The following is a 53,855-nucleotide window of genomic DNA, read 5'->3' on the forward strand; positions in this document are numbered from 1 at the left end:
GCGGTGTGCGCCACACCCGGAGCAGCTCCCGTGTCTTGAGACGCCCCCTGCTGCGAGACGTGCTCGGCCAATGGCGTGGGCTGAGCCGCAGGTGCTGAAGGCTGTGCAGCCGGGGCCACGGTCTGCCCAAGCGCCTGCCACTCCATCGACGCCACAGGAGATTCTGTTCCGGCCTCGGAGGCGACGACGGCTGGGCGGGCTGGCTGACTGGCAGCAGGGTCCTGCACCGGGCTGCCCGGCGCGGCCTCGACGCGCGGATGGGCGGGCGGTGCCGCGGGCTCCTGCGCCACCTCGGCCATCATCTCGGTCGGGTCCTGCGTCGATACCCCGATGGATACAGCGGGCTGAGCCTGCGGCTCGCTGGCAGCGGGACGGCCTTCGCCCGGGGCGGTGGCCTGTTCGGTGGCGAACTGCTCGGGGGTGAGCTCGGCGGTCGGGGGAGGGGGCGGCGGGGTCGTCTTCTTGGCCCCGCCCAGGGGCCGCCCGCTGGTGCGGCGTGCGGGAGGCTTCGGCCTCTCGTTCTTCTCGCTCATGCCTCGGTCAGCTCCTTCATCAGGTTGGCGTACTCGCTCAGTTCGGTCGGGATCTCGCCGAAGGCCTCCATGTAGTGCACCCAGGAGTGGATGGTGGTTTCGGCGAGCGGGAACGGTTCGTCGCGGTCCGGGCCGATGCCCTCGCCCTCGGCGGGCTCCAGGAGCTTGTCCTTGGCGGTGCGGGGCAGGCTGGTGCGGTCGTCGGCCTTGACCATGACCACGTGGGCGGTGACGTCGTGGGGGTTGCGGGCGGCGGCGCGCTCGGCCTCGTCGAAGGTGGCGACGAGCTTGCGGCGTTCGATCTTGGTGGGGGCGACGGGGACGAGCAGTAGGTTGGCCTCGGTGACGGCCTCGTGGAAGATGCGGGCGCTGCCGCCGCCGGCGTCGACCACGATCGCGCCGAACTCGGTGCGCTTGGCGCGGATGTACTCGGCGATGTCGTCGAACGGGTAGCGCTCGATGACCAGGTTGGCGGGGATCTCGAAGCCGGCGGCCTGGGCGACCTTGAACCAGTCGTAGGCGGACTGGCTGGTGGCGTCCGCGTCCAGCAGCAGGTCGGCAGGTCGAGGACGACGGCGTAGTAGAGGGCGATGAACCAGGCAGAGGTTGTCTTGCCGGTGCCGCCCTTGAGCATGCCGACGACGATGACGAAAAGCGTCCCAGGCGCTCGCTGTGGCCAGGGTCTTGGTACGGGTGTTCTCACTCACGTGTGCTTGATCTCCTGAATCGGGGAAAGTGCGTTGACTTGCGTGCGCCGGAGAGAAGGCCGACGCCGGAGGCGGCTGAGTACGGACGGAGGAGGAGCTCGTGCAGCGGAGCTGGATCCGGGATGGCACGCCATCGGTCCCGTGACTTGCCGGACCCGGACAGGGACACGCGCAGACGCGCTCATGACCGCTTCCTCGGGTCGTGGGCCGGTCCGTGGTGGTGCCGGGGCCGCATACGGGTGCCCGCCTGGTGCAGGAGCCGGTAGACGGTGCCGATGGAGTAGTTGCACTCCTCTGCGAGGTCCGGCACGGTGGCGCCGGCCTCGTACCGCGCACGCAGGAACAGCGCGAGCTTCATACGCCGTGCGGCATTGGCTGCGGAGCGGATGCGGAGTGTCTGCTGGGTGGTGCGGGGTGTGCCCCCGGCCTCGATCAGCAGCCGCCGCGCGGCACGACGTGTCACGGACCCCGCCTCGGCCAACTCCGCGAGTGTGGCGCCCTGTTGTTCGTAGAGGCGGCGTAGATGTGCCGCGAGGTTGCGGCGGGCTTGCCCGTCGCGCAGCCTGCGCGTCTGCCACGAGGTGCGCATCACGGTCCCGGCCTCGCGCAGTCGGTTGAGAACCGTCCCGTACGACAGGCCGCTCATCGCGACGAGTTCTTCGACCGTGGCGCCGGCCTCGTACTGCTCACGCAGGGCCTCCGGGGCCACGGGTTGGCCGTCGACGGAAGTGTTCGGCAGGTGGTGTCGGGTCATGCGGCGGAGTTCCATTCGCTGAGGGCTTCGGCATGGGCGGCGGCCAGTTCGTCGTAACTGCGCTGGTCGGATGGGGTGATGAGGATCAGGCGGCCGTCCGTGGCGATCCGCCAGTCGGGTGTAGCGCGGCCGGTGAGCGGATCGAGGACACGCCCGCCGGAGGTGCGCCAGGCGGACGGGATTTCGTCGGGACGTGGCCCGGGGATCAGGACCTGGCGGCCGTCGCGGACGATCACCACGGCCTTGCTGCGGTGCTCTGCGAGCCGGTCCAACGCCTCCCGGTACGCGGCGCGTTGGGCCGCGTGCAGGGCCCTGCGCCGGGCGGCGAGTCCCCTGGTGCCGTGCTGCTCGGCGACTGTGTCCCAGCCCTGTGCGCGCACGGCGTCGCGTCCGGGAACGAGAGTCGGAAGGCTGCTGCCGAGACCCTCCAGAGCACGCGGTGTGAGGGCCCAGGTCTCCCCGGTGTGGTGGGAGAGGCCGTGCTCGGCGAGGCGTCGAAGGATCCGGTAGGTGGTGGCGCGGGAGACCGATGAGCTGCCGACGAGCTCGGTAACGGTTTGGTGGGGGCGCTGGCACAGAGCACTGACGATCACGAGGGCGGCGCTGCCGAGGCCGTGGTGGGCGAAGGCGTCGTGACCCATCAGCTGGCCGAGGACGGTGGAGTCGATGTCGGCAGTCGTGGCCGTCTCAGGAGTGGGCCACTCCTCAAGTGCCGGGTCGGGGGGGTACTGAGTGGTGCGGAAACGAGACGATGGCGCGTTGAGGTACCAGGTCGAGCCCTCCCGGCCATGACCGACCCGCAACCGGCGCAGCCAGCCCTGTGGCTTGAGGACACTTTCGTAGACGGCCCGCAATGTCGTGCGGGAGATGCCGGCTTCTTCGGCCGTCTGCCGCTCACTGGCATGGTGCAGGAGGCCGCCCGCGGTCTCAGCGAAGTTCAGGTGCGCACGCAGGACCCGCAGAGCGGTGCGTCCCCGCTCTCCGCGCCAGGGCGTCGTCTCGATGCGGTCGCGCAGCCCGGCGAGCAACTCGTACGCCTCGTGCCGGGAACCCAGCGTCCCGCTGGTGCTGACGGCTTCCGAGGCACTGGACCACACCCGGCGGATGTAGCCCAGGGCACGCGATTCGCCCGAGCGCAGCGCGATGCTCCGGGCGTGCCTGCCGCCCTCATGATCCGGGTGCAGCAGGAGCTGTGTCAGTTGGTCGGCGGTGCCGCCGATACGGGCCACGTGGCAGGCGATGGCCGCGGTGATCCGGTGCCCGTGCTCGGCCGCGCACTGACGGTCCCCGCGCAGCACCACCGTCCGACCGTTGGAGGCGAGTCTGCTGTAACTACCGGCGGCGTAGCGGCCGGTGAGGTCCCCAAGGAGAACGAGATCGGAAACAACCGGAGGCAGGTGTGAGAGGCCCGAGGGGCCGGACGGGTGAGAGTGCCGCTGGGAATTCGTCTGATAGGTGCTGTGTGGCACGGTGGGGTCGTCTCGCAAAGACGTGGACGCCACCCAGGCCCGCTAAAACCACGGGTGGTGTCCGGGACCGACCTCCATCGGTGCCAGTGAACGCTTCCAGGACGGCCATCCTGGAGGCCTTCGCATGCCTGGCCCCGAGCGGAGGCAGGCGTCCCCATCGCAACTCGACCGGGGTGAGCCAGAATGCCGCCAGAGTCGCCCACTCGTGATCCACGCCAGTCAACTAGGGTCTCTCAAAGGCCAGTTGGAGAGGCTGCTGCCTCTGACTGCCTCTGAGTGACCCGGGTCGAACCGGGGTCGAATCAGAGTGTTTTCCTCTGACTGCCTCCGCTCGCCTCTGCAACCCGTCCTAGCAGGTCACAGCCTCATCGCCCCCACACAAGCGCAGGTCAGAAAGGTGCGCTAGCTGTACCACTGGTTTCTGGCGAAAGTCGTCATGTGCGGCATGGCTGCGGCTCCCGTCGTTGGGTGATGGCGACATCGTCCGGAAGGGCGTCACGGGGACGCAATACTGCTTCCGCCTCACGGAAGGTTCGATGTAAAAAGCCTGTTCAGAGGGTTGATCTGGATGCGCCTCGGTGTTCGACCCGAGTGGAACGTGCGGCCGTGCTTTCTGTTCTTCGCCTACGACTCGTGTCGCTGCAGCTTCGATGAATTGCGACGAGTGACCGATTTAGTTTCTTTGTGGCGACTTCTCGGCTGCGTACGGCTGGTACAGCGGCAGAATTCGCATGGTTGCAGATCAAGGCTGGTCGTTGCTGCGATGGGAGGGGGGCGGGGGCGAATCCGGGTCGAATTCGCCTTCCTCTCGCCACGTTCGGTGCGTTGTTGCAGGTCAACGGCATGATCAGACGTCATGCGCCTGGTCGCGTGAGCGGCTGCCGAACCCGAGGGTCGAGGGGCGGTCACCGGCAGGTTCTTGGTCTGCTGGTGGTACACACGAGGAGCCTGCCCTGACCTGCGGCAACGGGACCGGGGTCGGGGCGGAGGTCGACTCGGTCCGGGAATGGCCCGGGTCTGGCCCTCCAGCCGAGGTAGACCCGGGTGATTCCCGGGAGCTTGTGGCTGTTGGTGACCGCTGAGAGTGCGTCCGGCGATGGCCGGTAGGCGCCAAGGAAAAGGCCCCAAGAGAAAACGGCCCCGAGGGGTTACTCGACCCTCTGGTGTGGTGACCCACCCCTACTAGCGCGGAGAGAAGCAGCTCAGGGAACTCGGTGACCACCTCGCCACCAGACCCACCTCCGCTGGCGCGGAGAGCGCGTAGGTTTGGCATCGTTCACTTTCGGCGTGAAAACGGGCCAGGCCACTACTGCAGTGCGTGGACCGCGGCTGAGAACACTGGGGGCATCCGGGACGCTGCGGGCACGATGAGGCGGGCGGTGCCAGGACGGCGGCTTGCGGCCAGCAGGGCCCCGGTCAGCAGCCGGTGGCGCCGGGTCAGCCGGGCCCAGGCGCGCTCGTATTCGTCCGGTCGCCCGGCGGCCAGGCAGCGGACGGCGGCCCCGGCCGTTGCCAGTGCGAGGGCGATGCCCTCGCCGGTGAGGGCGTCCAGGTAGCCCGCGGCGTCGCCGATGAGCAGGACACGGCCGGCGGTTCTGCGCCGCACCCGCTGCCGCAGTGGTCCGGCGCCGCGTACCTCCGTCGCGGCCGGGCCGCGCAGCGACGCCGTGAGGGCCGGGAAGCCGGCCAGGTGCTCGTCGTAGCTGCTACGGCTGCGGCTGAGGACCGCGACGCCCACCAGGTCGTCGCCGACCGGTGTCACGTAGGCCTCGCCGTGCCGGGACCAGTGGACCTCCACGAAGTCCGTCCACGGCTCGACGCGGTAGTGCCGGCGCAGTCCGTAGCGGCCGTGGGGGCGGCCCGGCAACTCCAGCCCCAGGCCGCGGCGCACGGGGGAGTGCAGGCCGTCGGCGGCGATCAGCCAACGCGCTGTGGTGCCCGCGGCGGTGACCGTGTCCGTGCTCTGGTGTACATCGTCGACCTTGCCCGGCAGCATCCGCACGCCGACGTCGAGAGCACGCCGGTGCAGTGCGGAGTGCAGCGTTGTACGGCGGACTCCCAGCCCACCGTGGCCGCGGAAAGACGCTTCGGCGCGGGTGGCGCCGTCCAGGTAGCGGATGCCGCGCAGTTCGCGGCCGGTGACCTCGACGCCCAGTGCTCGCAGCGCGGTGACACCGCCGGGCATGACTCCTTCTCCGCAGGCCTTGTCCACGGGCGAGGTCCGGGGTTCGACGACGACGGTCTCCAGGCCGGCGAGCGCGGCGTGGATGGCGGCGGCCAGACCGGCCGGCCCACCGCCGGCCACCAGGACGTCGATCACGCCGGAGCGGGCGTAGTCGGCGTAGTCGCGGCGGCCAGTGCCCGGTTCTCGCAGCGGATGCGCACGGTGAGCAGGGCGGCGTTGAGTGCCGTGAACACGGCCGCGGTGGCCCAGGCGGTGTGGACGAGTGGCAGGGCCACGCCCTCGGCGACGACGGCCACGTAGTTCGGATGCCGTAGCCACCGCCACTGGTAGGGGCCTCTCTTCACCAGTGGCAGGCCGGGTACGACGATCACCCGGGTGTTCCAGCGGGGGCCCAGGGTGTGGATGCACCACCACCGCAGTGCCTGGGCGCCCGCCAGCACGGCCAGCATCGGCCAGGCCAGGACGGGTACGAAGGGCCGGTCGGCCAGCCACACCTCGGCCGGGCAGGCGACCAGCAGGCCGGTGTGAAGGGCGACCATCGCCGGGTAGTGGCCCTGCCCGGTCTCGGTCGCGCCGCGGGCGGTGCTCCACCGCTCGTTGCGGCGGGCGACGACGAGTTCGGCGCCGCGCTCGGCGGCGACGGCGGCCACCAGCAGTCCGTACCAGATCATGTGTCCTTCGTGTCCTTCGTGTCTTCGAGGGTCTGAACTACCAGCGCAGCAGGACGAGTTCGCAGGCGAAGCCGGGCCCCATCGCCAGCAGCACACCCGGGGTGCCCGGCGGCGGGCGGCGTTCGGCCAGGGTGTCGCGCAGCACATGGAGCACCGATGACGAGGACAGGTTGCCCACGTCGGCCAGATGACGCCAGGTCACATCGAGTGCATCGTCGGGCAGGTCGAGAGCCTCGGTGACGGCCTGAAGGACCTTGGGGCCACCGGGGTGGCACACCCAGGCGGTCACGTCCTTCGGCTTGACCCCGTGATCGCCGAGGAACCCCTCGACATCATCGGCGAGGTAACGGCGCACCACATCGGGGACCCGCGGGTCGAGGACGACCTGGAAGCCGGTGTCCTTGATGTCCCAGCCCATGACGCGCCCGGTGTCCGGATACAGGTGGCTGCGGGAGTCCACGATCGTCGGGCCGGCGGTCTCGTCCGGGCGGGCCGGGCGGTCCGCGCCGCAGGCGACGACCGTGGCGGCGCCGTCGCCGAACAGTCCGGTGGCGACCAGGTTGGCCATGGAGGCGTCGTTGCGCTGGAAGGTGAGCGAGCACAGTTCGACCGACAGCAGCACCGCCACATGGCTGGGCCGGCCCAGCAGGTAGTCGTGCATACGGGCCAGGCCGGCGGCGCCGCCGGCACAGCCCAGGCCGAACAGGGGAAGTCGTTTGACGTCCGGCCGCAGGCCGAGGCGGCCGGCCAGCCGTGCGTCGATCGAGGGGGTGGCGATGCCGGTAACGGAGGTGAAGATCAGCAGGTCCACGTCGGCTGCGGTCAGGCCGGCCATGTGCAGAGCGCTCCGGACGGCCTTGGCGCCCAGGTCGGTGGCGGCAGCGATGAAGACGTCGTTGGAGGCGCCGAATCCGTCCAGTTCCTCGTACCGTTCGAGCGGCAGCGTCATGTGGCGCGAGTGGACCATCGCGCTGCGGTGCAGCCGGTCCAGGACCCGGCGGTCGGTGCCCTCCGGCAGGCAGGTGCGAGCCACCATGTCCGTGATCTCGTGCTGGGTGCGACGGTGCGGTGCGAGGGCACCGTGAACGGCGGCGATCCGCGTCATGTAGATCCCGTCTGGTTACCGACTGGGGTGAGTTGTTCCCCACGTGTTCCCCGGACCGGGACTTCGACACCACGGATCGCCCGTCCGGCCGTTCGCCCTGGGGGCGCGTGCTCCAGCCGGGTAGCGCCCGGGCGCCTACGATCGGCCGGGTGGGCACTCCCGAGCAGTCGACGACCCGCGGCCCGGAGGCGAGTTGGGCCGGCCGGGTGGGTGGCCTGGCCGGGTCGTGCCACCCCGGGCCTGTCGTGGCGGTCACCGCCCTGATGGCCGCGCTCGCTGTCACCGCCGGCCAGAGCGCCGCGCGTTGTGTGCTGACCGGCGCCGCCGTGCTGACCGGGCAGTTGTCCGTCGGCTGGTGCAACGACGCGTTCGACGCGCGCCGGGACATCGCCGCGGGCCGCCGTGGCAAACCCGTCGTCGACGGCACGGTCGGCGTGACGGAGGTGTGGGTGGCCGCATATGCCGCACTGGCGCTGTGCGTGCCGCTCTCGCTCGCGTGTGGCCTGTGGGCGGGCGCCGTTCACCTGACCGGGGTGGCGGCCGCGTGGGCGTACGACCTGCGGCTCAAGGCGACAGCATGGTCCTGGGCACCTTACGCGGTGGGCTTCGCCAGCCTCCCGGCGTTCGTCGCGCTGGGCCTGCCGGGGCAGCCATGGTCGGCCTGGTGGGTTGTCACCGCCGGGGCGTTACTGGGGGTCGGAGCCCATCTGGGCGATGTGCTGCCGGACATCCGCGGGGACCTGGCGACGGGCGTACGGGGATGGCCGCACCGGCTGGGCCCGGACGGCACACGGCTGCTGCTGCCGGTACCGCTGGTGGCCGCGTCCGCGATTCTTGTGCTGGGGCCCGCCGGACCACCCGGCAGGTGGGGAATTGCGGCGCTCGCGGTGGCCGCACTGATCGCTGTGGCGGGGACGGTGCTGGGCCGCCGCTGGGAGCGGTTGGCGTTCGCGGCAGCGGTCGCCGTGGCGGTGGTGGACGTGGCGTTGCTGCTGCTGCGCGGCACCGGGATCGCCTGACCGTTCGACCTCGCACCGTACGAAACCCGCAGGCAGAAACGGGAGTTGCCGATCCCTGCTGCGGTTGCCGTCAGTTCGCGAGTGCTGTCCCCAGTCGTGACCTCGGCGCGGCCGATAAGGCTACCGTTTACCGCTTTGCTGGTCCACGCGCCAATGACGACCGAGCGACGATGCCACCGGCCGCCCGCACCACAACCTGCCGGTGACGGCGGACTGCGGTGCGTTGGAGTTCGGTCGCGGGTGGTCAGACGATCAGGCCGTTGAGGGGTTCGGTGCCGTCGATGAAGGTGCCGGCGAGGTCGGACAGGCGGCGGTTGTGGGCGCGGGCGTAGGCGCGCAGTGCGGCGAAGGCCTGTTCCATGTCGATGTCGAGGCGCTCGGCGAGTTTGCCCTTGGCTTGTTCAATCAGTACGCGGCTGCTCAGTGCGGTCTGCAGCTGTTCGTTGAGGAGGGTGCTGCGTTGGCTGGAGCGGAGTTGCAGGAGGCTGATGGTGGCGACGTCGGCCAGCGCCTGGGCGACGAGTGTGCCGACCGGGTCGAAGGGGCCGGCGTCGGAGCGGAAGAGATTCAGGGCGCCGACGACCTCGTCCCGCAGGCGCATCGGCACGGCCTGGACCGCCGCGAACCCACCGTGGTGGGCTTGCGCGGCGAAGCGCGGCCAGCGGTGGATCTCTGTGGTCACGTCGGGGACGGAGACCAGTGCGCCGGTGCGGAAGCACTCCAGGCAGGGTCCTTCGTCGTGCTGGAGCTCGAAGAGCTCCAGCAGGCGCACCTGTTCGCTGGAGGCGGCCATCACCCGGAGTTCGCCGTTCCGGTCGGCGAGCAGTACCCCGGCCGCACTCACACCGAGCATTCCCACGCAGCGGTCGGTCAGCAGGCACAGGAAGTCCATCAGGTCGAAGTCGGCGACCAGGTTGTCGGCCAGTTCGACGAATGTCTTGGAAAGGAGCTGCTGATCCATCGTGCGCACCTTCGCGTGGGGACTGGTTTGCGCCGGGGAAGGCGGGATGTGCCATCAGGTGTCATCGTTGCTCTGATCCCGGTTCGTGTCCGTAGGGAAGCGGAGGCGACGGGCGATCACGTCGCCAGCGATCATGCCTCCGTCGTGCGGCTCGCCGGCCCCCGTGCCGAGCAGGACCGGGGCAGCGAAATCGGCATCGGTCTGCAGGCCGGGCGTCAGCCTCTGGATCCCGGCCGACCAGCCCCCAGCCCTCACAGGGCGTACCTGCCGCCCGCCGCTCATCCACTGGTCCTCACGTGCGTGCCTCCTCCTGGTCCTGCTGCGGTCACTGAATCCGTGCATGGTGCGCGAGGTCGCCCGGCTCCGTCGCCGTCCGCTCTCCGAGGGGGAGGACCAGGGCGCGTAGCACCGTAGGGCCCGGTGACCTGTAGACCACGCCGATGTCGCGCCATCCCCGTGACCGGAACCCGGCACAGGCCGCGCGATGGGTCCGGTCCACCAGGGCCGCGCCGAGCAGAGTCCGGTGGTCGCCGAGCAGTTGCTCCTGCAGAGTGTCGGCCAGGCCGTGGTGCCGCTCGGAGGGGCGGACCACGATCCCGCTGATGGCGAAGACCTGTCCGGACGTGGTGAGCTGCTCGACGTCTTGCGGGAGTGGTCCGCGCAGTCCGTTCCACCAGGAGCCGTCACGCGGCACGGGGAATCCGAACGCGCACCCCACCAAGTCCGGTGCCTGCGCGGTCAGCATGGCGAATCCCGGTCGCCAGGTGTCACGTGTGAGACGGCGCAGGAAGTCCTTCCGGCCGCGGTGTTCCCCACCGGGCGCTGTGGCGCGGGACTCCGCGTACAGGTCCGCCAGGTCCTCCCGCATGTCCTCGGTCTGCCAGCGGTTGAGCCGGCGCAGGTTCAGGGGCGCCTTGCGCGTGGCGGGCGGCCGGTGGTCTGCGCGTTTCCGCGGTCGGCTCGGCCCGGGTGGGGCCGTCACAGCACACCGCCCGGGAGAGCAGGCATGGGTGGTGGGAGCCGGTGCGTGGCCTGGTGCATGGGAGAGGGGGGCGGCCGGCTCCCGGCGAGGGCGTCCGGGAGGCTGAGGAAGAGGGAGCTGGAGCCGGTGAGGGTGACGAGTCGTTCCAACGCCGGGCTGGGGTGGTGCAGTTGGAGGGATCCTCCGGCCGCGGTTGTGTGCGACAAGGCGTAGAGGAAGGCGTTGAGGCCGCTGCAGTCGCAGAAGGTCACGGCGGTGACGTCGACGTCGATGGCGTGGATGCCGTCGCGCAGGCATCGCTCCAGGGACGCGTGCACCAGGGGCGCCGAATTCAGGTCAATCTCACCGGTCAGGGTGACCAGCGCCCGGTTGCCGGTGTCGTGCCGGTAGACGTTCAGGGTGGGTGGGCTGCTCATGGGCGGGGTGCCTCGGTTCACGAGACCGTGCCGGGCTCCCGGTACGGTCGTACTGTCGGGCGGGCAGGTGAATGACCGATCCAGCAGCCGGTGTTCCGGGGCATTGGACCCAGCCGGTTCCCTCGGGGATGCGCGGGGCGAGGGGACGAGTGATCCGCTCTCCGCAGGCATGTGCGCCAAGCAGTGGTGGCCCGCCGGGGTCTGGGACGTCCGTGCCCAGCGTAGTCGTGAGGACGGTCCCGCGGTCGGCCTGGGAGAGGGGTACCACGATGTTTACACGGCGGTGATGGGGCGGCTCCGATGCCGTCCCGCCCTGCCGTACTCGACAGCTGCCGGCCAAGCGGTACGACCGCCTGGTCACGCCCTCTCCCTCCGGAGCCCGGCCGCAGGCGCACTGTTCGCACGGCCGGGGGGCGGCACTAGGCTGCCTGGTGAGGCCCGAGCCCCCGGCAGCAGCTCAGTTGCTCTGCTCCAGGGAGGCGCGCGGTGCACGCAGGTCTCGACATCAGCGATGCGCCGACGACGTGTCGGGCCCGCCTTGCGGACTGGTTCCCCCTGGAGGTCGCGTACGCGGCCTGCGTACCGGCGAACTTCACGCCCAGCCACGCAAGGAGTCCCCTGTGACCGCTACTGCTCCCGCGCCTGCCGAAGCCACCCTCGCCGAGGAGTTCGGCAAGGAACTCGACCGGATCCGCTCCGAGATCATCGCCACCCGCGGCGCCGACGACGCGCGCTACATCCATGCCGTGATCGCCACCCAGCGCGGTCTGGAAGCGGGCGGCCGTCTCGCGCTCGCCGTCTCGCTGTTTCCGCCTGCCTGGGCGGCGGGCACGGCCATGCTTTCCCTCGCCAAGATCCTGGAGAACATGGAGCTGGGCCACAACATCCTGCACGGTCAGTGGGACTGGATGGGCGACCCGGCCATCCACTCCACGACCTGGGAGTGGGATTTCCTCACGTCCGCCGAGGCCTGGAAGCACACCCACAACCACCTGCACCACACGTACACCAACGTCGTGGACCTCGACCGCGACCTCGGGTACGTCGTCTTCCGGATGAGCGCCGAGCAGGCCTGGCGTCCGCGCCATCTGGCCCAGCCGTTCTACAACTTCCTCCTCGCTCCGCTCTTCGAGTGGGGCATCGCGCTGTACGACCTGGAGCCCGGTGCCGTCGCCGCCGGTCGCAAGTCGTGGCGTTCCTTCCTGGACGACGTGAGCGGGTTTCTTGCCAAGGCCGCCCGTCAGCTCGCCAAGGACTATTAGGACTCCGTTAGGTAGTTCTGGCTCTTGGGTTTGGGCTGGTAGTAGATGTTCGGGGCAGGGGGCGGTGGCAGGTGGTGCAGGTGCCGGTCCAGCAGTTCAGCAGGTCCTGGATGGCGTCGAGGATCTGGTAGAGGGTGAGTCCGCTGTATCGGCTTTTGGGGCCAGGCGCTGTTCGGTGAGGAATGCGTGGGCGGCGGTGACCAAGGTGACGTGGTGATGCCAGCCGGCCCAGGAACGTCCCTCGAAGTGGTCCAGGCCCAGGCCGTGCTTGAGTTCCCGGTAGTCGTGCTCGATGCGCCAGCGGATCTTGGCCAGTCTTCTGCGGCCATTTCCCCGGAGACGTCCAGACCTTCACCGAGGAGCACATCGAGGGCGAGACCCGTGGCGAGTGGTACCCAGCCGGCCGCACCCGCAGTGCCACAAAGCGCGAGCGCATCGGCCCGCGGGAACCTTTGGCCGGGTGGGGTCTGATGCCGCCGGTGGTGGTGGCCGATAGAGTGCCGCCACGGACGCGCAGCGCAACCTGAAGCTGCGTCACTCTGTTCTGCGTCGCCTTTTCGATGACCCTGTGCTGTACCGGACGGACCTCACCGAGGACGAGCTGGCGTACGTCACCACTCTGACCGGACGACAGATCCTGCGCCGGTCGGTCGAGCAGGCGGGCTTCCTCCTGGAAGAGAGAGCCGAGGGCTTCCTGGTCGTGGACCCGGATGGGATCGCCACCGACGTCCGCTTCCCCGACGACACCTCCACGGCCCGGGTCGCCGCGCTGCTCCTCCTGGAGCCACTCTGCGCCGCCCCGGCCGGACTGCTGCCCGAACAGCTCGGCGAGGCAGGAGCGGATCTGCTGCGCCGCTTCCCGCGCTGGGCGAAGGCGTATCAGTCGGAGGACGGCGCGGCCCGGCTGGCCGACGACGCGGTACGCGTCCTGTGCGATGTCGGCCTCGCCCGCAGGACCCGGGGCCGTGTCGTCGCGAGCCCGGCCGCCCACCGCTACCGCCTGACGGAGACGATGAGTCCGGATCCGGAGGCCAAGCGCGGACCCCAGCAGCACGCGAGCCCGCGCGAGACGGCAGGCGCCACGGCTCCCGCTGGTGTCACCGAAGAAGGAGACCAGCAGTGAGCGTGACCGAGCTTCCCCTTCCGCGGCGGCCGGAGTCCACCGAGCCGGCCGGGACACCGGCCTCTGCGACGCAGGCCGCCCCCGGTCGCTGGCAGCCGCACCGCGCGGGCATCCTCAACGTCTGGCGCTACTACGACGAGACCTTCACCTTCCACCAGAGACGTCTGCTGCTGCGCGGCCAGAACGGATCGGGCGAGTCCAAGGCCCTCGAACTCCTGCTGCCCTTCCTCTTCGACGCCAGCCTCCGCCCCAACCGCCTGTCCACCTTCGGCGGCTCGGAGCGCACCATGCACTGGAACCTGTTGGGCGAAGGCGCCTCCGGCAAGACCCGTGTCGGGCACGTGTGGATGGAGTTCCGCCGCGTCGGCGACGACGGCACCGTGCGGTGGTTCGGCTGCGGGGCACGCCTGCAGGCGAGCGTGCACACCAGTGGGGTGCACGTCGACTACTTCACCACCGGCTCCCGGATCGCCCACCCCGACGGCGTGCGCCTCGTCAACGACGCGGAGCAGCCGCTGACCCGCGCCGCTCTCGTCGAGGTCCTCCGCGACCATGGCGACGTGCACGCCTCGGCCACCGATTACCGTACGGCCGTACGACGTGAACTCTTCGCCGGTATGGCGGAGCAGCGCTACGAGTCACTGCTGTCCGCCCTGCTTCAACTGCGCCAGCCCAAACTGTCCGAACGGCTCGATCCGTCCCTGCTCTCCACCCTGCTGTCCCGCGCCCTGCCGCCCTTGGGCGAGGGCGAGATCGCCGAACTCGCCGAGGGTTTCGAACGACTGGACCGCCAGCGTGAGCATCTCAAGCGGCTCGACGACGAGGTGACCGCGGCCGAGACCGTCGCTTCCCGGCAGCGTGCCTACGCGCGACGGGTGCTGCGCGCCGGCTCCGCCGCACTGATCTCGGCGACCACCGAGATGGACAACCTCACCCGCGTGGCCCGCCAGAGCGCCGAAGAACTGGAACAGGCACTGGCACAACGCGAGTCGACCCGGGCCAGGCGCGAGGAACAGGAGCTGCGTGCGCACGCCCTGGAGGAGACCGTCGAGGGCCTGCGCGAGAGTGACGCGTACAAGCAGGGTGAGGAACTCGACCGGCTCCGGCGCCGCACGGAGGACGTGACCGCCACCGCCGGACGGCAGCGCGCCAGGACCCAGGCCATTCAGGCCGCAGCGGAGAAGGATCAGGGGCACGCCGAGGAGGTTGCCGGGCGAGCCCGCGCACTCGACGAGCACGCGCGTGACATCGCCGAGGAGGCACACCGGTCGGCCCGGGCAGCGGGCATGGAATCCATCCACCACGAGGTCAGGACGATCCTCGGCGCGGAACTTGAAGTCACAGTCCCTGGCGGCGGCACGGGGTGGGCGGGCGGCCGCCGGTCCGAGGACTCCGGTCCCACTGGCACGGAGGACGACAGCGGAGCCCGCCAGGCCCGGCGGCTGTTGCGCGGCGCGGTCACCGCGCGACGGCAGCAGGTCAGTCACATCACCGAGGCGATCGACGAGCACGATCGTGCCGTACGCGACCGGGGCGCCGCCGAGGACCTGCTGGACGAGGCCCGTACCCGACTCGCGGAGGCGATCGCCCGGCGCGACGAGGCATCCGCCGCCTGGGACGACGCTCTCGCCGTACAGGCGGAACGGCTGCTCGCCTGGGCCGAGGGCTGCACGGAACTGCGCATCGCTGATCCCGGCGATCTGGTCGCCAGGGCCGCGACCGAGGCCGAGGTGAGAGCGCTGGTCGAAGCAGTCGCGCGCCCGCTGGAACAGGAGATCGCCACGGCGGAGGCCACTGTTCGAGCCGCCTGCCAGACCCTGCGAGACGAGCGGAGCCGACTTGAGGAGGGGGTGCGACGGCTCAGCGGCGAGACCGACCTTGCGCCCGCGCCCCCGCCCACCCGTACCGCCGTCCGCACGGCGACGGCGGGAGCACCGCTGTGGCGGCTGATCGCCTTCCACGAAGGTGTCCCGCTCACCGTTCAGGCCGCGGTGGAGGCGGCACTGGAGGTGTCGGGCCTCCTGGACGCCTGGGTCAGTCCCTACGACGGGGTCACGCTACCGGGACACGACACCCGCGCCGAGGCCGCCCTGGCCGTGCCCGCCCCGGGGCCCAGCCTGCTGGAGGTGCTGAGGCCAGAGGAGGACATCCCCGTCCCCGCCGCCACCGTGACCCGCGTGCTCGCCGGCATCGCGTACGGCACGGCGCTGCCCGGCGGTCACCCCGCGGCCGTATCCGCCGACGGCGGCTGGCGTCTCGCACTCGCCGCCGGGACGTGGAGCAAGCCGGAACCCGCATACATCGGCGCCCTCGCACGGCAGCGGTTCCGGCAACGCAGGATCGGTGAACTGGCCGAGCGCATCGGCGAGACGAACGCCTCCCTCGCCGCACTCGACGACCGGCTGCGCGGCCTCGGTGCCCGCCGCGCCCGGCTGGACGCCGACCGCGCCCACCCCGACTACCAGGAACTCGACGCCCGACGGCGGGACTGGGGCCGAGCCGAGGAGACGGTGGCCGCCCGGGACGACGCTGTGCGCGATGTCGCCGGCCGTCTCGCGCGGTGCGAGAGCAAGGTGACGGGCGCTCTGCGTGCGCTCACCCGCCGGGGCGCCGAACACGGGCTGCCCACCGACCGCGACCAGCTGCGTGAACTCTCCGTCGGCATCGACAGGTTCCGAGACACCGCCGACAACTGGGTGGACGCCCGCCTCTCCGCGACCATCGCCGCCGACAGTGCCCGGCAGACGGCTGTCCAGGCAGACCGTTCACGTCGAGCCGCCGAGGAACAGGCCGAGGCCGCGGATGCCGTCGAAGCGGAGGCGGCGGGCCTGAAGGCGCGCCTGGAAGCGGTGGAGGCCACCGTCGGCGAGGACTACCGGCAGATCGTCGCCCGCGTCACCGAGGCACGGGCCGAACTGCGCCGCTGCCGTGATGAAGCCGGCCGGGCAGCCGATCTCCTGCTGGACCTGGAAGGGCATATCGGAGGACTGCGGGCCACCAGCGGACAGGACGCCGAACGACGGGAGCAGGCCGTCGCGGCCCGGGACGGTGCGGCGCGCCGGTTCCGGCACCTGTGTCTGGTCGGGCTGGCCGAGGACGCCGGCATGACACCGGAACCCGATGCCGGGGACGGCATGAAGGCCACCCTGGAGGCCGCCCGTGCCGCAGCGGCGAAATGGCCCGGTGTCCCGCACGCCCCACGCAATCTGGGCGACGCCGCGACCCGCCTGTCGGAGGCGGTCCACGAGGCCCGCCAGCGCCTCGGCGTCCGTGCCGACCTGGACCTGGAACCCGACGAGGACATCCAGCTCTTCACCGCCACCCTGGACGGCGTACGGGTGGGGGCGACGGGCCTGCTCGCCACGCTCACCCAGGAGCGCGACCGCAGCCGTGACGACATCACCACTGCGGAACGGCGCCTCTTCGACCAGATCCTCACCGGCGACATCCGCCGCCACCTCGCGGCCCGCATCCGCCAGGCAGGCGAACTCGTCGACCGCATGAACGGGCACCTGGAGCGGGTGCGGACCGCCTCCAACGTCGCCGTGCAGCTCGTCTGGGACGTCCGCGCCGATCTTCCGGACAGCACCCGCACCGCCCGTCAGCTGCTGCTCAAGGACCCCGGCCGGGTCACCGAGACCGACCGGGAGGCCCTGCACGCGTTCTTCCGCGCCCGTATCGAGGAGGCCAAGGGCAGCGACACGGCCGCGAACTGGGAGGAACAGCTTGGCGAAGTGCTGGACTACACCGCCTGGCATCGCTTCACCGTCCGCCTCGACCGGGCGAACGGGGCGGGCTGGCAGCCACTGACCAAGAAGCTGCACGGCGCGCTGTCCGGCGGAGAGAAGGCCATCGCGCTGCACCTACCTCTGTTCGCCGCCGTCGCCGCTCACTACGAGGCCGTTCCCCTGGCACCTCGGCCGATTCTGCTGGACGAGGTCTTCGTCGGTGTCGATACCGTCAACCGCGGACAGGTCTTCGCCCTGCTCGCCGCACTCGACCTGGATCTCATGATCACCTCCGACCACGAGTGGTGCACCTACGGCGAGCTGCCCGGCATCGCCGTCCACCAACTCCTCACCGGCGGGGACGACGACGCCGTCACCAGCGCGCGCTTCGTCTGGAACGGCACCGACCTGGAGACGGGATGACCCACACGGATCCGGCCCCGGGCGAGGCCACCCTGCGCCGCCCCGAACTCCTCCCGCTCTGGCACACGGTCCACAACTGCCTCTCCGCCGGCCGTCCCGTCACACGGGTGCGCCTAGGGCCGCTCGACGACACTCAGCGCGAGGCCTTCGCGGACCTCCTCGGCCTGGACCGCCTGCCGGACCCTCGCCCCTCCGTCCCGCTCGCCCGCCTGGAAGAGGCCGTCACCGAACTGTGCGGCGGCCGTACGGTACGCGAGATTGTCACCGAACTCGTCGGTCCCCTCGGCGACCGGGCGGGCGAACGGCGTCGCGAGGGTAGCGAACGCGCGGCACTGTGGACCTGGCTGGCCGACCACGACACCGGTGCGGGCGCAGCCGGTGCTCTTGGACTGGGTCGCCTCCTGCCGGGCTGCCGGCCTCATCGGCGGCTCGGCGGAACGCACCCGTACCTTGCTCACGGACGCGCTCAAGGTACTCACGGCGCTGCCCGGCCAGGCCGAACCGCTGCCTGTATTCGCTGCCCGGGTCCTGGACGGCCATGCGCACGCCCTCGACGACGGCACCCCGCTGACCACGCTCGTCCTGCGCGCGCTGGCGATCCTGTACGACATGGCTCCCCCGCAGTCCGCGGCCGACCGGCGCGCCCTGTGGACTCGTGCGGGCGTCGCCGACGACGACCTGTCCGCCACCGTCCTGGTCGGCGGACTGCGCTCGGCCGGTGACGGCCTGCTCGCCCGTGTGGCCCGCGTGTGCACCGAGGCCGGTCAGGCAGCCAGTCTGACTCTCGCCCAGGTCCGGGCCCCGGGCGAGTTCACCCTGGGCGCAGCTTCACCAGCCGTTGTCCACGTCGTGGAGAACCCCAGCATTCTGGCAGTGGCCATACGTCGCTTCGGCCGCCACTGCCCGCCGCTCGTCTGCACATCCGGCTGGCCCAACAGTGCTGCGATCCAGCTCCTGCGCATGCTCGCGGACCACGGCGCCGTCCTTTGCTACCACGGCGACTTCGACGGCGAAGGCATCCGCATCGCCGCGTACGTCCTGGACAAGACATCGGCGCATCCCTGGCGCATGACGGCAGCGGACTACCGTGCAGCGGTCGTCCGCAACCCACATGGCCCTCAGCCAGGGCGCATCACCGAGGCGCCGTGGGATCCCGAGTTGGCCGAGGCCATGGCAGAGCACGGCACCGCGGTGGTGGAGGAGCTGGTGGCTGATGTGTTGTTGGAAGACCTCGCTGGTGCGGCTCAGCAGAAGCGCCCCCCGGGCTGCCCATGACGCTCGTTTGACGCTCCGGGCGGCCAGGCGGTAGCTCTGAGTGGTCGGGAACCGCGCTGACCTGCGACTATGCCGACTTGGCCGACACGTGACGTGTTTCCGATGACCTCGCACGTGGAGTGTGTGGCGATTCTGGAACCGGCTAAGAAAGTCCTCTGACCTGCGACTTTCATATGTTGTCGGTCTGCTCGACCTGTTTCCACACAGGCAACGGGTCGAGCGGACAGCCTGGCCAATGAGGTGTCCTGACCTGCACGTTCAGGTTGAGCCGATCGCCGCAACCAGCCACTGACGGGCTATCTCCGTGGATTTTTTGACGCTCAGTTGACGCTCGTTGATCACTGTCCAAAGACATAACCGCCGACCAGGCACGATCTCGGCGAGCGGGTACGAGCTGCTGGACGCCTTCCGAAAGGCGTCTTACGGACAGCCGCGTACGTCGTCGCGCCCTGGCAGCCCTGGTCGCGGCTGGCGACACCGCCCTTCCTGAAACTTTGCACTCCGAGTGAGTCAATATCTGTGCCCGTGAAGTGAGAGTTTGACGGACCGTGCAGTGAGAGTTTTTCCGCGAAGAGCAGAGTGGAATTATCCAACGCACACGGGCCGTTCCGGCGTGCTACTGTCGATCTCAGTTGCAGTTGTGGTTCCCAAAACTTCAAGTGCCCCCACCAGGCTTCTGTCGATCGGGAGCGCTTTTGTATTTCCGGTCATTTCCGGGCGGGGTAATCATCGCGGCGACACGGCGTTCGCACAGTGCGGATGCCGATGTACTGCCCCAAAGGAGATATGACATGGCTGCTGGTACCGTGAAGTGGTTCAACGCGGAAAAGGGCTTCGGCTTCATCGAGCAGGACGGTGGCGGCGCCGACGTGTTCGCCCACTACTCGAACATTGCGGCGCAGGGCTTCCGTGAGCTGCTCGAAGGCCAGAAGGTGAACTTCGACATCGCGCAGGGCCAGAAGGGCCCGACGGCCGAGAACATCGTTCCGGCCTGACGCTGACGCACACTTTGTAGCTGGGGCCCGCATCCTTCAGGGTGCGGGCCCCAGCTGCACGCATTCCCCGCAACGGTTTCACCTGCGGGACGACTCGGAGGAATCCGCAGTCTCACCACACGCGGCTCCTCCTTCAGGGATGCTGGCGCATCCTGAAGAGCTACACCGCAGTCGACGCCCGGACTTTGCGTCCTCATCGCGTCACCCCATTAAGCACCTGCGCCCGCGTATATTTCCGTCGGCCGGATTTGCTTTCTTTTGCCATCGGTCCATACTTGTAATTCTCTATGCCGCTCATCGCTGCGGGAATTCCTTGATATGCGCCGCATCGAGGAAGGTTCCGCATGATCCGCACACGCACGAACGACCGCTCCGCCTGCGCCCGTAATGGCAGTTCCGACGCAGGAAAGGGCGGCAGCCGCTTCGGCTCGTCGGCACCGCGCCGTTCCGGCGGGCCGGCCCGTTCCGGCGGTTACGGCCGCCGGCCCGCCGCCGTGCAGGGTGAGTTCGCGCTGCCCAGGACGATCACCCCCGCGCTGCCCGCCGTCGAGGCGTTCGCCGATCTCTCCATGCCCGAGCAGCTGCTGGCCGAGCTTGGCAGGCAGGGCGTGAGCGCGCCGTTCCCGATCCAGGGGGCGACGCTGCCGAACTCCCTGGCGGGCCGTGACGTCCTGGGCCGCGGGCGCACCGGTTCCGGCAAGACCCTCGCCTTCGGTCTCGCCCTGCTCGCCCGCACCGCCGGACAGCGTGCCGAGCCCCGCCAGCCGCTGGGGCTGATCCTCGTACCGACCCGTGAGCTGGCGCAGCAGGTGACCGACGCGCTCACGCCGTACGCCCGCTCCGTCAGGCTGCGGCTGGCCACGGTGGTGGGCGGGATGTCGATCGGCAAGCAGGCCGGCGCGCTGCGAGGCGGGGCCGAGGTCGTCGTCGCGACCCCGGGGCGGCTCAAGGACCTCATCGACCGTGGCGACTGCCGTCTGAACCAGGTGGGCGTCACGGTGCTGGACGAGGCCGATCAGATGGCCGACATGGGTTTCATGCCGCAGGTCACGGCGTTGCTCGACCAGGTGCGTCCGGAGGGGCAGCGGATGCTGTTCTCCGCCACCTTGGACCGTAATGTCGACCTGCTGGTGCGCCGTTATCTGACTGACCCCGTCGTGCATTCGGTCGACCCGTCGGCCGGTGCGGTCACGACGATGGAGCACCACGTCCTGCACGTCCATGGCGCCGACAAGCACGCCGCCACGACCGAGATCGCCGCCCGCGAAGGCCGCGTGATCATGTTCCTGGACACGAAGCACGCCGTCGACCGGCTGACCCAGGACCTGCTCAACAGCGGGGTACGGGCTGCCGCGCTGCACGGCGGCAAGTCGCAGCCGCAGCGCACCCGCACGCTGGCGCAGTTCAAGACGGGGCACGTCAGCGTGTTGGTGGCGACCAATGTCGCGGCGCGCGGCATCCACGTCGACAACCTCGACCTCGTCGTCAACGTCGATCCGCCGACCGACCACAAGGACTACCTCCACCGCGGCGGCCGTACCGCCCGCGCCGGCGAGTCCGGCAGCGTCGTCACCCTCGTCACACCGAACCAGCGCCGCGGCATGGTCCGCCTCATGTCGGATGCCGGGATCAGGCCGCAGACCACCCAGATCCGTTCGGGCGACGAGGCCCTGAGCCGGATCACCGGCGCCCAGGCCCCGTCCGGCATCCCGGTCGTCATCACCGCACCGGTGGTCGAACGCCCCCAGCGCAGCGCCTCCTCCCGAGGCCGGCGCCGCCCCTCTTCGGCGACCCGGCGCGGGCCCGTACGCCAGTCCGTCTTCGACGCCGCGGCCTAGAACCTTCGTGATCAGGAAGCTGACCCATCTCCGCAGGAGGCACCTTTTGACGCTGGTTCAGATGCAGCCCCGCCCGGTGATCGCCAACCCCGTGCACAGGACGGTGGCTGAGGTCATGGACGCGGCCGGACCGCAGGTCTGTGACGACATGAGCGTCGAGGTGGCGCTGTCCGTCATGGCCGCCGCCCGCACGGGCCGGCTGGTCGTCTGCGACCAGGACGGCCAGTGCACCGGTCTGGTCACCCAGACCGAACTCGCCGCCGTCCGCGACAGCTCCGCTTACACGGACCGTGTCCGCCTGCGCGACATCCTCGGCGAACACGGGTCGTTCACCTCACTCGTGACCACGATGGCCGAAGCCGAGCACGCGATGCGCTCCGGCCGGCTCGGTGCCCTGCCGGTGGTCGACGAGCATGGCAGCGCGCTGGGCATCCTCGCCCTCTCCCGCTGAAACGCCTCGCCCCTGGTCGGACCCTTCTTCCCTTCTCCCTGTGAGGCCACATGCGCTGCGTCATCGCCCGCTTCCCATTCGAGCTCACCAAGAGCGGCGTGCTGGAATCGATGAAGGGCATCAAGCCCGAACCGGTCACCGCCGAATCCGTGATCATCGGCCGCCGCCACTACCCCGTCAAGCAAGTCGGCCAGGTCATCACCCGCCAGGACCGCCGTGACTTCAGCGCCGCCGAAGTCCTGCGGGCCATGACTCAGCTCGGCTTCACCTGCCGCACCCTCCCCACGGCCGCGACTCTGGGCATCCTCAGCTCGCTCCAGCACGCCTCCGCGATGCTCGGCACCCCCGCCACGGTCTGACCGAGCGAACAGGCACGAGCCGGCACCCTGACAGCAGTGTGGGCCCGACCGGTACACCGGTCGGGCCCACACTGCCTGCAACGGGTTCCCGTCGCAGTGGTTGCTCAGTGGTCGGAATAGCTGAAGTCGCCCACGGTCCAGGCGCTGACGTCGTCGATCGCAACGCGGTACATTCCGCCCGTCTCCGGGATTCCCACCGTGCCCTGCAGGATCCGGGCGACATGGAAGTGAAGATGCCTAGGCGGCCCGTCCTCCTTCACGGGGGCGTCGAAGACGGCGGCGAACTCGCCCAAGCGGTCCGAATCCCTCAGGACATCCGACACCCTCTGCCTCCACACCGCTTCGGGAGCCAGCCGACCGGTGATGACGGCACCACCGGTGACCACGGTCAGGGACATCTGGTTGCTCTGCCCGGACTCCACCAGGGCGGCGACGTCAACGAGCAGCTCGTCAGGCTTCGACATGGGGCACATTATATTTACCGGCCATCCGGCAGCTTGAGCGGTGGCGCTACCGGGTAAAACGGGCGCTCACGGTCTTGCCGCCGGAGGCCCGGCGGGTGACCGCCGTGGCGTGGGCGAGACGGTTGACCATGGGTCAGCCGAAGCCCCCGGTGCCGTCGTTCAGGTCAGGGGTGCGCATGCGCGGCACATGCCGGCAGAAACTGACGGCCACGGTCGACGCGTGGCGGCACGCTGCCGTGAGCCCGCGTCACGGAGCCCGCCCACGGCCCGCTCGAGTCGGGGGCCCGCGCCGGTTCGAGCAGGCGGCCCATCCGAGGCGACGCTACCGGTCGGCGCGCACGGGCAGCCGGGCGAGGGCGCAGAGACTTACCGCGGGCCGATGAAGCAGATCCTCGTCGAGGCGCTGAGGGCGGCAGCAGGAGCGCCAGTCTGCGGATTGCGGCACCGGCACCGGCGTGCACGGCTTCCACGAACTGCTGCTCGGTCGTCGGGCCGGGATCGTCAAGGCCGGGCCTTCGTGCTACGCCCGTCATCGGCCGGCCTGTCGGGTGTTACGGCCGGAAATATGGGGTGCCCAGTGGTGGCCGGTACCCGCCGACGGTAGCCGCGGCGCAGTCGGCGGCGACACGGGAAGTCCGACGGGCTGCGCGGCTGTGGGTCACTCCGGTCGCCGGACCTGGGCCTCGGGGCTGCTCCGACCATCCATGGACCGGTTGAGGCGGGTTACCTCATCTTCGAGCGCGCGGAAACCTATGCCCGCTGGAGTAGACATTGGGCGGTGCTGTGGTTACGGTTTCTCCCGTAGCCGAGATCGAGCGAGGCCCGGCAGAGATGAACTTCCGGGCAGCAGTACACGCAGTTCGCAGGACGGTGCGGTGGTGGAGTTCCGAAGCCAGGGATGTCGCAGGACGGTGACGGGACTGACGACCGGACCGGGCGGCCCGCAGTGATCAGGGGCCGCCGTGAGCAGGACCGCAGCTAGCGCAGTGGCAGTTCGTTCAGCAGTTGCGGTTGTCGGTACCAGCAGTGCAGTAGTCAGTGGTTCCTCGGTAAAGGCGTCGGCTGCGGGCGCGCGTGCCGGGAAGTTCGGCAGTGGGGTTCCAAGCCAGAGCAGACGCAGGACGGGCGACGGGGCTGGCTGCCGAAGGGTGGCGCTGCGCGAGGCCACCAGCAGTTCGCGGTATCAGCAGTGCAAGCAGTACGCAGTACCCGTTTGGTAAGTGATTGGTTCAGAGGGAAGAACGGAGGAGTTCAGCGCCATCAGGATCGCCCGGGCGGAAGGCTTGAGCCCGGGTACCGCAGGACATCGATAGGTAGGTGGTCTCCGGTCACGCATCCGCGATCCCCGCATTCCCCGCCCTCTCCCGGGTGGGCCTGCGGAACAAATAGGTCGGCGCAGCACTAGGGTCGGCAGATGGTGTAGTTCCTTCGGGGCCCTGGTGCCAGTACGGCACCAGGGCCCCTCCACGCGTTCCACAGAGAGGTGAGATGACAGCAGACGATTCCTTCGGCCGTCTCGACGACGACGATTACCCCGCCTATACCATGGGTCGAGCTGCCGAGATGCTCGGCACCACCCCCAACTTCCTCCGCGCCATCGGTGAGGCCCGGCTGATCACCCCGCTCCGCTCGGAGGGTGGCCACCGCCGCTACTCCCGTTACCAGCTGCGCATCGCGGCCCGCGCTCGGGAACTCGTCGACCAAGGCACCCCCATCGAGGCTGCCTGCCGCATCGTCATCCTCGAAGACCAGCTCGAAGAAGCTCAGCGCATCAACGCCGAACACCGCCGCGCCGCCGAATCGCGCAACCCCCCGGCCACGGCGTGAGATGAGAGTGCCCGCCGGTATCGGCGGGCGCCCCACGCACGGTCCCGGTGCGCGGCGTGATCGTTCCTGTGGTGACGTGGTGTGCCGGCGTGTAGCGTCTGCGTCAGCTGTCGTGGTTCGGAGTTCCCCTTTGCCCACGCTTTTAGCGTGGGCGTTTCGCTGTGCTGTGCCGCAGGAACCAGGGCGATCACCTCCGCCTTCCACATGGAGTGGGAGGCGTTCATCGACTGGAAGGCATGACTATGGCTACGGGAACCGTGAAGTGGTTCAACGCGGAGAAGGGCTTCGGCTTCATCGCCCAGGACGGGGGCGGCCCCGATGTCTTCGCGCACTACTCCGCGATCAACTCCTCGGGCTTTCGTGAGCTCCACGAGGGCCAGATCGTGACGTTCGACGTCACCCAGGGCCAGAAGGGCCCGCAGGCCGAGAACATCAACCCGGCCTGACCTCGCAGCCTTGCCCGAGGGATCGCGCACGCCGCATTCGGCGACTGCCACAGCCCGTGCGGGCCGTGCTTTCAAGCGGACAAGGGGACCCGCTCTCGTGCCGGGCGTCGATTGGACCTGTGGTGCACAGGATCAGGGCCGCGCAGCAATGGCTGCGCGGCCCTGATCTGTTGAGGTGTACCTGGAGCCGTCTGAGTGCCGGGCTTGCCGGTGACCGCCTCCCACAGCGCGTTGACCGTCGGCGCCGACTCGTCCACGCCCTCCGTCAGCCGGGGGCCCACCAGCCCGTAGTAGCCGGTCTTGCCCCGGGACAGCACGGTGAACCCGGCCGGGATGGCGTGGGCGGTGAGCCAGTCCTGCCCGCACCCGCAGTGGGTGGCGTGGTAGTGGCCCCACATGCTCTCCAGCGGTTTTCGAGATGTCTGCCAGGGTGCCGGCGTCGGCCTGACCCACCCCGTTGGCCTGATTACTGACGTTGTCGCTGTGATGTCGTCAAGGTGAGGCCGGTTTCGGCGAGGCATCCGTCGATGCGCTTGCTGCGGTACTGAATCTGGCGGAGACCGTGCCGAAGCGTGCTGATGAGGTGGTCGGGGTCGGTGAAGGCGGTGTTGGTCTGGCTGCTGCGCCGCAGCAGGGACCAGATGCCCTCGACGGGGTTGAGGTCGGGTGCGTAGGCCGGCAGAAAGTAGCAGGTGATCCAGTCGTGGGTGTCGATGAACTCCCGTAATCGGCGGTCTTTGTGGACGTTGAGGTTGTCCCACACCAGCACGATCGGTGCGCCGAGTTGCCGGTGGGCGGCGATGAGCAGGTCGCGATAGTCGGTCCAGGTGAAACTGCGTCTGCCACCGCGTTTGTGATCGAGATGCCGTTTGGGCCGGTAGATCAGCCGTGAGTGTTCGCCCTGCTTGTAGCAGGCGAGCGCGGCAACGGAGAAGCGGCGCTGGGAGCGTCCCCGGACCCGGATGACGGGTGTGTGGCCGCGTCGGGCCCAGGTCCGTGCGGTGGGCGGCGTCATCGAGAACCCGGCTTCGTCTTCGAAGCACAGCCAGGCGTCGAGCGCCGCCACGGCCCTTCCACCTGCGGCCAGGTCTCCTTCACCCAGCCCGCCACGGCCTCCTCGTCGCGCTCGATGGCTCGGCGGGCTGGGACCTGGTGACTGAAGCCGTGCCGGTGCAGCATCCGCGCGATCGCCGACAGCGTCATGCTTTTGTGGAACCGGCGCCCGATCAGCGTCTTGATCCGCGCCAGCGTCCACGTCTGGTCCGGCCAGCCATGGGCGACCGGCCCTTTGGCCAGCTCCTGCTCGAGCACGGCGAACAGCTTCTCGCTCAGCTTGGGCAGCGATACCGGTCCGGCAGACCGCAGCCCCTCCGCGCCGGCGTCGTGCCAGGCCCGGCGCCAGCGCTGCACCGAGCGCACACTCACCCGTAATTCCTTGGCGACCTCGGCGGTGGAGGCACCGACTGCGAAGCGCTCCGCGGCCTCCAGCCGGATCCGCTCGCGAAACGCCTGCCGTTCAGGCGTCAGCCCACCACCCTGCGGATATCTCACACAACCGGCATACCGCGACGATCACACATCGTCATCCCTCAACGACATCACGCCGCAAAAGTCAGTAGCAGCTCGTCCGCCGCGTAAGCGGCGTGACTCATCACAGTTCTGCCACGCGGTGGCTCCACCCAGGGTGACGCCGACCACACGGTCGTCCTCGTCGGAAAGAAGTGCAACCGCATGACCATGCTGGCAGAACAGGTCGAGGGCGTCATCGGCGTCGACACCCACCGCGACCCCCTGGCCGCCGCGGCGGTGTCCGCCGTCGGCGCTGTGCTCGCGCACGCAGAAGCCGTCACCGACCTTCGGGGATACGGGAACTGTTGCCCTTCGGCCGCGAGCAGCTTCCCGGCAGTCGGTGCTGGTCGCTGGGTGCCGGCGACGGATGTCGCGGAGTGGACGGTTGCGGCGTTGACGCTCATTTGTCCATCAAGTCACCCTGGTCTCTGGATCGTCAGTGCCCGGTCCTGCCTGCCCGGGGCTTGCGCCCCGCTTACGGTCCGTTAACCGGCGGTGACGGCCTCGCTCCCGCCCTCCATCGCCGTTCGAGGTCGATTACCGCACTGCCGAACGCGCGAAAATCTATGTTGGTCGGAGTAGACATTGGGTGGAGGCATGGTTATGGTTTCTCCCGTAGCCCAGAGAGACAGCAGGGTCTGGCAGAGACGAACTGCCGCCAGCAGTACACGCAGTTGCAGTTGGCAGGACGGTGCGGTGGTGGAGTTCCGAAGCCGGGGTTGTTGCAGGACGGTGACGGGACTGACGGCCGGACCGGGTGGCCCGCAGTGATCAGGGGCCGTCGTGAGCAGTACCCGTGAGTGCAGTTCGCAGTGCCCAGCAGTGAAGTCAGTGAGCAGCACCTCGGTGAAGGCGTCGGCTGCGGACGCGCGCACCGGGAAGTTCGGCAGTGGGGTTCTAAGCCAGAGCAGACGCAGGACAGGCGACGGGGCTGGCTGCCGAAGAGTGGCGCGGTCGCAGGCCACTGAGCAGTTCGCCGTACCAGCAGTACGCAGTCCCCCGCTTAGTAAGTAGTTGATCCCAGAGGGAAGAACGGAGGAGCCAGGCGCCATCAGGATCGCCCGGGCGGAAGTCTTGAGCCCGGGTACCGCAGGACATCGATAGTGAGGTGGTCTCCGGTCAAGCAACCGCGATCCCCGCACCCCCGACAGCGTTCCCGTCGGGTCAGCGGAAACAGAACGCCGGCGCAGTACCAGGGTCGGCAGATGGTGTAGCAGTTCCTTCGGGGCCCTGGTGTCGTACGACACCAGGGCCCCCAAAGCGTGTTCCACAGAGAGGTGCAATGACAGCAGACGACACCTTCGGCCGTCTCGATGACGACGACTATCCCGCCTACACCATGGGCCGGGCCGCCGAGATGCTCGGCACCACCCAGGGCTTCCTCCGCGCCATCGGCGAAGCCCGCCTGATCACCCCGCTTCGCTCCGCGGGCGGGCACCGCCGCTACTCCCGCTACCAACTGCGCATCGCCGCCCGGGCCCGGGAGCTCGTCGACCGCGGGACCCCGATCGAGGCCGCCTGCCGGATCGTCATCCTCGAAGACCAGCTTGAGGAAGCCAAGCGCATCGACGCCGAATACCGCCGCGCCGCCGAATCGACGAATCCCACAGCCGCGTCCTGAGACGGCTGGGACCTGCGGCTTTCCCGGCAGCTTCGTCGCTGCCGCTCACGCACGCTGCCCGGGACGCAAACGCAGCTTGCAGGAGCAGACGTTCAGACGCTGGTCCAGGCGTCGAGGAAGGCCGTCCGTCCAGCCGGATCGTCCGACCTGCGGTCTGCAGGCAGGACGCGCCAGGCGGTGAGCTCGAGATCTCGGAGCCACAGTTCTCCGATGACCTGTGTTTTGAGCTCGGACAGATGGTCGGACTCGACGAGGGCCTGACCGATCACCTCCCCGGCAGCGACGCGCTGGGGCGGGGTCATCTCATCGACGGCCGAGAGGACCTGCCGGGCCAGGACGGTTCCCTCTCCTGCCAGCGAACGCAGCACCAGAGCCTTGATGTTGACGGGCAGCAGGTACGCGGTGACCGACGACCTCCACAGGTCCGACCAAAAGCGTTCTCCTGCCTTGGTGGGGGCAGGCAGCGCGGCCAGCAGCCCGAGGAGATGGCCGGTGGCCGCATAGCCATCGGAGTGGGCAGCTGCGACGACTGCGACGCGCTCCACATCGAGATGGCCTTGCTTCGAGATGCGAAGCCAGGCCCAATCGGTGTTCCAGCTGGTGCGCGAGGGGGGCGGATACGTGGGGGCGGGCCTCGGGAAGCATCGGCGATCCTTCTCGCGTATGCGAGCGGAGATGCCCGTTCGGGAGCCCTGATCGTTCCCATGACCAGCCGATCTACTCGGCTTCGGCAGGCCCAATTGGCGACCGGATCACCGGGCTGGCGGAATAGCCCGTGCTCGGCGACTGGGCCTGGGGTTCGGGACCGGCCTCCCATCATGCTGTCCGGGTGAGGTCTCAGCTTGACTCTGTCGGGGATCTTGGAGTTTCCAGGTGCGCCGGCATGATCAGCAGGCATGCTCGGGGCTGTTTCGAAGACCGTTGCAGTTGTCGAGGTGTCCGTTGTCGCTCCATCCCCGTTCCGGTGAGCAAGTCCCGTCTCTGACCGCGCACGCGCGGGCGAGCAACCCGGGCGGTACGACTGCGATGTGGGTGAGAGACCGGCTGGACGAGCTGTGGTGCGACGAGGACTTCGCCGACTGGTACCCGCGTGATGGGCGTCCGGGTCTGTCGCCCGCCCAGCTGGCGACTGTCTGCGTGCTGCAGTTCCTGCTCGGCCTGTCGGACCGGCAGGCAGCGGAAGCGGTCCGCTGCCGCATGGACTTCAAGTACGCCATGGCCCTGGAACTGGACGATCCCGGCTTCCATCACAGCGTGCTGGCCGACTTCCGCAACCGTCTCGCCGAAGGCGACCGCGCCGACCGCCTCCTCGACCTCGCGCTGGCCCGCCTCAAGGAGGCCGGGCTGGTGCGCGAGCGCACCACGCAGCGCACCGACTCCACCCACGTCCTGGCCGCAGTGCGCGACCTGACCCGGCTGGAACTGGTCACCGAGGCCGTCCGTGCCGTGCTGGAAGAAGTGGCCCGCACCGCTTCGCACCTCTTGACCGGCCTGGTCGACGAGGACTGGGGACGCCGCTACGGCCGGCCGGTCCGTCTGGGCAAGAACCCCACCCGGCCCAAGACCAGGATCCTCACCGCCGGTGACGACGCCTGCCGACTGCTGGAGCATCTTCACCGGCACGAACCGGGTTACCGGCCCGGCCCACAGGTCGAGGCGCTTTTCGGCTTCCACGAGGTCTTCCACGCGCTGACCGTGGCGGCCTTCACCGCGCACTACACCGCCATCTCCCTGGCCACCTACTGACCGCGACAACGTTCTGGCTCGCGCCGCTCGTCACACGCGTTGCCGCGCTGGTCGCGACGGGCCGGGCGGCCGTCGTCGAGAGCATCGCGCCACTCGCGAAAGCCGTCCGTCCCTCCGGCCTGCAAGTTGGCCTGCGAACGTGTTCACGCTGACACGTGCGAAAACGACGCCGCTGATCGTCAGAGCGGCTAGGGCACGCGCCGGATGCTGTTGCCGCGGGCCTGCCGATCGGCAGCGTCGTAGATTCTGCTGAAGTCAAGGCAGCCATGCTGCGGAACTCCTCCCGGGGCGCCCTACCAAGTCTGAGGCGCCGAATGTCACCGGGCTTCGGAGCTTGGGCTGTACCTTTCGGCGTGCGCCACGTCCAGCCGTAGTTCATGCGGCCATGGGATCCGACCCCGGTACCGGGTTCGGACTGGGAGGTGTGCGGGAAGCGGCGACTCCGCACGTGCCCCACCAACTTCTCCCACCGTGAGGTGACACGGAGGTCATTCTTCGCCTGCTGGTCACTGTGGCCATGGTGCTCGGCATCATCGGAGTGGTGGCGAAGGGCCTGCTCCAACTCTTGGTCAACGGTGTGGTGGTTTTGGTCGCCGACTTCGTCCTGCTCGGCCTGCGTATGGGCCGCCGCCGCAGGCGCCTGCCCCGGTGACGCGGTCACCCGGGGGAGAGTCCATCGCCCAGGCGTGGTGGGGCCCGTCCGCGACGGTGCGGAGGCGTCGGTGAGGTCGGCGCCGGTGTCGGCGTTCCGCCGGGAGTGGCCGGTCACGAGCAGCAGAGGCGCGCACCGCCGGGTGTACCAACTCGGCGAGGCGAGATAGGCCGTCGGCCATGACGCTCGTTTGACGCTCTGAGCGCCTGACACAGTGGATGCACGACCCGCAGAATGCCTCTGACCTGGTGTTTCCCCCGGTTCGACTCGGGATGACATCCTTTCGATGACTCATCGTGTGGAGTGCGTTGCGATCCTTGAACCGGCGAATAAGGTCCTTTGACCTGCTGCCTTATGCGTGCACATTATGTGCGGTGTGGGTGCTACGGGCGGAATCTTGATGCTGAAATAACGCTTGTGACGCTCGTCCTGATGAATGATCAAGGGCTACGCGTCGCTGGTCAAACGGTCTGCCGGCTACGCGGGTATGGCAGGTGTTGCCAGGGATGCCGGGGTGCCAAGAGGTCTTGTTAAGCCATGTGTGTGAAGCGCCCAGCAGGTTCATCGTCTCATGGTGGTACATGCGCCGTACCTGAGCTGACCTGCGAAAACGGGACCGCTGTCAGCGGTGGGCGGCGACATGGTCCGTGAATAGCCCGGATCTTGGTCTCGGACATGCGACCCAGACCATCCCCGGGCTTCCAGCAGAAGCAGCAGGTTACTGTCGCGGTTTGACGTGCTCAGGTGCCAGGGGCTCGGTCAGCAGGGGGTTGGACATGAGGTAGATCTGCCCGACGGCCAGGTAGTTCGCCGCCCGCCAGTGGGCGTCCAGCGCGCTCAGTTCCTCCTCGTCGAGACGGTCGAGGCCGGTGGGAGTGTCGAGCGTGTCGCGGGAGGTCTCGCGACGAGGGCCGAGTGGCATGACGAACCCTTCTTGCAAGACCGCTGCTCAGGAAGTTCGGGAGCTGAGGTCGGGGAGGAACTCGGTTTCGTCGATGAAGGCGCGGGCGACGTCCGAGAGGCGGCGGTTGTGGGAGCGGGCGTAGGCCCTGAGGGCGGTGAAGGCCTGTTCCATGTCCGTGTGGCGGCGTTCGGCGAGTTTTCCCTTTGCCTGTTCGATCAGGACGCGGCTGGTGAGGGCTGTCTGCAACTGGTCGTTGAGGAGCGTGCTGCGCTCGGTGGTGCGTTGTTGTAGCAGGCTGATGGTGGCGACGTCGGCGAGGGCCTGGGCGAAGGGCGTGGTTGCCGGACTGATGGGCGCCGGGGTGGTGTGGAAGAGGTTGAGGGCGCCGACGACCTCGTCGCGCAGCCGCATGGGCAGCGCCTGTACGGCGGTGAAGCCGCTGCGCTGGGCCTGGGCGGTGAACAGGGGCCAGCGGGCGGCCTCGTCGCGCAGGTCATGGACGGAGACCGCGATTCCGGTGTGGAAGCAGTCCAGGCAGGGGCCTTCGTGGTTCTGGAGCTGGAAGAGTTCTAGGAGGCGCACCCGTTCGTCGGAGGCGGCCATGACGCGCAGCACGCCGTCACGGTCGGCGAGCAGGACGCCCGCCGCGCTCGCGTCGAGCAGGTCGACGCAGCGGTCGGTGAGCAGGCGCAGGAAGTCCATGAGGTCGAAGTCGGCGACGAGACTGTCCGCCAGCTCGACAAACGTCCGGGCCATCAGCTGTTCCTTCATCGTGCGCACCTCTGTGCGTGGGGCGTGAGCATCAGGGCTCCTCGTCGGGCGGTCGCGCATCGGGCGGTTGTGCGTCGGTGGGGCGTGCGTCCAGCGGTTGGATGTCGGGAGTCGTGTCCGGGGGGAGGCGGAGCCGATGAGCGACCACGTCGGCGGCGACCACCGAGATCCGTGTCTCCCGGGCGTACGCGTGGGCGCGCAGCCGGATGAAGGCTTCCTCGAAGCCGATGCCGAGCTGGACCATGAGGATGCCGGTGGCCTGGTCGATCTCGGCGCGGTAGCCGCCCAGGTCGTCGAAGGGCGCGGTGTCCGGCCGGTCGGCACCGGACGTGCTCGGGCCGGCCCTGCCGGTGTCGGACAGGACACCTGTCTCACTGACCCGGGCATCGAGCAGAAGCAACGTGGCGGTGTCGGCGAAGGCCATCGCGTCGGCCACCTCGTCCGCGTCCAGCTCGACCGAGCCGCTGGAGTACAGGTCGAGTACGCCGGGACTGACGGTCCCGATCCGCAGGGGGAAGGCGAAGACCGCTCTGGCTCCGGCTTCCAGGGCCGCGTCGGCGAACACCGTCCAATGCCGCTGGAGTTCACCGGCCAACAGGTCGGGGCAGAGGACCGTCGAGCCGAGGACATGGGCGTCCACGCACGGTCCCTCGCCCAGTGTGAGCTGGAGTTCTTCCAGCTGCTGACTGACGGAGTCGGTGCTGCACAGCGGATGACTCGCCCGCCCGCGGGACATCGCGGACATCCCAGCCCCGCCGACCGGCAGTGCCGCCACTGCCGCCGTGCACACGTCGAGGACGCCGACCCGGGCGCCGCGCAGGGCCGCCTGCTCGGCCACGAGAGCCTGGATCCGCGCCGACCGGCTGCCGGGAATCATGGCGATGCCTGGTGCTCGGCGAGCAGCCGTTCCTGCTGCCGCGCGTGCGAGTGAACCAGGATCCCGCTGAAGGCGATGTCGGTGTCCGTCAGTCGGCCGACGGCGAGTGGGAGTGCTCCGTCGAACCTCAGCCACCAGGGCCGGGCCGTCACAGCACACCGCCCGGGAGAGGGCCACGGGGGCAGCCGGCTCCCGGCGAAGGCATCCGGGTGGGCGAGGAAGAGGGAGTTGGAGCCGGTGAGGGCGACGAGGCGTTCCAACGCCGGGCTGGGACAGTGCAGTTGCAAGGATCCTCCGGCCGCGGCGGTGTGCAGCAAGGCGTGGAGGAAGGTGATGTGCGCGCCAAGGGCACCGATTTCAGGTTGATCTGACCGGTCAGGCTGACCAGCGCCCGGTTGTCCGTATCGTGCCGGTGGACGTTCAGGATGGGTGGGATACCCATGGGCAGGGTGCCTCGGTTCACGAGACCGTGCCGGGTTCCCGGTACGGTCGTATCTGTCGTGCAGGCAGGTGAATGACCGATCCAGCAGCCGATGTTCCGGAGCGTAGGACCCAGCCGGTTCCCTCGGGGATGCGCGGGACGGGCGGACGGGTGATCCGCTCTCCGCGCGCATGTGGACCAAGCAGTGGTGGCCCGCCGGGGTCTGGGACGTCCGTACGCAGCATAGTCCTGAGACCGGTCCCACGGTTGGTCCGGGTGAGGGGCACCGCGATGGTCGCACGGCGGTGACCTGGCGGCTCCGATGCCGTGCCGGGGGCGCTGATCACAGGTGAAACACCGTCAGCCGGGCAGTCGTCCCGGTGTACCGTCCGCGCCGCCGAAGGAGCCTCACCCGCCCCCGCCCCCGCGCTCGGCGGGAGTGGGCGGCGAGTTGTCGCTCGGCATGCTCCTCGCCGTCCGCGATCATGCCGATGGCCGCGGCGTCGATGACCGTCGGGCTCCGGAACTATCAAGGGACGTAGATGGAGATTCGCAGAGAAGAAGAGGCACGGGCGCCGAAGCGCAAGGTGCTCGACCTGACTGCTGTGCAGGTGGTGGCGAGCGCACTCGCGACGGTGGTGGGCGCGGTGCTCGCGTCCCTGCTGGGGGTGACCGGGACGATCATCGGCGCCGCCGTGGTCAGTGCCAGCGCGACCACCGGCGCAGCGGTCTTCTCGCATGCTTTCCGGCGGACGGGCGAGGGGGTCCGTAGCCGGATGCCGTCGGTGGGAGTACCGAGGACGCCGGGCGAGGAGCGGGCGGAACACCGCGCGGACGCCCGGGCGGTGTTCGGGTTACCCGAGGATGCTTCGGTTGCCGACGCGCTACGGCCCTTCGTGCCCTCCGAGGGCGAGTCGGTCACCACATATCGGGGTGGATCCCTCAGGAGGTCCCTCGGCTGGAAGAAGTACGCCCTGGCAACGGGCCTGGTGTTCGCCCTGGCGATGGTCACGGTGACCGCGGTGGAGCTGATCGCGGGCAAGCCGGTGGCGGCCGTGGTCAGGAACGAGCCGGGCAGGGGAACCTCGGTGGGCGGTGGCTCGGCCGGTAGCCGTGGTCCCGCGGACAGCGTGACACCCACCCCGGGTGCGTCCAGTGGCTCGGCGCCGCAGACGGGCAGCTCCGCCTCGCCGGACGCGAGCGCGGCGCCGGACACCGCTTCCGGTCCCAGCCCGAGTCACAGTCCCAGCTCCAGTCCCACGGTTTCGGCGTCCTCCGGGCCGTCCAGCAGCGGTGCCGTGAGCAGTTCCGACGTCACCGCTCATTGAGTCGGTGACGAGCCGGTCGGCATTCCGCAAGACAGCCGCCGCAGTCCGACCGGCGCGATGTGCGCACTGGTCGGACTGCGGCGGCTGTGCTTCCTGCGCAGAGGGCAGTGTCACTGACTGGCAGGCGCTGCGATGTGCAGCAGCCGTTCTGTGATCTCCCGGTACGACCTGAGCGCGAGCCGTAGTTCCTCGGTCTGCGCGTTGGTGTCCGGGTCCTGCCAGCCTGTGCGCAGGACGCGCCGTCGTTCTGTGAGGGTGTCGGTGAACCGGGTGACGACCTCGTCGAGGACGGTGTCGGCCTCTTCCACCGCCTGGCGTGGGCTGTCGACGAAGGTGCCGAGGGCCTGCTGGAGACGCAGGGTGAACTTGTCCCGGTCGCTCTGTGGGACCAGTTCCGGGCCGAGTTCGCGATCGGAGCTGTCGGCGCTCGTGCCGGGCTCGCGCGGCGCGTGAGCGGGTTCGGTGCGGGGTGTCTGCGGGGCGCTCTGCACCGCGGGATCCGCGGCCACGGGCTGGGGTTGCCGTGCGTATTCGGCGTTGTGTGACATCACGTGCTGCTTCCCTTCGCGTGGCGTCGGGTCAGTGGCCACGGCGCGTGCCCCTGGTCCTCGCGGGACGACGCGTCGCGCCGGTCCGGGTCGGCCGGCTGTTCGCCGACCAGCGCCTCGAAGAGGCCTCGGGCTTCGACCATGGCCTCCCGCATTTCCTCGGTGCCGCTCTGGTCGCGGGCCGCCGCGTGCATGGCGCGGTAGCCCTGGACATGGTGGGAATGGTGGACGGAGAGGGCGGCGATCTGGTCGTCGAACTGCTCGCAGTCGGGGAAGCCGCGGTCCCCTGCCAGGCGCGCCAGCAGCGCATCCGCCTCGATGACGGCCTTCTGCGGTGATTCGACGAACTGCTCCTGGATGGTGGCCCATTGAGTCACGTAGTGCTCGCGGACCTCGGGCGACAACGACAGCTCCGCGAGGGAGCCGTGCACCCTCACACGCTCACCGAGTTCCTGCTCGGCAGCCTTGGTGTCGCCGTCGTGGTCGGCGACGGCACGGTCGTACTGGGGGCCGAAGCGCCGCTTCAGCCCGTGCCCGCCACCGCCTTGCATTCGTCCACCTCCGAGATAGAGGAGGGCGGCCAGACCGATGACGATCACAGCGATGATCACGACGGTGAACATGGCCGCCTTCTCTGACAATCGGTTCGCGCGTTGGTCTGCTTCATTGCCGTCAATTCCTGTCGGCTCATTGAGCGTTGAGGCCTGCCGGGTGGTGTTCGCACGGTGCAGGAACGGCCCGGGGCCCTTCTGTCACAGCTTGAAGCCGTCCTTGGCGTTGTCGCCCGACTGCTTCAGGTTTCCGGAGACCTGGTCGGTCCTACCGCTCCGCTGTAGTCGCCTGTTGCGGGTGGTCCGGCCGATGCGTTCGGTGACCAGGCCTCTCAGTGCCTGCGTCTTGTGCTTGATCGTCTGTCCGACGCTCATGGCCGGCCTCCTACTGGTTTGCGGGCGGGATCGAGTCTCGGAGCGGACTACCTGCGGCTGTACCGGCGCCTGCCCCCGCCGCGCCCGCGCATCGCGAAGCCGGCGAGCCAGACGACCAGGAGTACGGCGGCCACCCACCAAAGGGCCTGCATGGTGAAGCCGAACCCGAACACCACCAGGATCAGCAGAAGGAGAAGCATCCACAGGATCATTGCCGGGCCTCCGGATCGCGGGAATTTCCTGACTTCCGCGGGGTCCGGGCGAAGCGGGAAGGCGGAATGCGTCGCCCGAGTGATCCGGAGTGGCATGCCCCTACGCCGTGCTGTCAGTCAACGCCTGGCAACTTCCCTTGTCAACGCAGTGTCGACATGGGGGAGTTCTGCGAGCTGGGCAGAGGCCGCTGGGGCAAACGGAGCCTCGGCGGGAGCTTCGACCGGCTCGGCCGGTGGCGCCGGCAGGATGCGGTCCTCCCACCAGGACAGGCCCAGCACGGTGGCGAGCAGGACGAAGGGGGTCGAAGCCGGAACGATCAGCGCGTACATGCGTACCGCCTGCGGTGGGATGAGTGCGACGCGGCGGGCAGCAGCAGGGTGCCCGCACGGGGCGCATCGATGCCGCGCCAGGATCGAGTGGCGATGGCGGGTGCGGGAGTCGCCCGTTGGTGACGGGACGGGTTCCGGCACTGATGCGCGAGGTGCGCCCTCGAAGGAGCGCGAGAGGTGATCGACGCTGCCGGGGGCTCGGGCTGTACCACGCACGCTAGCCCCCGACGCACTCCCCGGACAGATGTCAAGTGGCCATCCGCTTTCGACCGGTTCCGTCGGACGCCGCGGACATGGGTCACTATCCACAACCTCTGGGGAGGGCTAGGCTGTTCGAACAGGCCCCGGCCCCCGGCAGTGATGCGTTGTTCCGCTCCGGGGAGGCCCGCCGTGTTCGTTCTGCTTCTCGTCCTGATCGTCGTCCTGTTCGGCCTCGGCTTTCTCAATCCCCTCTGGTGGGTGGCCCCGGCCGTGTTGCTCCTCGGTGCCACCCGCTACGGTCGTGATCGCGGGGGAGGCCGGATCCGGGGCGACGGGTCCGATCTCGGGGACCATCAGGATTACCGGGGCTACCAGGAGCGCCGGGACCGTCAGGACCGCTGGGACCGCCGCTACAGCCGTCAGCACCGGGCGCGCTGGAGGCGCGAGGACCGGCGGGACCATGAACGCCGCGGGTGACCGGTGAACCTGCCTGGCATCCAGAGATTCCCGGGCGGCTTTTCGTCACACCGGGCACGCGAAGATCGTGGAGAGGTGGATGCCGTGCATCGCACAGCCATGCTTCCGAAGGACTGGTGGGGACTGAGGGCCGAGGCCTCGGTGGAGGAGGACCCGGTGGGGCAGGATGTCGTGGCGCTGCGCGCCGAGATCGATCAGCTGCGGCGGGCGCTGGCCGCCCGTGCGGTCGTCGACCAGGCCTGCGGCATGGTGATGATCCTGGCCCCCTGCCGCCGCGGGCCGGCCAAGAACCTGCTGGTGGACATCTCGCGGCAGTGCAAGACCGAACTTCCGGACGTGGCCGCGGCTCTGGTGGCCACCTGGGAGGGCGAGCCGCTCTCGCGCCTGATGCGGCGGGGGTTGCGGCGTGCGTTGCGGCGGCTCTACGCGGAAGACCGAGGGTGCGACTCACCAGCGGAGGACGATCTGTCCGGAAGGGGAAGGTCATGATTCACGCAGCTGATGTCCGAGAGTGGCGTGACCGCGACGTCGTGGACGCGCAGTCGCACAAGATCGGTGTCCTCGAGGCGGTGTATGTGGACACCGCCACAGATGAGCCGGCCATGGCCACGGTTCGCACCGGGCTGCCCACGCGGCACCGGCTGGTCTTCGTCCCCTTGGCGGACGCGATAGCCGGGCCGGACTATCTCAGGGTCGGCTATGCCAAAGCACTGGTGAGGCAGGCTCCTTCGATCGGCACCGACGACGTGCTGCCGGCCGAGCAGGAGGAAGCGATCTTCAAGCACTACGGACTTGCCTACCGGCCCGGTGCGGCCGGCGAACGGCAACTGGCGCGCCGCTGACCGATCATGGAAAGGATGACCGCGTTGTGAGGTACGCACGATGCACCAGGTGACCACGCCCCGCGAAGAACAGTGGCTGTTGACGGCTGTCACTTCGACGAGGGACGCGGCGTTGGCCGTCGAGATCCTCGAACTGCGGGCCGAAATTGAGCAGTTGGGAAAGGCGCTGGCAAGTCGTGCGGTGATCGACCAGGCGCGCGGCATGGTGATGGCCCTGGCGCCGTGTTCCAGTGAGCGGGCCTGGGACCTGCTGGTGGACGTGTCGCAGCACTGCAATGTCAAGCTCCGGGACGTGGCCGCTGCTCTGGTCGCCACGACGAAGGACGAGGCGCTCCCGGAACAGCTACGGCGGGAGCTGCGCCGGGGGCTGCGGCGCCTTCACGCGGCGGACCGGCGGTGACGGAGTGCGCGCCCGGCGGACGGCACCGGGAGCTGTGAGCTCAACCCTCCGGTGCCTTCGTCCAGGACGGCCGTCGGACGCCCTTTGGCTAGCCCACCTCGTGGAACTCGAACACCGGCCTGCTTCCTCTCCTCGCCATGCCACGGACGATGGGGGCGATATGGTTTCAACTCTGCTTTCAGGGCTAGTCGTTGGACATGTCCAGACGCTACGGCGGAAGCCCCGCGGGGACGGTCATCTCCATCATCGCGGACATCGCGGCACTGATCCTGATCCTGTGGATCGCCTTCTACCTGTTCGACGCCAACACCGCCAACAGCGCGGTCTCCTGGGTACACGACGCGGCGAACTGGCTCTCGGGCTGGTCGCACAACCTGTTCACCATCCACTCGGACAACTGGCGCACCGTGGTCAACTACGGTCTGCCCGCCGTCGTCTACCTGCTGATCGGTCACGCGGTGGCCGGCCGGGTCAACCGGACTTAGCCCCTCCGCCGACGCGCAGCCGCGCGTAGAACATCGGGGCGGAACGGGCCGCCCGTGGCCCGTCGCCCTCGATGCCCACGTGCCGGAGCCTGAACGTGGCATCGACTGTCCACGAGGCGCGGACGGCACTGAACTGCCAGGCACAGACGCGGTACCCAGCCCCAGCCCCCGGCAGCGTGACGTTCCACCCCGAGGAGGCCCATGGTGTCTGCAGGTACCGCAACTCCCCTCATCCCCGCAGAAGCTCCCCGAGCTCCGGGCCGGCGGCCTGTGGTCGCTGATATACCGGAGGACTGCGAGACGGTCGTCGTCAGCGGCGGTCTCACTCTCGCCACCGTTCCGGGACTGCGCGCGCGTCTTCTGGGCGCATGTCACAGCCCCGGAAGGCAGTTGACCCTCTACCTGTCGGGCGTCACCTCCTGCGACACCCTGGGCCTCGGGCTGCTCGTCGCCACGGCACGCAAGGTCCACCTCTCCGGCGGTGGCCTGCGCCTTGCCGCCCCGAGCCGCGCCGTCGCCGAGGCGCTGAGCGACAGCGGGCTGATCCGGCTCCTCCGGGTCCTTCCCGATGCCGGCACGGCCGTCGGAATCGCGGCGGCCGAGGCGCCCGCCCCGGGGCTCCGGACAGCGGCCCAGACACACGGACGACCGGTGGACGACTCGCCGCCATGGAGCTTCGCGCTCACCCGACGACTGCCCGGGACCGGGCGGGGATCAGCCGTGGGCACGTGACGCGTCGGATTCGGAGTCCGCCTGTGCCGGCCAGTTGTCCCGCCGTTCCCGCGCCACTGCCGCACGGCTGCCGATGCGTTCACCGCCGGAGCCGACCCGTTCTCCGCTCAGCGAGACGGCGCGCGCGGTGGGCGGGGCAGGGGTGATCAGTTCCGGGAGTTCGGGGAGCGCGGGGCGCGCGCTGCTCCGGCGCGCGGACTCGCCGTCGGTTTCCCGGCTCTGGTGCTCGAAGAAGCGGAGCATCTCCACCGGGAACGGCATGACCAGGGTGCTGTTCTTCTCGGCGGAGACGTCCACCACGGTCTGCAGCAGGCGCAGTTGGAGTGCTCCGGGGGTGTCGGCCATGGTCGCCGCGGCGTCGCTCAGCCGCTGGGACGCCTGGAACTCACCGTCGGCGGCGATGACCCGGGCCCGGCGCTCACGTTCGGCCTCGGCCTGCTTGGACATGGAGCGCATCATCGACTCCGGAAGGGCGATGTCCTTGATCTCCACGCGTTCGATGCGCAGTCCCCAGGGTTCCTCGGTGGGAGCGTCCATCACCTTCTTGAGCTCCGCGTTGATGTGGTCGCGGTCGGAGAGAAGCGTGTCCAGATCCGCCCTGCCGATGACCGCGCGCAGCGAGGTCTGGGCGATCTGGGAGACGGCGCTGGGGTAGTTGCGGACGTTCACCAGGGCCTTGACCGGGTCGATGACCCGGAAGTAGACGACCGCGTCCACGGTGAGCGTCACGTTGTCGGCGGTGATGGATCCCTGCGGCGGGATGCCGAGGACCTCGGTCTGGACGGACACCTTCTGCATCCGGTCCCCGATCGGCCGGATGACGCGCAGGCCGGGCCCGCGGATGTCCGGCAGCAGCCGCCCGAAGCGGAACACCACGCCCATCTCGTACTGCTGGACGCTGCGCAGGCTCAGGGCGAGCAGGACCAGCCCGACCGCAGCCAACAGAACCAGCACAGTGATCAGAACACCCATGGTTCTCACATTCCTTGCGTCGATGGTGTCCCCGAACCCGAGCGGTCCGGGAAACACACGGCACGGGAGGACCCCGGCCTGTTGTCCGTGGTGCGGCGGCCGGGGTCCCGGGCTGCTGTTGATCTGCTACGTCGGCCCGGCTCAGCCGGGAGAACTCTTTGGTACGTCGGTCCGGTCGGCCCGGGTGATGCCAGTGGTGGCCAGAATCCGCTCGGTCGAGACGGCGTTGTCGTCCTGTACTGCCATGGCCATCGCGGCGCGTGCGGGCGAGGGGGCCGTCTCCGGAGGAATCATCAGGAACAGGAAGTGGTCCTGGTCGCCCCGGGTGACGATCATCGTGCTGTTCCCGACGGCGGACCAGTCGATGTGGACCGTATGTCCCTCGACGACCAGATGGCCCGGTGTCCTGTCCCTCCCGCTCGCGTCGAGACCGACGGGGGCGATGGGGCGCCCAGTCGCGCCGTCAACGCGAGGAGCAGGCCGGAGAGCTGGCTCTCGAGGTCGCGCGTCCTCGGCCACCACGCGCCGTCGAACGTCCCCGTGCGATGGGGCGTCGTCTCCATCCGCAGGATCGAGGTGCCGGGGAGCACCGGCTCACTGCTGGTGTCTGCCAGGAGCCTGACGGGGTGTATGGCGGGGAGCATGGCGACTCACTTCTCTCCGGTGCGGGCCCGGCCCCGTGGCCGGAGCCGTCCGCGTCCCCCGTCGCGGTGGTCGCGGCGATCGCCGGTGCCGCTCGCTCCGGCACGACCGCGAACCTTCCGCGGGGCCGGTGGCGCCGGACCTCGAACAGCCGGCCGGGAGCGGCCGTAGGGGAAAGCGGTGATGCGCTCGTCGTGCTGGTTGTTGAGCAGATGGATCAGGAGCACGCCCACAGCGACCATCGCCAGGAGCACGACCACGGTCACAAAGGTCTCCATGGCCCTCACATCCCCCGTGCCGGATTCGGTATCGCAAGAGCGACCGGTGTGATGCCGAGTACCGGAGCAGTGACTGCCGGTATCCGCGGACGTGCGAACGGATCACGGGCCTCATGGCCTCCTTCGGCGTCCCAGACGGCCTGCACGGCCCAGTCGGTCTCCGACACGGTGCGCAGACGCGCCGCCTCCTCCATCAGCCGGCCCGTGGTCGACGTGCGCAGTGGGTCGCTCGCGGCGGCCATCAGCCAGACCGCCGAGACGGGAGTCGTCTGCGGATCGAGCACGGCAGTCAATGAGGGAAGTTCCGCCCCCAGATCCCGGGAGCGGGGCCACCAGGAGCCATCCAGCGGAGCCGGTGCCGAACCGGTGAGGGCCGGCGACATGCGGAGAGATGGCGAGGAGGGCCGGTGTTCGAGAATCGGCGTGTACGAAACGGTCGCAGTCATGATGCGAACCCTGCTCCGGAGCGGCCGCAACCGGCCCGGCGTGTTCAATCGCCGAAAACGACACAGGCATGGAGGCCGGTGCGCGAAATACCCTCGGTAACACCAGGGTACTCCTCCGGCTGGCCGTACGGACTGTGCCCAGCAGTCGCGGTGACCCGGGACCCGTTACCTGAGTCCACCGATCCGAGATGGCGAGTTGATGAACAGATCCGGCGGGCCGTTCCACGGACGCGATCCGTGCGACTGTGGGAAGTGGACGGGCCGACGCCGAGCACCCGGATACCGATCGGCTGCCGCGGTCGGCCGTCTGTGACAGTGAGGAGCGCGCCATGGGCGCGAACACGGCCGAGACCGCGTTACCCGACACCCTTCAGAAGCTCACAGACCATCTGACGGCCTCCTACGCCGACCTGCTGACGGCCGCAGTCGTGCGGGATGTCGTGCAGGACTGCTACCAGCCGCTCAGCAACGCTCGTATCGCCAACTACGTGCCGATCCTCGTCGAGCACAACAGCCGTACCAAGCTACGACAACTCGTCCGACGCCCCGATCCCACGGTTCCCCTTCGCGAGGAGTCCGACGGGACACGAGGCCACTCCGCCACCACGGCCCTGCGAAGGATTCGCATCGCCCTGACCCGCTCGGCCTAGACACCGCTGCCGTTCAAGGAACACTGGGCACACGGGCCCGCTCCGGAGCGGGTTCTCAGGACAACGCCGACCGCCTACCCGGTGGGGGCAGCTTCTGGAGCAGCTCCCACAGCGGTCGTGGGCCTCCCGCCCACTCGCCCAGCGTTCCGCGGTCGACCAGATGCAGCTTCTGGGACTTCGCGAGCGGCGCACACCCCGCGGTGAAGCGTCCGTTCGTCACCAGAACCACCACGTCCCCGCCGTGCAGCTGGCGGCCGGTGCCGTTGAGCACATGCAGATCCGGGGTGCCGACCGGCGATCCCGAGGCCCCGTCCTGCCGGTGCTTGCACTGAATCACCCAGCGCCTGCCGAGCGGATCGGTCGCTGTGACGTCTGCGCCGTTGTCTCCGGCCCCGCCCACCTGTACGGCGTCCGCACAGCCGTCACGATGCATCAGGTCCCGTACCGCGAACTCGAAGTCCTCGTGGTGGAGCCCGTCGAGCTGGGGGAGCCGGTATCGCAGCCGCCGCACGTGCACCCGCTCCCAGCGAGCACTCACCGCCCACTGCGTGAGCCAGAGACCGCCGGCCCCGCCCACGATGGCGGCGAGCACGGCGAACAGCCACCAGTTGCCCAGCAGCCACTGGCCCACGGCGACGCAGAGCCCGACGCCCGCGGCAGCCGCTGTGGCGAGCACCAACGGCCGAGGCCCTCCGGGCCTCGTCGGGGTCGGGGCACGCTTCGGAGACTTTCGAGTCCGGCGCACCGGCGGCCGGCGACTCACCACTACCCTTCGTTGACAGCGACGCGACCGCAGCCGCCCGGAACCGGAGTCGTAATCGTCACCTCGTGCCGGGCTCTCGGAGCACAGCGATCGGCTCCCCGGACGTGTGTTCCGTCGTTCCTCACGTACGGATCGGTCCAAGGCACCGTGTCCTCCTCGGCGCTCTTGCGCGGCCGCTCCGACCGGACAACAGGCCTCGGCGCGGACATTCTTGACACTAGGTCAGATTATTCGGCCCGCTGAGAGCGAGCGCCCTATTCGGCCGCGCCGAACACTCGCACCCCGCCCGTCGCGTACCCCAGGGCACACGCGTTCCCATCGGGTGGGCCCTCGACGGTGGTGCGAATCCGAGCGGGACTCGGACGGCGGCCAGATTCCGTTCCGCCCCAGCTCTCGTCGGACGTCAGCCTCAGCGAGATGCTGTTGATGCAGTTGCGCTGATCGGGAGGGAGTCGCAAACGCCGTCCGGAAGGAGATACCCGAAGTCGGCCGAGAAGCGCGCGTGACGGTGCGTTCCGGACGCACCGACGATGCCTGGCGCCGGCCGGAGCCGTCACTCGTCTCCGGTGTGACGCCACGACCGGAACCGCCGCAGTCCGCTCCTCACCGTGCGTGCGGGCAGAGCCGCGATGCGATCGCTGTGGCTCGTGGTCAACGACCGCAGGCTTGTCGAACATGGTTGCGGTCATGACGCGGACCCTGCCCCGGGCCGGCCTGCACCGGCCCGGCGTTGTGACTCGCCGAGAGCGACACGAGCGGGAAAGCCCCTGTACGAAGTGTTCTCGGTAATTCCAGAGTGCTCCCGGCCAGGGCCCGACCTCAGCGGAGAGGACGCCGCCGAGCGCGCCGGGTCAGCCGCACGGCGGCTACGGCAACATCGGCCACGAGAACCACGATGCCGATGATCAGCAGATAGCCCAGACCTCCGGCTGTCGCGCCGATGATTCCCAGGACGACGGCAACGAGGGCGAGCAGGAGGAAGATCGCCACGACTCGTACACCTCCCGTGGACCGTGCCGCCGCTCAGCGGCGTGCGAGTTCTGTTCGCCGTTCGCGCCCGGCTGAGTACGTCATGCCGTAGTGCTGGAAGATCGCTTCCTCCTGCTCGGCGGCCAGGATGTCGTCCGTGCCGATCGAAAGAGCCCTCCTCACCAGGCTCCTGGCGTAGGAGATCTTCACGTAACCCGGCCCCGGGAGTGCGTCGTCGAGGGGCACGAAGACCAGGCGCCGGTGAGAGTCGGGAGCCCGGTCCGTACGGTGACCGCGGGCTGGTTCGTCGGTGGTGGTGCCCCCGTAGACCGCTTCGACCACGCCGATCTTGTGCCCCTTCGGGTCGACGACGTCATGGGTGCACCACGCGCGGATGTCGGCTGCCTTGATCATGCGCCGTCCCTCCTGAGCGGGACACCCGTCGACGCGGGCCGGGCCCCTTGGAAGGTCGCCGCCTGGCCGGAACCGCCGGTGCGGCTGTGACAACGACTCCGGCGCAAACACGCCGGAGTCGCCCTTCAGGGCGGCTGCACGTGAGAGTGAGCCAACCCACGATCCATGTAGTTACTGCGGCTGGTACGGCTTGCGCTTCTCCCTGGCGTCGCCTCAACCACGCTCTCCTACGGCTCCCGTGATCCATCCGGCACCGAGTGACGCAGGACGCGGCCCCACATGGACACGTACTGGCGCCACAGCGACCCGCTCACGTACGTGATCCCGTGCCGGGCGCAGATCTCGCGTACCCGTGGCGCGAGTTCGGAGTAGCGGTTGCTGGGCAGGTCGGGGAAGACGTGGTGTTCGATCTGGTGGCTCAGGTTGCCGGTGAGTATGTGGAGGAGGTAACCGCCCTCGATGTTCGCCGAGCCTTGGATCTGGCGCAGGTACCACTGGCCGCGGGTCTCGCCCTCCAGTTGCTCCTCCTCGTACGAGAAGGTCTGGACGTCGCCCGGGAAGTGGCCGCAGAAGATCACGGTGTGCGCCCAGATGTTGCGAAGCCCGTTCGCGGTGACGTTGCCGACCAGGCAGGGCAGCGCGGACGGGCCCGCGAGAAGCGGGAAGAGGACGTAGTCCTTGGCCGCCTGGCGCACGGCCTTGCGGGCCAGGCCAGCCAGGTCGCCGAGAAAGGCCCGCGCGCTCTTGCGCCCTGACGGCAGGGCGTCCGCCTCCAGGTCGTAGAGGGCGATGCCCCACTCGAAGACGGGGGCGAGCAGAGCGGTGTACAGCGGCTGGAGGAGGTGGACCGGATGCCAGGGCTGGTCCGGGCTCATGCGCAGGATGGTGTAGCCGAGATCCCGGTCGAGACCGACGACGTTGGTGTAGGTGTGGTGCAGGTGGTTGTGGGTGTGCTTCCAGGCGTCGGCGGGGGTGAGGAAGTCCCACTCCCAGGTGGTGGAGTGGATCGCCGGGTCGCCCATCCAGTCCCACTGGCCGTGCAGGATGTTGTGGCCCAGCTCCATGTTCTCCAGGATCTTGGCGGTGGTCAGCATCGCGGTGCCCGCGAGCCAGGCGGGCGGAAAGAGGGATACGGCGAGGGCGGCGCGGCCGCCGGTCTCCAGGCCGCGCTGCGCGGCGATCACCGTACGGATGTAGCGGGCGTCCTGCGCGCCGCGCGCCGCGACGATCTCGGCTCGGATCCGGTCGAGCTCCTCGCCGAGCAACTCCGTGTGATCTTCGGGCGACTCAAGAGGGGTGACTGGTACGGCAGTTGTGGACATTGCAGGCTCCTCGAGGGGCCTAGAGAGCGAGGGCGAGCGGACCTGCCGCACCATTGACGCAGGTCTGGATCAACTCGCCCGGTTCGCCGTGCAGTTCACCGGTCCGCAGATCGCGGACACGGCCGTGGACCAGCGGGACGAGGCAGCCGAAGCAGATCCCCCGGCGGCAGCCGTACGGCATCACCACACCGGCCGCCTCCCCGGTCTCCAGAAGAGGCACGCCCGCGGACGCGTCGGCCTCGACGCCGCTGTGCTCGAACCGGACCCGGCCGCCCGGCGCGTCGGAGTCCTGCGGCAGCACGGGCGTCAGCCGGAAACGCTCCACGCGCAGACGCTCACCGGCCCCGGCCGCCGCCCAGTGCCGGGACATTGCGTCGAGCAGCCCGTCCGGACCGCAGGCCCAGGTCTCCCGGTCGTACCAGTCCGGGCAGAGCACGCCCATGTGCTCCGGGACCAGCCGGCCCGCGGTACGGGTGTACCGCGCGTGGACGCTCAGCCAGGGCAACCGGGCTGCCAGCCCTGCCAGTTCGGCACGGAAGAGGAACTCGTCCGGACCGGGTGCGCTGTGCAGGAGTACGACGTCGGGGGCGGGCCCGGAGAAGCGGCGGCCCGCGAGGGTCCGCAGCATCCCCGCCACCGGGGTGATGCCGCTGCCCGCCGTCACCATCAGCATCCTCGGCGGCAGCGGATCCTCCGGCAGCGTGAACTCGCCCTGCGCGGGGCCGAGTCGGAGCACCGTGCCGCAACGCGTGCGGTGCACGAGGTGCGGGGAGACCCGGCCGCCGGGTTCCGCCTTGACCGTGATCGTCAGCGTTCGGCCCGGCGCCTCGGGGGGTGAGGTGATCGAGTACGTACGCCAGTGCCGTACGCCGTCGATCTCCACCCCCACCGGCAGGTACTGCCCGGCGCGGTGCCCCGCCCAGCCGCGGCCGGGACGGATCTCCAGCGTGGCCGCCCCGGCGCACTCCGGCCGCACGGCGACCACCCGGCCCGCGGGATGGCGGGCGGACAGCAGCGGGTCGATCAGGCCGAAGTAGTCGTCCGGAGCGAGGGGACTCGCAAGCGGGTTCACGAGAGCACTGGCGATCCGGCCCGCCACCGTCGGCACACGGCCGCTGCCCCATTCGGCGAGCCGGTCGGCAAAGCCGAGGAGAGCGGCGAGCGAGCGGGCCGACGGCATGGACGGGGTCGGTGCGCGCAGAACCGGCATGGGAGGGAACCCTTCTCTCACCACAGGGCACACGCGGGGGCAGGGCGCGTCGGGCACGTCATCTCATCGAGCGCATCCCCGCACCACGTACTCGGGATCACCTCGGTCACGCGCGTCGGGCCCCCGGGTGGCGGGCCGCAGCCGGCGTCCCGCCAGAGAACCACAACGACACGGCCCGTGGCGGACGTTGGACCAGATTCCGCCACCCCACACACCCCTCCCTTCACACGCGCCGAGCGACACGGGTGATCCCGCCCGGCGCACGCGGAAGGACCTCGGAAGCAAGGGCGTACGGATTCCGTGCCCGTCCGTGGCACCATGGCCGAATCCCGCATCCGGACAGGCAGCCAGGGCGGCGATCCGGTCACCTCCACGACTCCTCACACGCCGGTTCCGGCCAATGCGGGCGGCTATCCGGGCCGTTGGGTCCGGTCGTTGTGGGCGAGGCCGTCCGGATGTTCCTTCGTGCGCTCGCCAAGAGGAAGAACCAGTACGCGGAAGGTCGTCGGGCCGGGCAGGCGCTCGATCCGACCCACGTCCTGCCAGCCCCAGTCCTTGAAGACGGCACAGGCCGAAACGGCGGACTGATCCACCAACGTGACGCCGAGCGAAGCCTGATGGTCGGTGAGCAGGCGCTCCTGGAGCCGACGGGCGAGCCCACGGGCGTGCTGATGCGGATGGACGACGGTTTCCAGGATCGCGAAGACGTGTCCGGACGCGGTCAGTTGCTCCAGATTCTGCGGCAGTGGCCCGTCGAACCCCTGCCACCAGGAGCCGTCGCGCGGCACGGAGAAGCCGCAGACGCACCCTGTCAGGGCCTCCGCCTCGGCGACCAGCATGTCGAATCCCGGCAGTTTCACGTCGTCCGCCAGACGGCGCAGGAACTTCTGCCGGTCGTGGAACTCCTCGCCGGGCTCGGCAGCGGAGGACTCCACGTACAGATCCGCCAGGTCCTCCCGCAGGCCCTCGGCCTGCCAGCGGTTCAGCCGGCGCAGCCGCACCGTGTCCAGGTTGAGACGCTCCGAGCCTTCGGGTTCGTGCGGTTGCCGTGGGGTGCGCATGGGGCGCCTCGGTTCAGGAGACCGGCAGATGTGCGGGAGTGCCATCGTGGCCGATGGGCGGTGCGGCGCCGGGGTCCGGGACGTCTGTACACCAGCGTAGCCCCGGATCGGTGCCCCGGCGGGGCCCGTTGGGGGCACGGGGCCACTGGGCGCCGATGGACGAACGGTGAACGCGCTGGCCGGAACCATCCGTGGGCAGCGTAGCCGGACGGCGGAAACCCTGTTTGAACGCGGGCTGCCCGGGAAGCCGTCCGGTGTGCTTCGGACCGGAGGCACGCCCGTGGGAGCAGCTGTCGCTGCTCCCCTGTGCGCTGCGGTCTGCCGGCTCCCACGGTGAGCGACGCCACCGATCAGGGAGACATATGTCCATGCCGGCCGAACGCACGCAGAGCCCACGAAGCACACGCACCTACGACGACACCCCGGACACCGACGCGGCGTTCCGCCGTATCGCTACCCTGCCGGACGGCCTGGAGAGGTCCGCGCTGCGCCAGGAGGTGGTGTGCGCCTGGATGCCGATGGCCGTACGGCTCGCACGTCGCTTCCGCCATCGCGGCGAGACCTTCGAAGACCTCAAGCAGGTCGCCCAACTGGGCCTGGTCAAGGCGGTGTCCCGCTTCGACCCGAGTCTTGGCACCGCCTTCCCGAGCTTTGCCATACCGACGATCCTCGGCGAGGTGAAGCGGCACTTCCGTGACGAACTCTGGATCGTGCATGTGCCGCGGCGCGTACAGGATCTGCGCGGCCGGGTCCGGGCCGCCGGAAATGAGATCAGCTCCACGACGGGCGGTCGTGAACCGTCCGTCCCCGAGCTCGCCGCGCACACCGGCCTGACCAAGGCGGAGGTACGGCTGGGCCAGGGCGCGCTGGAGAGCTTCACCGCCCTGTCCATGGACGCCATGCCCGGCCACTCCGCGGACACCTACCCGCTGACCGACACTCTCGGTGTGATGGAGCCCGGCTTCGACCGGGTCGTCAACCGTGAGGCGCTCCGACCCCTGCTGCGGGCACTGCCGGAACGCGAACGGCAGATCCTGTACATGAGGTTTTTCTGCGAGATGACGCAGGCCCGCATCGGTTTGCAGCTCGGCGTCTCCCAGATGCACGTCTCCCGTCTGATCACCCGCACCTGTACCCGCCTGCACGACCAGGTGATGGCCGACCCTCGTATTCGGAGGAGGGCCGCGTGACGACGCCCCGGGTGCACGGGCGGCGCCCGCGAACGGCCCTGTCCCGCTCCACGTGTACCTGCTCCAGGCTTCACGCGGGGAAGACGGGACTGCGACCGGGTCCGGTACGAGCAGGTCTTTCCAAGCAGGCTCCCAGCCCCCGAGTCGGAAACGAGGCCGGCCGGACCGCGAACCCCGGCGCAGGGGCCGCGGTCGGTGGCGCGCCGGCTGTGGCGCGGAGTGGGGTCAGGACCCCAGTCCGAGGAGGGGCTCGGAGTCGTCGATGAAGGCGCGGGCCACATCGGACAGGCGTCGGTTGTGCGCACGGGCGTAACTGCGCAGGGTGGTGAAGGCCTGTTCCATGTCGATGCTCTGGCGTTCGGCGAGTTTGCCTTTGGCCTGCTCGATCAGTACGCGGCTGTTCAGCGCGGTCTGCAGTTGCTCGTTGAGGATCGTGCTGCGGTGGGTGGAGCGTTGTTGCAGGAGGCTGATGGTGGCGACGTCGGCCAGGGCCTGGGCGATGAGTGTGCCTGCCGGGTCGAAGGGGCCGGGGGCGGCGCGGAAGAGGTTGAGGGCGCCGACGACCTCGTCCCGCAGGCGCATGGGCAGTGCCTGGACCGCCCCGAACCCGCTGCGGTGGGCCGCTGTGACGAAGCGCGGCCAGCGGTCGACCTCCTGGGTCAGGTCGGGGACGATCACCGGTGTGCCGGTGCGGAAGCACTCCAGACAGGGGCCTTCATCGTTCTGGAGCTGGAAGAGTTCCAGCAGGCGTACCTGTTCGTCGGAGGCGGCCATGACGCGGAGTTCGCCGTCGTGGTCCGCGAGCAGCACTCCGGCCGCACTGGCGCCGAGCATCGCCACGCAGCGGTCGGTGAGCAGCCGCAGGAAGTCGATCAGGTCGAAGTCGGCGACCAGGTTGTCCGCCAGCTCGACGAAGGTCTTGGCCAGGAGCCGCTGATTCATCGTGTCACCCTCGATAGAGACTATTCCCACCGAAAGGGGGGCGGGAAGTCCAGATGGTTCGTCGGTCGGCGCCGGTGCGTCAGGTTTCCTCGTCGGCCTGGTCCGGCTCCGCACACGGGGAGAAGCGGAGCCGGTGGGCCACCACATCGGCGGCCACGTCCGAGAGCGGGGGGCCCTGCATGTAGGCGTGGGCGCGCAGCCGTACGAAGGCCTCGTCGATGCCGACGCCGAGCTGGACGGTGAGGATGCCGGTGGCCTGGTCGATCTCCGCCCGGTATCCGCCGAGGTCCTCGAAGCCGCGGTCCGGCGACGGCCCGCCAGCCGGCGCGCCCGTCTCGTCGATCCGGGCGTCGAGCAGGAGCAGCGTCGCGAGATCGGCGAACGCCAGTGCGTCGGCCAGCTCCTCTGCATCCAGCACGGTCGGCACGTCGGCGTACAGGTCCAGGACTCCCGGGCTGATCGCCCCCATCTGCAGGGGGAACGCGAAGACCGAGCGTGCCCCGGTTTCCAGGGCCGCATCCGCGAACACGGCCCAGCGGTCCTGCAGCACACCGGTCAGCAGATCGGGTGTCAGGACGGCCGAGCCGTGCAGGAAGGCATCCACGCAGGGCCCCTCGCCCAGCGTGAGCTGCAACTCCTCCAACTGCTCGCTGATGTCGTCGGTGCTGCACAGCGGATGGCTCGCCGCAGTCCGGGACATCGCCGACAGCCCGGCCCCGCCGACCGGCAGCGCGGCCACGGCCGCGGTGCACACATCCACCACACCGACCCGGGCACCGCGTCGCGCAGCCTGCTCCGCGACCAGCGTCTGGATGCGGGCCGACCGGCCGGCGGACGTCATCCGGGCCACCGCGTCCAGGCATCGTGAGCAAGTTCCTCCAGCCGCGCCGCGGTTCGCTCCCCGACCGGAAGGACCAGCACCCGGAGCAGCCTGGCGGTGATCGGCTTCCAGATCTCTCCCACGTCCAGCCATCCCCAGGAACGGAGCGCGGCGAGGGTGGGGTGATCGGCCCCGTCCACCAGGGTGGCGCCGAGAGACGCCTGCTGGTCGGCCAGCAGCCGCTCCTGCAGCCGGCGGGCCACCTCCTGGTCCTGCGGATGAGGGCGGACCAGGAGGTCGGTGATCGCGAAGACGCCGCTGGACGCTATGAGTTGCTCGATGCCGCGCGGGAGTGCCCCGTCGAACCCGAGCCACCAGAAGCCGTGGCTGCACACTGGGAAGCCGAAAGCGCATCCCACGAGGCCGTCCGTCTCTGCGATCACCATGGCGAAGCCCGGCCGCCGGATGTCGGCGGTGAGACGGTTCAGGAAGTGCCGGCGGCTGGGACGGCGGTACGCCTCAGGAGGTGACGTCTCACGGGAGTCCATGTACAGATCCGTCAGCTGCCCGCTCAGACCGTGCGCCTGCCGGCGGTTCACCCGACGCAACCGGACCGCGTCCATGGTGGACGACTCGCTGCCACGGGGCTTTCGTGGCTGTCCCCGCCCCGACCGGACCGTCACCGCGCATCACCCGAGAGCACAGAGGCAAGCGGAAGTGTCCGGTGCGGTGGGGTTTGGGCGGTCGGGGCCGGGACACCCCCGGGAGGAGGTGACAGATGCCCGGACGGAACGCCGAGGAGTAGGGACCCGGAGCCGGTGAGGTCGAGTATCAGGCCCAGCGTCGGTGGCGGGTGGTGCAGTCGCAGGGTCCCGCCGGCTTCTGCGGCCTTCTGCGCGGCGTGGAGGAAGGCGTTGAGGCCGCTGCAGTCGCAGAAGGCGACAGGGGTGAGGTCGACGTCGATGGTGCGGATGCCGTCGCTCAGGCACTGCGCCAGTGCCGAGTGCACCAGCGGGGCCGATTCCAGGTCGATCTCGCCGGCCAGGGTGATCAGTGCCCGTTTCCTTCGGCCATGACGGTAGACGGTGAGCTGGGGGAGGGGCATGACGCCTCGGTTCGGAAGACCATCCGGCAGGGGACGCGTTGACGCCGGGATTCCCGGCGCCCATGGCGCCCTGTCGGCAGGGGCGTACGTTCGGCGGAGGTAGAGCAACGGCCGGTCCGACAGGACACCGGACCCATCCAGTCCCTCCAGGGATGCGCCTGGTGCCGGACGAAGAGTCCGCTCCCCGAAGCCATCTGTCTCGAGCAACGACAAGCCGCCGGGGTCTGGGACGTCCGTACAGCAGCATAGTCCGCAACCCGGTCCGACGGGCGGTCCGAAGCCGTCCGCTCCTCGTACCGGGGCGATGCCAGGACATGATGCCGCACGGGTATGTCCGGTGCCCTGCACGGTACTTGGGCAGGCAGCGCGAAACACGGTGACCGACGGCCGTCCAGGCACGACGGACGGTCCGTGCACCACCTGAGGAGGTGGCTCCGCATGACGGAGCCGAACAGTTCAACTCTGCAGGGCCGCACGGCCCGGACCTGAGGAACCGCTGGAGACCCGCGGCCGGACGGCCATCGCGGACGGGGTGGTGGAGAAGATCGCCGGGTTGCCGCACGGGAAGTCCCCGGAGCCAACGCACGGGGCGGCGGATTCACTCGCACTTTGGGCGCCGTGCGCGACCGGGCACGCGAGCGCGGGGCACGGCGTCAAGGTCGAGCGCGGCGGGAACGGAGGCGTCGAGGCTCTTGTCTGAGGGGCGTTGTGGGTTCATGCGGCGGACTCCCATTCGCTGAGGGCTACGGCATGGGCGGCGGCCGGCTCGTCGTAAGTGCGCTGGTGGCGTGGGTGATGAGGATCAGGCGACCGTCCGGAGCGACGCGCCAGTCGGGCACCGCGTGGCCGGTGACCGGATCGAAGACAGACCCGTCGGGGGCGTGCCACACGGACGGGATCTCATCGGGATGTGGCGCGGGGACCAGGACTTGGCGGCCGTCGCGGGTGATCACCAAGGCCCTGCTGCGGTGCTCCGCGAGCCGGTCCAATGCCTCCCGGTACGCGGCGCGTTGGGCAGCGTGCCGAATCGCAGGTT

59 protein-coding genes and 7 pseudogenes (1 of these 66 cut by a window edge) are annotated in these 53,855 nt (G+C 69.5%); 25 read left to right on the plus strand and 41 right to left on the minus strand.

All coding sequences use genetic code 11. The features are described from left to right. The 7 genes from AB5J53_RS40565 to AB5J53_RS40595 form a co-directional block, all read right to left on the minus strand. Positions 1-533: the 5' portion of a hypothetical protein gene (locus tag AB5J53_RS40565; protein ID WP_369250588.1), read on the minus strand. The gene continues 352 nt to the left of window position 1, outside the view; 533 of the gene's 885 nt are visible here — the first part of the coding sequence; it begins with the start codon at positions 531-533; its stop codon lies off the left edge, out of view. Further along, a complete protein-coding gene (locus AB5J53_RS40570; protein ID WP_369250589.1) occupies positions 530-1,240 on the minus strand; it encodes a ParA family protein in 711 nt (236 codons plus the stop codon). Before AB5J53_RS40570 ends, AB5J53_RS40565 begins: the two co-directional genes overlap by 4 nt. A 181-nt stretch (positions 1,241-1,421) precedes the next feature. Continuing rightward, entirely contained in the window at positions 1,422-1,994 is a 573-nt protein-coding gene (locus AB5J53_RS40575; protein ID WP_369250590.1) for a helix-turn-helix domain-containing protein, read from the minus strand. Then, positions 1,991-3,295 carry a transcriptional regulator gene (locus AB5J53_RS40580; RefSeq protein ID WP_369250591.1) on the minus strand — a complete coding sequence of 435 codons (1,305 nt, stop codon included), beginning with the start codon at positions 3,293-3,295 and terminating at the stop codon, positions 1,991-1,993. Before AB5J53_RS40580 ends, AB5J53_RS40575 begins: the two co-directional genes overlap by 4 nt. 1,474 nt (positions 3,296-4,769) lie before the next feature. After that, complete coding sequence (locus AB5J53_RS40585) at positions 4,770-5,783, minus strand: NAD(P)/FAD-dependent oxidoreductase (protein WP_369250592.1); 1,014 nt, start codon at positions 5,781-5,783, stop codon at positions 4,770-4,772. Beyond that, on the minus strand, positions 5,780-6,319 hold the full coding sequence (locus tag AB5J53_RS40590) for an isoprenylcysteine carboxyl methyltransferase family protein (protein ID WP_369250593.1): 540 nt from the start codon (positions 6,317-6,319) through the stop codon (positions 5,780-5,782). The genes AB5J53_RS40585 and AB5J53_RS40590 overlap by 4 nt, the downstream gene beginning before the upstream one ends. A gap of 37 nt (positions 6,320-6,356) precedes the next feature. Beyond that, a complete protein-coding gene (locus AB5J53_RS40595) occupies positions 6,357-7,424 on the minus strand; it encodes a type III polyketide synthase (RefSeq protein WP_369250594.1) in 1,068 nt (355 codons plus the stop codon). Positions 7,425-7,573: 149 nt separating this feature from the next. Here AB5J53_RS40595 and AB5J53_RS40600 point away from each other — a divergent pair, with 149 nt between their 5' ends. Further along, positions 7,574-8,443 (plus strand): UbiA family prenyltransferase, encoded by an 870-nt coding sequence (locus AB5J53_RS40600; protein ID WP_369250595.1) that lies wholly within the window; start codon positions 7,574-7,576, stop codon positions 8,441-8,443. 244 nt (positions 8,444-8,687) lie between these two features. On the opposite strand, the gene AB5J53_RS40605 is transcribed toward AB5J53_RS40600, so the two are convergent. The 3 genes from AB5J53_RS40605 to AB5J53_RS40615 form a co-directional block, all read right to left on the minus strand. Continuing rightward, the gene (locus AB5J53_RS40605; RefSeq protein ID WP_369250596.1) at positions 8,688-9,404 is read right to left on the minus strand and encodes an ANTAR domain-containing protein; all 717 of its coding nucleotides are present in this window, start codon (positions 9,402-9,404) and stop codon (positions 8,688-8,690) included. Between the two features lie 325 nt (positions 9,405-9,729). Continuing rightward, on the minus strand, positions 9,730-10,272 hold the full coding sequence (locus AB5J53_RS40610; RefSeq protein WP_369250597.1) for a hypothetical protein: 543 nt from the start codon (positions 10,270-10,272) through the stop codon (positions 9,730-9,732). Positions 10,273-10,382: 110 nt separating this feature from the next. Continuing rightward, positions 10,383-10,802: an STAS domain-containing protein gene (locus AB5J53_RS40615; protein WP_369250598.1), complete on the minus strand. Its 420-nt coding sequence runs from the start codon at positions 10,800-10,802 to the stop codon at positions 10,383-10,385. Between the two features lie 620 nt (positions 10,803-11,422). Here AB5J53_RS40615 and AB5J53_RS40620 point away from each other — a divergent pair. Continuing rightward, positions 11,423-11,968 (plus strand): annotated as a pseudogene (locus AB5J53_RS40620) (fatty acid desaturase); the annotation flags it as partial. 192 nt (positions 11,969-12,160) lie between these two features. Here the strand turns inward: AB5J53_RS40620 and AB5J53_RS40625 are convergent. Beyond that, a pseudogene (locus tag AB5J53_RS40625) lies at positions 12,161-12,376 on the minus strand (IS701 family transposase); the annotation flags it as partial. A 184-nt stretch (positions 12,377-12,560) separates the two neighbouring features. Here AB5J53_RS40625 and AB5J53_RS40630 point away from each other — a divergent pair. The 8 genes and pseudogenes from AB5J53_RS40630 to AB5J53_RS40665 all read left to right on the plus strand — a co-directional run. Then, positions 12,561-13,187: pseudogene (locus tag AB5J53_RS40630) on the plus strand (TIGR02678 family protein); the annotation flags it as partial. Beyond that, positions 13,184-17,338 (plus strand): TIGR02680 family protein, encoded by a 4,155-nt coding sequence (locus AB5J53_RS40635; RefSeq protein ID WP_369250599.1) that lies wholly within the window; start codon positions 13,184-13,186, stop codon positions 17,336-17,338. The pseudogene AB5J53_RS40630 and the gene AB5J53_RS40635, both read left to right, overlap by 4 nt. Then, positions 17,335-17,631, plus strand: a pseudogene (locus AB5J53_RS40640) (TIGR02679 domain-containing protein); the annotation flags it as partial. The gene AB5J53_RS40635 and the pseudogene AB5J53_RS40640, both read left to right, overlap by 4 nt. A gap of 85 nt (positions 17,632-17,716) precedes the next feature. Then, positions 17,717-18,613: a TIGR02679 family protein gene (locus AB5J53_RS40645; protein ID WP_369250600.1), complete on the plus strand. Its 897-nt coding sequence runs from the start codon at positions 17,717-17,719 to the stop codon at positions 18,611-18,613. Between the two features lie 791 nt (positions 18,614-19,404). Continuing rightward, positions 19,405-19,608: a cold-shock protein gene (locus tag AB5J53_RS40650; RefSeq protein WP_003973099.1), complete on the plus strand. Its 204-nt coding sequence runs from the start codon at positions 19,405-19,407 to the stop codon at positions 19,606-19,608. A gap of 344 nt (positions 19,609-19,952) precedes the next feature. After that, positions 19,953-21,446, plus strand: coding sequence for a DEAD/DEAH box helicase (locus AB5J53_RS40655; protein WP_369250601.1), 1,494 nt, complete (start codon positions 19,953-19,955; stop codon positions 21,444-21,446). 46 nt (positions 21,447-21,492) lie between these two features. Beyond that, positions 21,493-21,897, plus strand: coding sequence for a CBS domain-containing protein (locus AB5J53_RS40660; RefSeq protein WP_369250602.1), 405 nt, complete (start codon positions 21,493-21,495; stop codon positions 21,895-21,897). Positions 21,898-21,947: 50 nt separating this feature from the next. Beyond that, positions 21,948-22,256 carry an SCO5918 family protein gene (locus tag AB5J53_RS40665; RefSeq protein WP_369250603.1) on the plus strand — a complete coding sequence of 103 codons (309 nt, stop codon included), beginning with the start codon at positions 21,948-21,950 and terminating at the stop codon, positions 22,254-22,256. Positions 22,257-22,360: 104 nt separating this feature from the next. Here the strand turns inward: AB5J53_RS40665 and AB5J53_RS40670 are convergent, their stop codons facing one another. Beyond that, a complete protein-coding gene (locus AB5J53_RS40670; protein WP_369250604.1) occupies positions 22,361-22,720 on the minus strand; it encodes a hypothetical protein in 360 nt (119 codons plus the stop codon). A 1,488-nt stretch (positions 22,721-24,208) separates the two neighbouring features. Here AB5J53_RS40670 and AB5J53_RS40675 point away from each other — a divergent pair. Together AB5J53_RS40675 and AB5J53_RS40680 are read left to right on the plus strand one after the other, a co-directional pair. Next, complete coding sequence (locus AB5J53_RS40675; protein ID WP_369250605.1) at positions 24,209-24,547, plus strand: MerR family transcriptional regulator; 339 nt, start codon at positions 24,209-24,211, stop codon at positions 24,545-24,547. Positions 24,548-24,789: 242 nt separating this feature from the next. Next, the gene (locus tag AB5J53_RS40680) at positions 24,790-24,993 is read left to right on the plus strand and encodes a cold-shock protein (RefSeq protein ID WP_369250606.1); all 204 of its coding nucleotides are present in this window, start codon (positions 24,790-24,792) and stop codon (positions 24,991-24,993) included. Positions 24,994-25,064: 71 nt separating this feature from the next. Here AB5J53_RS40680 and AB5J53_RS40685 read toward each other — a convergent pair whose 3' ends face one another. The 4 genes from AB5J53_RS40685 to AB5J53_RS40700 all read right to left on the minus strand — a co-directional run bounded on the left by AB5J53_RS40685 (position 25,065) and on the right by AB5J53_RS40700 (position 26,829). Further along, a complete protein-coding gene (locus AB5J53_RS40685; protein WP_369250607.1) occupies positions 25,065-25,391 on the minus strand; it encodes a hypothetical protein in 327 nt (108 codons plus the stop codon). Positions 25,392-25,459: 68 nt separating this feature from the next. Continuing rightward, entirely contained in the window at positions 25,460-26,008 is a 549-nt protein-coding gene (locus AB5J53_RS40690; protein WP_369251986.1) for a transposase, read from the minus strand. Next, positions 26,005-26,544, minus strand: coding sequence for a transposase (locus AB5J53_RS40695; RefSeq protein WP_369243776.1), 540 nt, complete (start codon positions 26,542-26,544; stop codon positions 26,005-26,007). The genes AB5J53_RS40690 and AB5J53_RS40695 overlap by 4 nt, the downstream gene beginning before the upstream one ends. A 21-nt stretch (positions 26,545-26,565) precedes the next feature. Beyond that, positions 26,566-26,829, minus strand: a complete 264-nt coding sequence (locus AB5J53_RS40700) for a hypothetical protein (RefSeq protein ID WP_369250608.1) — start codon at positions 26,827-26,829, stop codon at positions 26,566-26,568. 1,015 nt (positions 26,830-27,844) lie between these two features. Between AB5J53_RS40700 and AB5J53_RS40705 the strand changes: the two genes are divergently transcribed. Next, positions 27,845-28,183: a MerR family transcriptional regulator gene (locus tag AB5J53_RS40705; RefSeq protein WP_369250609.1), complete on the plus strand. Its 339-nt coding sequence runs from the start codon at positions 27,845-27,847 to the stop codon at positions 28,181-28,183. 92 nt (positions 28,184-28,275) lie between these two features. On the opposite strand, the gene AB5J53_RS40710 is transcribed toward AB5J53_RS40705, so the two are convergent. Beyond that, a complete protein-coding gene (locus tag AB5J53_RS40710) occupies positions 28,276-28,728 on the minus strand; it encodes a hypothetical protein (RefSeq protein WP_369250610.1) in 453 nt (150 codons plus the stop codon). A gap of 487 nt (positions 28,729-29,215) precedes the next feature. Between AB5J53_RS40710 and AB5J53_RS40715 the strand changes: the two genes are divergently transcribed. Together AB5J53_RS40715 and AB5J53_RS40720 are read left to right on the plus strand one after the other, a co-directional pair. Continuing rightward, positions 29,216-29,929, plus strand: coding sequence for a transposase (locus AB5J53_RS40715; protein WP_369250611.1), 714 nt, complete (start codon positions 29,216-29,218; stop codon positions 29,927-29,929). Between the two features lie 517 nt (positions 29,930-30,446). Continuing rightward, entirely contained in the window at positions 30,447-30,581 is a 135-nt protein-coding gene (locus tag AB5J53_RS40720) for a hypothetical protein (protein WP_369250612.1), read from the plus strand. Positions 30,582-31,305: 724 nt separating this feature from the next. Here AB5J53_RS40720 and AB5J53_RS40725 read toward each other — a convergent pair. From AB5J53_RS40725 to AB5J53_RS40740, 4 genes and pseudogenes are all read right to left on the minus strand, one after another. After that, positions 31,306-31,503, minus strand: a pseudogene (locus AB5J53_RS40725) (hypothetical protein); the annotation flags it as partial. Positions 31,504-31,530: 27 nt separating this feature from the next. Then, positions 31,531-32,256 carry a GAF and ANTAR domain-containing protein gene (locus AB5J53_RS40730; RefSeq protein ID WP_369250613.1) on the minus strand — a complete coding sequence of 242 codons (726 nt, stop codon included), beginning with the start codon at positions 32,254-32,256 and terminating at the stop codon, positions 31,531-31,533. A 31-nt stretch (positions 32,257-32,287) separates the two neighbouring features. Further along, entirely contained in the window at positions 32,288-33,133 is an 846-nt protein-coding gene (locus AB5J53_RS40735; RefSeq protein ID WP_369250614.1) for an ANTAR domain-containing protein, read from the minus strand. Further along, a complete protein-coding gene (locus AB5J53_RS40740) occupies positions 33,130-33,450 on the minus strand; it encodes a hypothetical protein (RefSeq protein ID WP_369250615.1) in 321 nt (106 codons plus the stop codon). The genes AB5J53_RS40735 and AB5J53_RS40740 overlap by 4 nt, the downstream gene beginning before the upstream one ends. A 646-nt stretch (positions 33,451-34,096) precedes the next feature. Here AB5J53_RS40740 and AB5J53_RS40745 point away from each other — a divergent pair. Continuing rightward, positions 34,097-34,882, plus strand: coding sequence for a hypothetical protein (locus tag AB5J53_RS40745; protein WP_369250616.1), 786 nt, complete (start codon positions 34,097-34,099; stop codon positions 34,880-34,882). A gap of 110 nt (positions 34,883-34,992) precedes the next feature. Here AB5J53_RS40745 and AB5J53_RS40750 read toward each other — a convergent pair whose 3' ends face one another. The 5 genes from AB5J53_RS40750 to AB5J53_RS40770 all read right to left on the minus strand — a co-directional run bounded on the left by AB5J53_RS40750 (position 34,993) and on the right by AB5J53_RS40770 (position 36,898). Further along, a complete protein-coding gene (locus AB5J53_RS40750) occupies positions 34,993-35,430 on the minus strand; it encodes a hypothetical protein (protein ID WP_369250617.1) in 438 nt (145 codons plus the stop codon). Then, entirely contained in the window at positions 35,430-36,053 is a 624-nt protein-coding gene (locus AB5J53_RS40755) for a hypothetical protein (RefSeq protein WP_369250618.1), read from the minus strand. The genes AB5J53_RS40750 and AB5J53_RS40755 overlap by 1 nt, the downstream gene beginning before the upstream one ends. A 129-nt stretch (positions 36,054-36,182) precedes the next feature. After that, a complete protein-coding gene (locus tag AB5J53_RS40760) occupies positions 36,183-36,356 on the minus strand; it encodes a CsbD family protein (protein WP_369250619.1) in 174 nt (57 codons plus the stop codon). Positions 36,357-36,403: 47 nt separating this feature from the next. After that, a complete protein-coding gene (locus AB5J53_RS40765; RefSeq protein WP_369250620.1) occupies positions 36,404-36,568 on the minus strand; it encodes a hydrophobic protein in 165 nt (54 codons plus the stop codon). A 117-nt stretch (positions 36,569-36,685) separates the two neighbouring features. Further along, the gene (locus AB5J53_RS40770) at positions 36,686-36,898 is read right to left on the minus strand and encodes a hypothetical protein (RefSeq protein WP_369250621.1); all 213 of its coding nucleotides are present in this window, start codon (positions 36,896-36,898) and stop codon (positions 36,686-36,688) included. Positions 36,899-37,288: 390 nt separating this feature from the next. On the opposite strand from AB5J53_RS40770, the gene AB5J53_RS40775 reads away from it, so the two are divergent. From AB5J53_RS40775 to AB5J53_RS40800, 6 genes are all read left to right on the plus strand, one after another. After that, on the plus strand, positions 37,289-37,576 hold the full coding sequence (locus AB5J53_RS40775) for a hypothetical protein (protein ID WP_369250622.1): 288 nt from the start codon (positions 37,289-37,291) through the stop codon (positions 37,574-37,576). An 84-nt stretch (positions 37,577-37,660) separates the two neighbouring features. Beyond that, complete coding sequence (locus AB5J53_RS40780; RefSeq protein ID WP_369250623.1) at positions 37,661-38,065, plus strand: ANTAR domain-containing protein; 405 nt, start codon at positions 37,661-37,663, stop codon at positions 38,063-38,065. Continuing rightward, positions 38,062-38,418: a PRC-barrel domain-containing protein gene (locus tag AB5J53_RS40785; protein WP_369250624.1), complete on the plus strand. Its 357-nt coding sequence runs from the start codon at positions 38,062-38,064 to the stop codon at positions 38,416-38,418. Before AB5J53_RS40780 ends, AB5J53_RS40785 begins: the two co-directional genes overlap by 4 nt. Before the next feature lie 40 nt (positions 38,419-38,458). Continuing rightward, positions 38,459-38,818 (plus strand): ANTAR domain-containing protein, encoded by a 360-nt coding sequence (locus AB5J53_RS40790; protein ID WP_369250625.1) that lies wholly within the window; start codon positions 38,459-38,461, stop codon positions 38,816-38,818. Positions 38,819-39,015: 197 nt separating this feature from the next. Continuing rightward, a complete protein-coding gene (locus AB5J53_RS40795; protein WP_369250626.1) occupies positions 39,016-39,303 on the plus strand; it encodes a hypothetical protein in 288 nt (95 codons plus the stop codon). A gap of 201 nt (positions 39,304-39,504) precedes the next feature. Continuing rightward, positions 39,505-40,035 carry an STAS domain-containing protein gene (locus tag AB5J53_RS40800; RefSeq protein WP_369250627.1) on the plus strand — a complete coding sequence of 177 codons (531 nt, stop codon included), beginning with the start codon at positions 39,505-39,507 and terminating at the stop codon, positions 40,033-40,035. On the opposite strand, the gene AB5J53_RS40805 is transcribed toward AB5J53_RS40800, so the two are convergent. From AB5J53_RS40805 to AB5J53_RS40820, 4 genes and pseudogenes are all read right to left on the minus strand, one after another. Beyond that, positions 40,018-41,007 (minus strand): SPFH domain-containing protein, encoded by a 990-nt coding sequence (locus AB5J53_RS40805; RefSeq protein WP_369250628.1) that lies wholly within the window; start codon positions 41,005-41,007, stop codon positions 40,018-40,020. The genes AB5J53_RS40800 and AB5J53_RS40805 overlap by 18 nt on opposite strands. Positions 41,008-41,148: 141 nt before the next feature. Then, positions 41,149-41,651: pseudogene (locus AB5J53_RS40810) on the minus strand (DUF5994 family protein). Between the two features lie 6 nt (positions 41,652-41,657). After that, entirely contained in the window at positions 41,658-41,927 is a 270-nt protein-coding gene (locus AB5J53_RS40815) for a hypothetical protein (RefSeq protein ID WP_369250629.1), read from the minus strand. Between the two features lie 5 nt (positions 41,928-41,932). Beyond that, the gene (locus tag AB5J53_RS40820) at positions 41,933-42,373 is read right to left on the minus strand and encodes a DUF5994 family protein (protein ID WP_369250630.1); all 441 of its coding nucleotides are present in this window, start codon (positions 42,371-42,373) and stop codon (positions 41,933-41,935) included. Between the two features lie 329 nt (positions 42,374-42,702). On the opposite strand from AB5J53_RS40820, the gene AB5J53_RS40825 reads away from it, so the two are divergent. Further along, positions 42,703-43,023: a three-helix bundle dimerization domain-containing protein gene (locus AB5J53_RS40825; RefSeq protein WP_369250631.1), complete on the plus strand. Its 321-nt coding sequence runs from the start codon at positions 42,703-42,705 to the stop codon at positions 43,021-43,023. A gap of 55 nt (positions 43,024-43,078) precedes the next feature. Here AB5J53_RS40825 and AB5J53_RS40830 read toward each other — a convergent pair whose 3' ends face one another. The 6 genes from AB5J53_RS40830 to AB5J53_RS40855 form a co-directional block, all read right to left on the minus strand. Continuing rightward, positions 43,079-43,699, minus strand: a complete 621-nt coding sequence (locus tag AB5J53_RS40830; protein ID WP_369250632.1) for a restriction endonuclease — start codon at positions 43,697-43,699, stop codon at positions 43,079-43,081. Between the two features lie 906 nt (positions 43,700-44,605). Continuing rightward, positions 44,606-44,776, minus strand: a complete 171-nt coding sequence (locus AB5J53_RS40835; RefSeq protein ID WP_369250633.1) for a hypothetical protein — start codon at positions 44,774-44,776, stop codon at positions 44,606-44,608. Between the two features lie 33 nt (positions 44,777-44,809). Then, entirely contained in the window at positions 44,810-45,169 is a 360-nt protein-coding gene (locus tag AB5J53_RS40840) for a PRC-barrel domain containing protein (RefSeq protein ID WP_369250634.1), read from the minus strand. Positions 45,170-45,396: 227 nt separating this feature from the next. Next, positions 45,397-46,491, minus strand: coding sequence for a fatty acid desaturase (locus AB5J53_RS40845; protein WP_369250635.1), 1,095 nt, complete (start codon positions 46,489-46,491; stop codon positions 45,397-45,399). A gap of 19 nt (positions 46,492-46,510) precedes the next feature. Further along, on the minus strand, positions 46,511-47,701 hold the full coding sequence (locus AB5J53_RS40850; RefSeq protein ID WP_369250636.1) for a ferredoxin reductase: 1,191 nt from the start codon (positions 47,699-47,701) through the stop codon (positions 46,511-46,513). Positions 47,702-48,111: 410 nt separating this feature from the next. After that, complete coding sequence (locus tag AB5J53_RS40855; RefSeq protein WP_369250637.1) at positions 48,112-48,762, minus strand: hypothetical protein; 651 nt, start codon at positions 48,760-48,762, stop codon at positions 48,112-48,114. A 368-nt stretch (positions 48,763-49,130) separates the two neighbouring features. On the opposite strand from AB5J53_RS40855, the gene AB5J53_RS40860 reads away from it, so the two are divergent. After that, positions 49,131-49,952: a SigB/SigF/SigG family RNA polymerase sigma factor gene (locus AB5J53_RS40860; protein ID WP_369250638.1), complete on the plus strand. Its 822-nt coding sequence runs from the start codon at positions 49,131-49,133 to the stop codon at positions 49,950-49,952. 225 nt (positions 49,953-50,177) lie between these two features. Here the strand turns inward: AB5J53_RS40860 and AB5J53_RS40865 are convergent, their stop codons facing one another. The 4 genes from AB5J53_RS40865 to AB5J53_RS40880 all read right to left on the minus strand — a co-directional run bounded on the left by AB5J53_RS40865 (position 50,178) and on the right by AB5J53_RS40880 (position 52,819). Next, positions 50,178-50,894, minus strand: coding sequence for a GAF and ANTAR domain-containing protein (locus tag AB5J53_RS40865; protein WP_369250639.1), 717 nt, complete (start codon positions 50,892-50,894; stop codon positions 50,178-50,180). 79 nt (positions 50,895-50,973) lie between these two features. Further along, complete coding sequence (locus tag AB5J53_RS40870) at positions 50,974-51,735, minus strand: ANTAR domain-containing protein (protein ID WP_369250640.1); 762 nt, start codon at positions 51,733-51,735, stop codon at positions 50,974-50,976. Further along, complete coding sequence (locus tag AB5J53_RS40875) at positions 51,732-52,262, minus strand: hypothetical protein (RefSeq protein ID WP_369250641.1); 531 nt, start codon at positions 52,260-52,262, stop codon at positions 51,732-51,734. The genes AB5J53_RS40870 and AB5J53_RS40875 overlap by 4 nt, the downstream gene beginning before the upstream one ends. Positions 52,263-52,393: 131 nt before the next feature. Next, a complete protein-coding gene (locus AB5J53_RS40880) occupies positions 52,394-52,819 on the minus strand; it encodes an STAS domain-containing protein (RefSeq protein ID WP_369250642.1) in 426 nt (141 codons plus the stop codon). 490 nt (positions 52,820-53,309) lie between these two features. On the opposite strand from AB5J53_RS40880, the pseudogene AB5J53_RS40885 reads away from it, so the two are divergent. Next, a pseudogene (locus AB5J53_RS40885) lies at positions 53,310-53,449 on the plus strand (Asp23/Gls24 family envelope stress response protein); the annotation flags it as partial. Between the two features lie 113 nt (positions 53,450-53,562). Here the strand turns inward: AB5J53_RS40885 and AB5J53_RS40890 are convergent. After that, a complete protein-coding gene (locus tag AB5J53_RS40890) occupies positions 53,563-53,808 on the minus strand; it encodes a hypothetical protein (RefSeq protein ID WP_369250643.1) in 246 nt (81 codons plus the stop codon). Positions 53,809-53,855 lie beyond the last annotated feature (47 nt).

The organism is Streptomyces sp. R41, from assembly GCF_041053055.1.
In the GTDB taxonomy this organism is placed as follows: domain Bacteria; phylum Actinomycetota; class Actinomycetes; order Streptomycetales; family Streptomycetaceae; genus Streptomyces.

Coding starts and splice junctions, on each gene's coding strand:
- AB5J53_RS40760 (WP_369250619.1), bottom strand. CDS start 36,356: ATGAGCGTCGGACAGACGATCAAGCACAAGACGCAGGCACTGAGAGGC.
- AB5J53_RS40720 (WP_369250612.1), top strand. CDS start 30,447: ATGGTGCTCGGCATCATCGGAGTGGTGGCGAAGGGCCTGCTCCAACTC.
- AB5J53_RS40800 (WP_369250627.1), top strand. CDS start 39,505: ATGGTGTCTGCAGGTACCGCAACTCCCCTCATCCCCGCAGAAGCTCCC.
- AB5J53_RS40860 (WP_369250638.1), top strand. CDS start 49,131: ATGCCGGCCGAACGCACGCAGAGCCCACGAAGCACACGCACCTACGAC.
- AB5J53_RS40665 (WP_369250603.1), top strand. CDS start 21,948: ATGCGCTGCGTCATCGCCCGCTTCCCATTCGAGCTCACCAAGAGCGGC.
- AB5J53_RS40605 (WP_369250596.1), bottom strand. CDS start 9,404: ATGGATCAGCAGCTCCTTTCCAAGACATTCGTCGAACTGGCCGACAAC.
- AB5J53_RS40655 (WP_369250601.1), top strand. CDS start 19,953: ATGATCCGCACACGCACGAACGACCGCTCCGCCTGCGCCCGTAATGGC.
- AB5J53_RS40730 (WP_369250613.1), bottom strand. CDS start 32,256: ATGAAGGAACAGCTGATGGCCCGGACGTTTGTCGAGCTGGCGGACAGT.
- AB5J53_RS40575 (WP_369250590.1), bottom strand. CDS start 1,994: ATGACCCGACACCACCTGCCGAACACTTCCGTCGACGGCCAACCCGTG.
- AB5J53_RS40805 (WP_369250628.1), bottom strand. CDS start 41,007: ATGGGTGTTCTGATCACTGTGCTGGTTCTGTTGGCTGCGGTCGGGCTG.
- AB5J53_RS40680 (WP_369250606.1), top strand. CDS start 24,790: ATGGCTACGGGAACCGTGAAGTGGTTCAACGCGGAGAAGGGCTTCGGC.
- AB5J53_RS40770 (WP_369250621.1), bottom strand. CDS start 36,898: ATGTACGCGCTGATCGTTCCGGCTTCGACCCCCTTCGTCCTGCTCGCC.
- AB5J53_RS40855 (WP_369250637.1), bottom strand. CDS start 48,762: ATGCGCACCCCACGGCAACCGCACGAACCCGAAGGCTCGGAGCGTCTC.
- AB5J53_RS40670 (WP_369250604.1), bottom strand. CDS start 22,720: ATGTCGAAGCCTGACGAGCTGCTCGTTGACGTCGCCGCCCTGGTGGAG.
- AB5J53_RS40795 (WP_369250626.1), top strand. CDS start 39,016: ATGTCCAGACGCTACGGCGGAAGCCCCGCGGGGACGGTCATCTCCATC.
- AB5J53_RS40750 (WP_369250617.1), bottom strand. CDS start 35,430: ATGTCACACAACGCCGAATACGCACGGCAACCCCAGCCCGTGGCCGCG.
- AB5J53_RS40840 (WP_369250634.1), bottom strand. CDS start 45,169: ATGATCAAGGCAGCCGACATCCGCGCGTGGTGCACCCATGACGTCGTC.
- AB5J53_RS40610 (WP_369250597.1), bottom strand. CDS start 10,272: ATGCGGGAGGACCTGGCGGACCTGTACGCGGAGTCCCGCGCCACAGCG.
- AB5J53_RS40765 (WP_369250620.1), bottom strand. CDS start 36,568: ATGATCCTGTGGATGCTTCTCCTTCTGCTGATCCTGGTGGTGTTCGGG.
- AB5J53_RS40785 (WP_369250624.1), top strand. CDS start 38,062: ATGATTCACGCAGCTGATGTCCGAGAGTGGCGTGACCGCGACGTCGTG.
- AB5J53_RS40705 (WP_369250609.1), top strand. CDS start 27,845: ATGACAGCAGACGACACCTTCGGCCGTCTCGATGACGACGACTATCCC.
- AB5J53_RS40755 (WP_369250618.1), bottom strand. CDS start 36,053: ATGTTCACCGTCGTGATCATCGCTGTGATCGTCATCGGTCTGGCCGCC.
- AB5J53_RS40815 (WP_369250629.1), bottom strand. CDS start 41,927: ATGGAGACCTTTGTGACCGTGGTCGTGCTCCTGGCGATGGTCGCTGTG.
- AB5J53_RS40745 (WP_369250616.1), top strand. CDS start 34,097: ATGGAGATTCGCAGAGAAGAAGAGGCACGGGCGCCGAAGCGCAAGGTG.
- AB5J53_RS40820 (WP_369250630.1), bottom strand. CDS start 42,373: ATGACTGCGACCGTTTCGTACACGCCGATTCTCGAACACCGGCCCTCC.
- AB5J53_RS40735 (WP_369250614.1), bottom strand. CDS start 33,133: ATGATTCCCGGCAGCCGGTCGGCGCGGATCCAGGCTCTCGTGGCCGAG.
- AB5J53_RS40685 (WP_369250607.1), bottom strand. CDS start 25,391: ATGTGGGGCCACTACCACGCCACCCACTGCGGGTGCGGGCAGGACTGG.
- AB5J53_RS40870 (WP_369250640.1), bottom strand. CDS start 51,735: ATGACGTCCGCCGGCCGGTCGGCCCGCATCCAGACGCTGGTCGCGGAG.
- AB5J53_RS40865 (WP_369250639.1), bottom strand. CDS start 50,894: ATGAATCAGCGGCTCCTGGCCAAGACCTTCGTCGAGCTGGCGGACAAC.
- AB5J53_RS40850 (WP_369250636.1), bottom strand. CDS start 47,701: ATGCCGGTTCTGCGCGCACCGACCCCGTCCATGCCGTCGGCCCGCTCG.
- AB5J53_RS40790 (WP_369250625.1), top strand. CDS start 38,459: ATGCACCAGGTGACCACGCCCCGCGAAGAACAGTGGCTGTTGACGGCT.
- AB5J53_RS40845 (WP_369250635.1), bottom strand. CDS start 46,491: ATGTCCACAACTGCCGTACCAGTCACCCCTCTTGAGTCGCCCGAAGAT.
- AB5J53_RS40825 (WP_369250631.1), top strand. CDS start 42,703: ATGGGCGCGAACACGGCCGAGACCGCGTTACCCGACACCCTTCAGAAG.
- AB5J53_RS40650 (WP_003973099.1), top strand. CDS start 19,405: ATGGCTGCTGGTACCGTGAAGTGGTTCAACGCGGAAAAGGGCTTCGGC.
- AB5J53_RS40880 (WP_369250642.1), bottom strand. CDS start 52,819: ATGCCCCTCCCCCAGCTCACCGTCTACCGTCATGGCCGAAGGAAACGG.
- AB5J53_RS40875 (WP_369250641.1), bottom strand. CDS start 52,262: ATGGACTCCCGTGAGACGTCACCTCCTGAGGCGTACCGCCGTCCCAGC.
- AB5J53_RS40690 (WP_369251986.1), bottom strand. CDS start 26,008: ATGACGCCGCCCACCGCACGGACCTGGGCCCGACGCGGCCACACACCC.
- AB5J53_RS40595 (WP_369250594.1), bottom strand. CDS start 7,424: ATGACGCGGATCGCCGCCGTTCACGGTGCCCTCGCACCGCACCGTCGC.
- AB5J53_RS40615 (WP_369250598.1), bottom strand. CDS start 10,802: ATGAGCAGCCCACCCACCCTGAACGTCTACCGGCACGACACCGGCAAC.
- AB5J53_RS40675 (WP_369250605.1), top strand. CDS start 24,209: ATGACAGCAGACGATTCCTTCGGCCGTCTCGACGACGACGATTACCCC.
- AB5J53_RS40590 (WP_369250593.1), bottom strand. CDS start 6,319: ATGATCTGGTACGGACTGCTGGTGGCCGCCGTCGCCGCCGAGCGCGGC.